At 41.2% G+C, this 57671-nt stretch carries 42 protein-coding genes, 1 pseudogene and 1 riboswitch (1 of these 44 running past the window's edge); of the genes and pseudogenes, 9 read left to right on the top strand and 34 right to left on the bottom strand.

The window, feature by feature from the left end; all coding sequences use genetic code 11:
- From I8752_RS35600 to I8752_RS35560, 9 genes and pseudogenes are all read right to left on the bottom strand, one after another.
- Positions 1–3789, bottom strand: partial view of an ELWxxDGT repeat protein gene (locus I8752_RS35600; RefSeq protein ID WP_214436850.1) — the 5' portion only. Its footprint begins 216 nt before the window's first position; only the first 3789 of its 4005 coding nucleotides appear in the window; its start codon is at positions 3787–3789; the stop codon falls past the left edge of the window.
- A gap of 257 nt (positions 3790–4046) precedes the next feature.
- Positions 4047–4685 carry a PEP-CTERM sorting domain-containing protein gene (locus I8752_RS35595; protein ID WP_214436849.1) on the bottom strand — a complete coding sequence of 213 codons (639 nt, stop codon included), beginning with the start codon at positions 4683–4685 and terminating at the stop codon, positions 4047–4049.
- A gap of 1029 nt (positions 4686–5714) precedes the next feature.
- On the bottom strand, positions 5715–6152 hold the full coding sequence (locus I8752_RS35590) for a TOBE domain-containing protein (RefSeq protein ID WP_214436848.1): 438 nt from the start codon (positions 6150–6152) through the stop codon (positions 5715–5717).
- 588 nt (positions 6153–6740) lie between these two features.
- Positions 6741–7256: pseudogene (locus I8752_RS35585) on the bottom strand (MFS transporter); the annotation flags it as partial.
- Positions 7257–7266: 10 nt separating this feature from the next.
- Positions 7267–8979 carry a DUF190 domain-containing protein gene (locus I8752_RS35580; RefSeq protein ID WP_214436847.1) on the bottom strand — a complete coding sequence of 571 codons (1713 nt, stop codon included), beginning with the start codon at positions 8977–8979 and terminating at the stop codon, positions 7267–7269.
- A 13-nt stretch (positions 8980–8992) separates the two neighbouring features.
- Positions 8993–9196 (bottom strand): hypothetical protein, encoded by a 204-nt coding sequence (locus tag I8752_RS35575; RefSeq protein ID WP_214436846.1) that lies wholly within the window; start codon positions 9194–9196, stop codon positions 8993–8995.
- Positions 9197–9267: 71 nt separating this feature from the next.
- Positions 9268–9343, bottom strand: a riboswitch (Fluoride riboswitch).
- A gap of 112 nt (positions 9344–9455) precedes the next feature.
- A complete protein-coding gene (gene fahA / locus I8752_RS35570; protein ID WP_214436845.1) occupies positions 9456–10790 on the bottom strand; it encodes a fumarylacetoacetase in 1335 nt (444 codons plus the stop codon).
- Complete coding sequence (locus tag I8752_RS35565) at positions 10787–11665, bottom strand: hypothetical protein (protein WP_214436844.1); 879 nt, start codon at positions 11663–11665, stop codon at positions 10787–10789. Before I8752_RS35565 ends, fahA begins: the two co-directional genes overlap by 4 nt.
- 28 nt (positions 11666–11693) lie before the next feature.
- Positions 11694–12230, bottom strand: a complete 537-nt coding sequence (locus tag I8752_RS35560; protein ID WP_214436843.1) for an Lrp/AsnC family transcriptional regulator — start codon at positions 12228–12230, stop codon at positions 11694–11696.
- A 227-nt stretch (positions 12231–12457) separates the two neighbouring features.
- On the opposite strand from I8752_RS35560, the gene hppD reads away from it, so the two are divergent.
- From hppD to I8752_RS35545, 3 genes are all read left to right on the top strand, one after another.
- Positions 12458–13558: a 4-hydroxyphenylpyruvate dioxygenase gene (gene hppD / locus I8752_RS35555; protein WP_225896121.1), complete on the top strand. Its 1101-nt coding sequence runs from the start codon at positions 12458–12460 to the stop codon at positions 13556–13558.
- Positions 13559–13737: 179 nt separating this feature from the next.
- Positions 13738–14919, top strand: coding sequence for a homogentisate 1,2-dioxygenase (locus tag I8752_RS35550; protein WP_214436842.1), 1182 nt, complete (start codon positions 13738–13740; stop codon positions 14917–14919).
- A gap of 91 nt (positions 14920–15010) precedes the next feature.
- Positions 15011–15925: a hypothetical protein gene (locus I8752_RS35545; protein WP_214436841.1), complete on the top strand. Its 915-nt coding sequence runs from the start codon at positions 15011–15013 to the stop codon at positions 15923–15925.
- Positions 15926–16357: 432 nt separating this feature from the next.
- Here the strand turns inward: I8752_RS35545 and I8752_RS35540 are convergent, their stop codons facing one another.
- Together I8752_RS35540 and I8752_RS35535 are read right to left on the bottom strand one after the other, a co-directional pair.
- The gene (locus I8752_RS35540) at positions 16358–16684 is read right to left on the bottom strand and encodes a hypothetical protein (RefSeq protein WP_214436840.1); all 327 of its coding nucleotides are present in this window, start codon (positions 16682–16684) and stop codon (positions 16358–16360) included.
- A gap of 125 nt (positions 16685–16809) precedes the next feature.
- A complete protein-coding gene (locus I8752_RS35535; RefSeq protein ID WP_214436839.1) occupies positions 16810–17769 on the bottom strand; it encodes an orange carotenoid-binding protein in 960 nt (319 codons plus the stop codon).
- Between the two features lie 291 nt (positions 17770–18060).
- Here I8752_RS35535 and I8752_RS35530 point away from each other — a divergent pair, with 291 nt between their 5' ends.
- Positions 18061–18333 (top strand): hypothetical protein, encoded by a 273-nt coding sequence (locus I8752_RS35530; protein WP_225896120.1) that lies wholly within the window; start codon positions 18061–18063, stop codon positions 18331–18333.
- A complete protein-coding gene (locus tag I8752_RS35525; RefSeq protein WP_214436837.1) occupies positions 18287–24529 on the top strand; it encodes an ATP-binding sensor histidine kinase in 6243 nt (2080 codons plus the stop codon). Before I8752_RS35530 ends, I8752_RS35525 begins: the two co-directional genes overlap by 47 nt.
- Here the strand turns inward: I8752_RS35525 and I8752_RS35520 are convergent.
- The gene (locus tag I8752_RS35520; RefSeq protein ID WP_214436836.1) at positions 24519–25253 is read right to left on the bottom strand and encodes an anti-sigma factor; all 735 of its coding nucleotides are present in this window, start codon (positions 25251–25253) and stop codon (positions 24519–24521) included. The genes I8752_RS35525 and I8752_RS35520 overlap by 11 nt on opposite strands.
- A 4-nt stretch (positions 25254–25257) precedes the next feature.
- The gene (locus I8752_RS35515) at positions 25258–25926 is read right to left on the bottom strand and encodes a sigma-70 family RNA polymerase sigma factor (RefSeq protein WP_318780941.1); all 669 of its coding nucleotides are present in this window, start codon (positions 25924–25926) and stop codon (positions 25258–25260) included.
- Positions 25927–26419: 493 nt separating this feature from the next.
- Here I8752_RS35515 and I8752_RS35510 point away from each other — a divergent pair, with 493 nt between their 5' ends.
- Genes I8752_RS35510 through I8752_RS35495 form a run of 4 tightly spaced genes read left to right on the top strand, consistent with a single transcriptional unit; the run spans position 26420 to position 28380 of the window.
- Positions 26420–26776 (top strand): hypothetical protein, encoded by a 357-nt coding sequence (locus I8752_RS35510; RefSeq protein WP_214436835.1) that lies wholly within the window; start codon positions 26420–26422, stop codon positions 26774–26776.
- 1 nt (position 26777) lies between these two features.
- Positions 26778–27071, top strand: coding sequence for a peptidase (locus I8752_RS35505; protein ID WP_318780940.1), 294 nt, complete (start codon positions 26778–26780; stop codon positions 27069–27071).
- The gene (locus I8752_RS35500; RefSeq protein WP_214436834.1) at positions 27068–27454 is read left to right on the top strand and encodes a cupredoxin domain-containing protein; all 387 of its coding nucleotides are present in this window, start codon (positions 27068–27070) and stop codon (positions 27452–27454) included. The genes I8752_RS35505 and I8752_RS35500 overlap by 4 nt, the downstream gene beginning before the upstream one ends.
- A gap of 14 nt (positions 27455–27468) precedes the next feature.
- The gene (locus I8752_RS35495; protein ID WP_214436833.1) at positions 27469–28380 is read left to right on the top strand and encodes a metallophosphoesterase family protein; all 912 of its coding nucleotides are present in this window, start codon (positions 27469–27471) and stop codon (positions 28378–28380) included.
- A gap of 488 nt (positions 28381–28868) precedes the next feature.
- Here I8752_RS35495 and I8752_RS35490 read toward each other — a convergent pair whose 3' ends face one another.
- The 21 genes from I8752_RS35490 to I8752_RS35390 all read right to left on the bottom strand — a co-directional run.
- Positions 28869–31265 carry a DUF6519 domain-containing protein gene (locus I8752_RS35490; protein ID WP_214436832.1) on the bottom strand — a complete coding sequence of 799 codons (2397 nt, stop codon included), beginning with the start codon at positions 31263–31265 and terminating at the stop codon, positions 28869–28871.
- A gap of 10 nt (positions 31266–31275) precedes the next feature.
- Positions 31276–33822 carry a hypothetical protein gene (locus tag I8752_RS35485; protein ID WP_214436831.1) on the bottom strand — a complete coding sequence of 849 codons (2547 nt, stop codon included), beginning with the start codon at positions 33820–33822 and terminating at the stop codon, positions 31276–31278.
- Positions 33819–36722: a putative baseplate assembly protein gene (locus I8752_RS35480; RefSeq protein WP_214436830.1), complete on the bottom strand. Its 2904-nt coding sequence runs from the start codon at positions 36720–36722 to the stop codon at positions 33819–33821. Before I8752_RS35480 ends, I8752_RS35485 begins: the two co-directional genes overlap by 4 nt.
- Positions 36719–39259: a putative baseplate assembly protein gene (locus I8752_RS35475; protein WP_214436829.1), complete on the bottom strand. Its 2541-nt coding sequence runs from the start codon at positions 39257–39259 to the stop codon at positions 36719–36721. Before I8752_RS35475 ends, I8752_RS35480 begins: the two co-directional genes overlap by 4 nt.
- Positions 39256–39660 carry a GPW/gp25 family protein gene (locus I8752_RS35470; protein WP_225896119.1) on the bottom strand — a complete coding sequence of 135 codons (405 nt, stop codon included), beginning with the start codon at positions 39658–39660 and terminating at the stop codon, positions 39256–39258. Before I8752_RS35470 ends, I8752_RS35475 begins: the two co-directional genes overlap by 4 nt.
- On the bottom strand, positions 39660–40211 hold the full coding sequence (locus I8752_RS35465; RefSeq protein ID WP_214436828.1) for a phage baseplate assembly protein V: 552 nt from the start codon (positions 40209–40211) through the stop codon (positions 39660–39662). Before I8752_RS35465 ends, I8752_RS35470 begins: the two co-directional genes overlap by 1 nt.
- Positions 40208–41368 (bottom strand): phage late control D family protein, encoded by a 1161-nt coding sequence (locus tag I8752_RS35460; RefSeq protein WP_214436827.1) that lies wholly within the window; start codon positions 41366–41368, stop codon positions 40208–40210. The genes I8752_RS35465 and I8752_RS35460 overlap by 4 nt, the downstream gene beginning before the upstream one ends.
- 12 nt (positions 41369–41380) lie before the next feature.
- Positions 41381–41665 (bottom strand): LysM domain-containing protein, encoded by a 285-nt coding sequence (locus I8752_RS35455; RefSeq protein WP_214436826.1) that lies wholly within the window; start codon positions 41663–41665, stop codon positions 41381–41383.
- A 97-nt stretch (positions 41666–41762) separates the two neighbouring features.
- Positions 41763–42419: a hypothetical protein gene (locus tag I8752_RS35450; protein ID WP_214436825.1), complete on the bottom strand. Its 657-nt coding sequence runs from the start codon at positions 42417–42419 to the stop codon at positions 41763–41765.
- Between the two features lie 88 nt (positions 42420–42507).
- On the bottom strand, positions 42508–42933 hold the full coding sequence (locus I8752_RS35445) for a hypothetical protein (protein ID WP_214436824.1): 426 nt from the start codon (positions 42931–42933) through the stop codon (positions 42508–42510).
- Positions 42934–43153: 220 nt separating this feature from the next.
- Positions 43154–45589, bottom strand: a complete 2436-nt coding sequence (locus I8752_RS35440) for an eCIS core domain-containing protein (protein WP_214436823.1) — start codon at positions 45587–45589, stop codon at positions 43154–43156.
- Positions 45590–45769: 180 nt separating this feature from the next.
- Complete coding sequence (locus I8752_RS35435) at positions 45770–46246, bottom strand: N-acetylmuramoyl-L-alanine amidase (RefSeq protein WP_214436822.1); 477 nt, start codon at positions 46244–46246, stop codon at positions 45770–45772.
- Complete coding sequence (locus I8752_RS35430) at positions 46243–46500, bottom strand: hypothetical protein (protein ID WP_214436821.1); 258 nt, start codon at positions 46498–46500, stop codon at positions 46243–46245. The genes I8752_RS35435 and I8752_RS35430 overlap by 4 nt, the downstream gene beginning before the upstream one ends.
- On the bottom strand, positions 46497–48473 hold the full coding sequence (locus tag I8752_RS35425; RefSeq protein ID WP_214436820.1) for an ATP-binding protein: 1977 nt from the start codon (positions 48471–48473) through the stop codon (positions 46497–46499). The genes I8752_RS35430 and I8752_RS35425 overlap by 4 nt, the downstream gene beginning before the upstream one ends.
- Complete coding sequence (locus tag I8752_RS35420) at positions 48470–49720, bottom strand: DUF4255 domain-containing protein (protein ID WP_225896118.1); 1251 nt, start codon at positions 49718–49720, stop codon at positions 48470–48472. Before I8752_RS35420 ends, I8752_RS35425 begins: the two co-directional genes overlap by 4 nt.
- Positions 49717–53046 (bottom strand): hypothetical protein, encoded by a 3330-nt coding sequence (locus tag I8752_RS35415; protein WP_214436819.1) that lies wholly within the window; start codon positions 53044–53046, stop codon positions 49717–49719. The genes I8752_RS35420 and I8752_RS35415 overlap by 4 nt, the downstream gene beginning before the upstream one ends.
- Entirely contained in the window at positions 53046–53783 is a 738-nt protein-coding gene (locus tag I8752_RS35410; RefSeq protein WP_214436818.1) for a T4 family baseplate hub assembly chaperone, read from the bottom strand. The genes I8752_RS35415 and I8752_RS35410 overlap by 1 nt, the downstream gene beginning before the upstream one ends.
- A 120-nt stretch (positions 53784–53903) precedes the next feature.
- Positions 53904–54716 carry a hypothetical protein gene (locus I8752_RS35405; protein WP_214436817.1) on the bottom strand — a complete coding sequence of 271 codons (813 nt, stop codon included), beginning with the start codon at positions 54714–54716 and terminating at the stop codon, positions 53904–53906.
- 257 nt (positions 54717–54973) lie between these two features.
- The gene (locus tag I8752_RS35400; RefSeq protein WP_214436816.1) at positions 54974–55441 is read right to left on the bottom strand and encodes a phage tail protein; all 468 of its coding nucleotides are present in this window, start codon (positions 55439–55441) and stop codon (positions 54974–54976) included.
- Between the two features lie 10 nt (positions 55442–55451).
- On the bottom strand, positions 55452–57125 hold the full coding sequence (locus tag I8752_RS35395) for a phage tail sheath family protein (protein ID WP_214436815.1): 1674 nt from the start codon (positions 57123–57125) through the stop codon (positions 55452–55454).
- A gap of 297 nt (positions 57126–57422) precedes the next feature.
- On the bottom strand, positions 57423–57671 hold a 249-nt coding region (locus I8752_RS35390; RefSeq protein WP_214436814.1), incomplete at its 5' end, for an AAA-like domain-containing protein.

Raw genomic sequence — 57671 nt, 5'->3', positions numbered from 1 at the left:
GAGTACGATTTTGTCTTCACCAACGATAAAATCGGTGATGCGTTGACCGACTTCCTTGATGCTGGTGTAAACAAACTCATCATTCCCAGCACCACCCGTGATAGTTTTGCTACCAGTACCGCCAACGATGCGATCGCTGCCAGCAGTCCCGATTAATGGGTCGTGACTACCATTGCCATTTATGACATTAAAATCATTAGTGTCCAATGCCCACAATTCTCGACCTTGGATGCCATCGTTAGCGGTGAAATAAAGTGTTCCATCGACGTTTATTAGGTCGGAGGGGTCGGAACTATCAGACCCCAGATTGATATCCTTAACTAAGACAGTCCCAGCAGTAGTACCATCGCTTTTCCACAACTCTCTACCGTGGATACCGTCGTTGGCAACGAAATAAACTTTACCATTGACATTAGTTATCAAAGATAGTTCGTAGTAATCGTTAGTAACAAAACTACTTGATGATCCAGGATTAATGTCTTTAACTAAAACGGTGCCAGCAGTAGTACCATCACTTTTCCACAATTCATAACCATGAGTACCGTCATCAGCGATGAAATAGAGGATACCGTTGGCATTTGTCAATGATTGAGGTGAGGAACTATTGGGAAAAGTTTCTCCAGAGGCAGTAGTAACCACTCCAGGATTGATATCTTTGACTAAGACAGTGCCAGCAGTGGTACCGTTGCTTTTCCACAACTCAAAACCATGAGTGGGGTCGTAGGCTCTAAAATAGAGGGTGTTGTTGACGCTTGTCAAATTTGTGGGATAACGTCTATAAGTATCGTCAAAATCATGTAGATTAATGTCTTTAACTAAGACAGTACTAGCAGCGGTGCCATTGCTTTTCCACAACTCTTTACCGTGAGTGCCATCATCACCAACAAAATAAAGAGTGCCGTTAACATTTGTCAGATCGGAAGCACCAATATTTTTGATTTTGGTAGTGCCAGCAGTAGTGCCATTACTCTTCCATAAACCACCAGCAGTAAAGTACAAAGTATCGTTGACAGCAGTGAGTTCAAAATTACTAGAGCTTGTAGGAATATCTTTAACTAAGACAGTGCCAGCAGCAGTACCATCGCTTTTCCACAAACTTTCATCAGAATTACTTACAGAAGGAGCAACAAAAAAGAGAGTACCTTTGAAATCTGTCAGATTCGAGTCAGAATTGGAAATATAAATGTCTTTGACCAGGACAGTACCAGTTTCTGTGCCATCACTCTTCCATAATCCAGAGATACCAGAGATATATGAGTCGGAGTAGAAATAGAGAGTATTGTTAACCTTTGTCAAGTCATACGAGCTAGAACCAGAAGATCCAGGCTCGATGTCTTTGACCAGAACAGTACCAGTCTCTGTACCATCACTTTTCCACAATTCTCTACCATGGACACCATCTTCAGCAAAGAAATAGAGAATACCGTTGAAGTCAGCCGCGTAATTGGAATAGAAATCAGTAGAGCCTGTATACCCAGGGAAGATGTCTTTGACTAGGTAAGGTTGAGGGACTACTGCGGTAGTGGGATCGTCAGCAATGACAACAGTGGCAGCACTATCAGATGTATCTACATCGTAGTCAGGTTGAGTAGAGAGGGTGAGAGTTACAGTTTCGTTACCTTCCTTAAGAATATCGTCTACTGGGGTGACAGTGATATCGACGAAGGATTGACCTGGGGCGATCGCCACAGTATTGTTGAGTTGGTTGTAGTCAATACCGTTAGTAGCAGTGCCAATGATAGTATATTTTACAGTCAGGGCAGTACTAACATCACCAGTGCGGCTGATACGGAAGATACCTGGCTTATTGTTAGCTTCGGCAGCGTTGGCATCCGTAGCAGTAATGCTGACTATAGGGTTAACAATGGCAGGGTTAGTATTCAACGCCCATAATTCTCTGCCGTTAATACCGTCATCAGCATTGAAATAGAGAATGTCGCCTACATTTGTTAGCTCGGAGATACTGGAACTATTGGTTCCAAAATTGATATCTTTCACTAAGGCAGTGCCAGCAGTAGTTCCATCGCTTTTCCACAACTCATCACCGTGGATACCATCGTTAGCAGTGAAATAAAGAATACCGTTAACGTTTCTGAAGTTGGATGGCAGAGAACTTGCTGACCCTGAATTGATGTCTTTGATTAAGACAGTGCCACTTTCTGTACCATCACTTTTCCATAACTCTATGCCGTTAGTGCCGTCATCAGCTGTGAAATAAAGGATACCGTTAACTTCAATCAGCGGAAAGCTATAATCGGATGGAAGGCTATAGGATGTGTCGTAAAGAGAACTACCAGACCCTGGTTTGATATCTTTAACCAAAACAGTGCCAGCAGTAGTGCCATCGCTTTTCCACAACTCTTCACCGTGGGCATCATCATAAGCACTAAAATAAAGAGTGCCGTTGACGTTTGCCACATTTGTTGCATAGTTGTAATTTTCAATGCTAAAGCTTTTAACTACTACAGTGCCAGTCTCTGTACCATCACTTTTCCACAACTCACTGTTATAACCTTCAGAATTTTCATTATCAACAAAGAAATAGAGCGTGCCGTTAATATTTGTGAGATTGTAGAACGCGGTGCTATAAAATCCTGCAATTAGGACTGTACCTGCTGTAGTACCATCGCTTTTCCATAACTCGTATTTATATTCGTCAAAGTCAACACTAAAGTAGAGTGTATCGTTAACGCTTACCGATGATGTGATGGCATAGTATTTTATGTCTGGATAAAGTTCTTTGAGTAGAAAAGTGCCTGCTTCTGTACCATCACTCTTCCACAAATCATCATGGTGAAAGGGGTTAGGAATAGAGAAATAGAAGTTACTGTCAGTCTTTGTCAGTGGTACAGGAGGATTATCAGCGCTGGAGATATAATCAATTGGTACGGTGCCAGCATTAGTACCATCGCTTTTCCACAAGTAAATATTATCTATGTAGCCTTCCTCACCAGAACTGACAGGAGTGAAGAAGTAAAGGACACCTTCAAAGTTTATCAGTCCGTAGGGAGCATAATATGGCGCACTATCTGGGTTACTAAAAGGATAAATGTTTTTAACTAAAACAGTGCCTGCTTCTGTGCCATCGCTTTTCCATAATTCATCACCAGAGCCATCATTAGCGATGAAATAAGCAATTCCATCGACGTTTACTACATAAGAAGAAAGCTCATTAAAATATGAACTTTGAGGAATAGAGCTACCAGACCCTGGGCTGATATCTTTCACTAGGTATGGTTGAGCTAGCACTGCCCCATACGCTTCCAAAGTCGTGGGTTTAAAGGCAAGGGTAGCAGTGCTAGTTGCGGTTGTTACTTCCAGTTTCCAGTTTCCCCCTTTTGCTGCACTGCCTGTCTTGTCGTCTGATGCGAACACAACAGCCCCAGTCAATTCGCTTAGTTGCTGCACAAATGCCCTGCCTAACTGAGTTTGAGCAACATCGCAACCATACAGTAATATCTGTGCATCAGTACTCAAAGCTTTGGCCCAATTTATTAATTGTCCAGCATAATGATTCAGGGTGTGTTGCCCTAGTTGAGCATTACCCAAGTACATTTGTCCTGGTGCGCCGTGGGAGACAATATGCAAACTGGTGATTTCAAATTTAGTTGCTAGCAATTCACTGATTTGTTCTACTCCATCACGCTGGGTATTTAAGATGAAAACTTCTGTATCAGGGAGTACACCTGCTACTAAGCTTTGATAGTCTTCAACTGTAGGGTCAATGAATACCAAGCGGCTTGAAAGGCTTTGTCTGTTGAGTAATTGTAGTGTTTGAGTGTTTTTCATGACGGTTTTCTCAATTAGTAGGAAAAATAATTGATTAATATCGTTTTTGACAGTAATCAGACTTTTTTCAAGAGCAATTCTTAATTTCAGCGCTCAATATCTTCGCCAATTTTTTATAGCGATCGCAATTGCTGGTTAAATTTAGTAAAAGCGATCGCAGTTGCTCTAATATTCAGTACTGCGATCGAGAATTTAAACTTGTATGTGCAAACTCTGATAATTTTGAACTCACATTCCACTTACCAGTGATGCCATCTTTAAACACCACTAGATGCCGACTTTTTCCGACCAAAACGCCGCCGCATACCGACACCAAAACTCAGCGCTGTCAAAGAACCCAAAATAGTCATTGGTTCGGGAACTGCGTCTAGCTTGGCATTACTCACTATTAATTGCGAAGCACCAATTGCATCGTCTACATCGACAATACCAATGCCGACATTGTAACTACCCGCAGAGGTAAACGAATAGGTAAAAGGAGTGCTTGCAGTCAATGCAATCACTGAATCGTTAATCGTTACAAAAGCACTATCAGCATCGTTAGTCAAGAAAGAGTAATCGAAGTGCAACACATCTCCAACTTTGATATCTGTGAAAGTTTGCTTAATTGCAGAACCTTGGGTAGCACCAAAGGTTGAAGTTGCGGGATCTAAGCTACCAGGAGTAATACTCAGGAAATCTTCTAGGGAACCCGCACCACCACCAGTAGGTGCTGTATCAAAAGTGCCTGAATTTAGGGTCGCCTGAGTTGATGAGATGGGGTTGACATCACCAATTTTGCTCCAAGAACTTAAATTAAGGTTAAAAGCATAGCTTGGGCTAGTTAGCGCTAAACTTCCAAGACTCAATAAGCTAGCTGTACCTGCGGTGATCAGGGAATTTTTGATAGTAATCATGAGATTTTATCTTGTTTTGGAGTGAGCTAAATCGAGAAAAACAGTTAAAAGTCTCCCCAAGCGCAGGCGCGGTTAGGAAAAAACTAGAACGCAAAGTTATTAACGTTGTTCGCTGCTTGTGGGATAACGTTTAGGCATTCGCTTCGTCAGGAATTTTGCCGTGTGGGTATTTTCCATGACGTAATGATTTAGTGATGTTAATGTTGTATTGACATTGACGTTAACTAAGCCATAGAAGCAGCAAGACTTCTGGCAGGATTGTAGTTCTTAAGTTCCAAGTATTTAAGTTAAATTAATAACAATAAAAAAACAAGATAAAAGTTTTTATGTAGAAAATTTTTATTCCAGCTTTACAAATATGAAGAGATGGTGAAGAAGTTTGCCCGATTTCCGCTCAGTACTTCAGTGTATGTAATTACGTAGGCGATCGCAGAACACTTTTACCTTGACATCAAATATTTTTGCTCAGTAGCCAAACTCTCGCCTCTGCATATTTCCAAGTAATACTCGTCTGCATCCCTGACATAGTAGGTACAGAATCGCAATTACAACTGCATAAATAGATGCTTGACGACGATAACCACTTGGTTTAACTGCCGGAAATAGGTTTGCAATTAATTCCTATTGCTTGTGGTTCCGATTTTTAGGAGATATAGCCGTCGCCAGTAGTGTTAGGACATCAACAGACGATCAAACCTAGACACAAAAAGACTTTTCACCCAGTCACCAGTCACCAGTCCCCAGCAATATTTTGATTATTTGCTCACAAGGTGCTGATTTCTTCAATCTTTCAGTTTAAACCTTGTGAGTTTTATGACAATAGCCTCCAATTTTTGAAACATTCTCTAAGGAAAATACAATCGGGAAATTGATCTATTCTATAAATTGAGATGAGTAAACTCAATTTGTTGCTGTCAGTTATGGATGCAAAAGTTACACTTATTTTGTTGTGATATACAATCACGAACACTCGCAAAAATTTACTACAAGCCTGTGACAAAGCAACAAAAAAAGCACTTAGATTTATCTCTATTCCCTTGCTATGACGATATCATTTGATTTAATCACTGCATATGCTTCTGTTCCTTCAGAAAGTTGTAACTCCTCTGCTGACATTCTAGTAATAATTGAGGTTAACTCAACTCTGTGAACAACTTCTATTGTCACCTCACTATTTACAGATCCGGTGACAACTCGTTTAACAATTCCCTTGAGAATATTGCGGGAGCTAACTTTTAGTGGTTTCTTTGGACTAGTAGTTTCTAACTCAGGAGTAGAAACATCTTTTTTTTCCACTTGTATGCTTGGTGACGATGTAGGTGCTGTGTGCTGTTTATTGAGACCGCGCACCAATTCCCGCAGAATTTCAGTCTTAGTGCGCTGAGATTGCTGGCAGAACTCCTCTAGAAGCTTTCGCTCCTCTTCTGATGTTTGAAATGTAATCCATCCTTGTTCTTTTCTTGGCATAATGCTACCAATTCAGTTGGTACATATTAGATTAACGCTTGGTACAATCCTACCAAGCGTTAATCCTTTGAAGAATAATCTATCCAAGTGCGATTTTCCTATAAAAAGACAACAAATTTTTGCCTTGTTTGGCACAGTAATTGCTAGTTGGTTTTGAGCAATTAGCTCGCCATTAATTACACCTGTGTTACAGTATCTTTTCGGTTAGTGAATTTGAGAAATTGTTTGCCATTATCATAAAACACATCAGCAAGTAGTTAATTGCGTAAATTCTTCTCAAATTTTAGCTGAAACTAACGCTACGAGCGATTCGAGGCTTCCAAATCAAAAACACTTAATGCAATGGTTAACAGCAAGCGATGTATTGCAAAAACAGTGAAGGTTTGGTAGAGATGCGACAATTAAGCTTTGGGATGTCAAGAGTGGTGAGTGTCTAGAAACTCTCAAAAGCCCCAGACACTACGAAGGCATGAATATCAATGGCGTTACAGGTGTAACTTTAGCAACTATCACTACTCTCAAAGCATTGGGAGCAACTGAGTACGGGAACTAGTGTAAGAGATATAAAGTAATGTTGGATTTGCTCATTTACACCCGATTCATCTGCCTTTGAACCATTAGCAAGATAGGAATAGCAAGGAGTTGAATGACGATTGAAAACAGAACCAATGTGTTAACCGACCTATCGTATAAAATCCCCATCAAAGCACTGCCGCTAAACCAAGCCAAGCCGTAGCCTGTGTTGAAGATACCAAATGCAGATCCGCGTTTGTCTGCTGGAACCATGCCAGTTACCGCTGCCTTCATAATCGATTCTTGCGCCCCCATACCAATACCCCATAACACCATACCCACAAATGCGATCGCGGAATTTCCCAAAAAGACAAAGGGCGCAAACAGGGAGGATAAAAGCACCGCTAATGTCAAACTCGTAAACCCAATCCAGTCAAACCAACGTCCAAATGCTAAAGCAGCGATACCATCTACACCCATTGCCAAGGCATAAAACAGAGGAATCTGGTCTTGGCTACCAATACTCGCCTGTTGAAAGTGAAAGGCAATCAGGGGGAAGTCTGCATAGCCAGCTGCAACTAGTGCAGTTGCTCTAAAGTCATTACGGTGACAATTCCTCGCATTTTAATAAAACAACTCTTACTTCTTTGAGTTCATCAGTATGTTCATCTAGAAAACTTCGCAGTTTCTCCTCTCGATCGACTAATTCAACGCACTGGGGGAGTTTGTGATGAGGAAATTCATGATGGTCATGATGCAAAGGATCTCCTTTCAAAAATCCCACTGAAACTCGGTGTACTACGACTTGTTCAATGCCAAAATCTTTAGCACGAGCAGCTAAATAATAAGTAAGAGTTGGTGCTGTTAATTTTTGCCAAAATGTTTTTTTAGGTACACGAGAACCAGAATGAAAATACAAACGCAAAACTGTCAAATTGTGCATTGCAATTTCTTCTCCTTGGTGTACAAATCCCCAAAAATGCAGGTCATTAAATAAATGAATTTGTTTTTCAATCTTTTTTTCTACAGTCCGAGCAGATACTTGGGTTTGGCTAGCTAAACTTCGTCCTTCTTGTACAGGCATAAAATGGTATTTGCCTGAGCCAAGGCGTTGTGCGTTATAGATGCCAGCATGACCAGAAAAAAGATAGCTTGCTACACAAGCAATACCAATGAAGACTCCCGATTCTAAACCAAACAGTTCTATTCCCATTAAAGTTGAAGCGATAGGGGTATTTGCTGCTCCACCAAAGACAGCTACAAACCCCATACCTGCAAGTAGTGGTGCAGGTAGAGCTAATATTAAAGACAAAGCATTACCTAATGTTGCACCGATATAAAATAGAGGGGTTACTTCCCCTCCTTTAAAACCTGCTCCTAAAGTCAAAGCAGTAAAAGCTATTTTGGCGGCAAAATCCCAAGGTGGTAACTGGGTGTTAAAAGCATCAACAATTGTAGGAATACCTAGTCCAATGTATTTTGTAGTTCCGACTGCCCAAATAGCCAATGCTACAATCAGGCCACCAACAGCAGGACGTAAAGGAGGGTAAGAGATTTTTTCTTGAAAAATGTGGCTGATTTTGTGAGTCAGCTTGGCAAAAATCATCGCTACTATTCCAAAGATTGCGCCAGCGACAATTGCCGAAATCAGCCCTATTACTGTGACTGTTGGGATAATGGGTGCATGACGATATGCAGTATGATGCAAACCCAACATTAAGGTAACGCGATCGCCTACGACTGCTGCAACTAAACAGGGAAAAAGTGCATCATGTTGGATTTTACCAATAGCTAAAACTTCTAAACCAAAAATGGTTCCAGCTAAAGGAGTGCCAAAAACTGAAGCAAATCCTCCACTTAAACCAGCCATTAATAAAATTCGTCGGTCAGCGTGTTTGAAGTGGAATATCTTTGTCAAGCGATCGGCAAGTGAAGCAGCTATTTGCAGAGCTGTACCTTCACGACCAGCTGAACCTCCAAATAAATGAGTTAGGTCTGTCCCTAGCAAAACTAAAGGAGCCATCCGCAAAGGAATAATATCTTTGGGATGATGAATTTCTTCAAGTAAAAGATTGTTTCCTGCCTCTACCCGTTTGCCAAACTGATGATAAATCCAACCGCTAAAGAAGCCACCTAGCGGTAATAATGCAATTATCCAAAGATGGGATTCTCGCCAATTTGTTGCCCATTCCAAAGATGCCAAAAGAGCAGCAGAACCTATGCCCGAAAAAATACCAACCACAAAGGAGATAATTAACCATTTGCTGAGTTGAGGTAAAGCAATTAACTGCTCTAACTGGCGTAATTTATTCATATCCAAATTACTGTTATTTTAGGTATGCCAGCAAAATAAGGCTGCAATTAGTTGAGTCAACAGCTATTTGACTGCTATAGAAAGGACAGTCTGCGATCGCCTCAATTATGATTGCTACCCAAGCAGCCCAAGCTAAAATTATTTCGGTAGTTTCTAAAAATCGAATCTTAATTATTCTGAAGCTTTTTTTGAAAATTACTAAAAAAATTCCGCCCATTTTATTTATTCCAACTTGACTGATAGTTGTTAGCTCTTACTACCTACTTTTTGACAGCAGGTTAATGCAGTATTGAACTAGAAACTATCAGCCACAAGGGCGGTTTTCTGGTTGTTCCAGAAGGCGAGTTTCATCACCAATATTCTTGTAATACCAAAGTCTTTACTAACTTGTCAAGAGATCGGATCCCAAAGTGGTTTTTTCATCTGTCCTTGGTTTTTGAACGTCTACACAAGTGTTTTGGTTCATGCAATCCTCCTTATGGGGTGAATATAGAGTTTTTAACAGCATTTAAGATCGTGCCTCGGCACTCTCCAAAACCTATCCTGACATGGCCTTGTTTTTCACAATAGCCGCGCAAGATAATTTCATCGCCATCGCATAGAAAAGACCGCATTTCCCCAGTTGGTAGTTGAACTAACTGAGTACCACGTTGAGTAATTTCTAACAGGCATCCTTGTGAGTCTTTTTCCGGGCCTGAGACTGTTCCACTAGCTAGTAAATCGCCAGAACGGAGGTTGCAACCGTTACTCGTGTGATGGGCGAGCATTTGCGCTACTGTCCAATACATCTGCTTAAAAGACCCACAACTCAAGCGAAACGGTGTCATCCCCACTGCACGCATCTGGGCTGAACGTAGCAGCACTTCAACTTTGATATCGATACCGCCTATTTCAGTATTTAATGAGGAAGAGAGATAAGGTAGTGGTGCGGGGTCGTTCTCAGCACGTTCTAAAGCGGAACAGCGGAAGGGTGCTAGAGCTTCTAAAGTTACCACCCAAGGCGAGATAGTGGTGGCAAAACTCTTGGCTAAGAAGGGGCCGAGGGGTTGGTATTCCCAAGCTTGAATATCTCGTGCTGACCAGTCATTTACCAAACACAGACCAAAAATATGTTCTTCAGCCTTGTCTAGATGAATGGGCTGTCCTAACTCATTCCCGCTACCAATAAAAAATCCAACTTCTAATTCATAGTCCAACATCTGAGTAAATTCAAAGCTGGGGGCTGAAGCTTGAGGTTTTTTTATCTGACCTTGAGGACGCGCAATAGCAGTATTGCTAGGTACGATTGAGGAGGCGCGTCCGTGGTAGGCAATGGGAACATATTTATAGTTAGGTAAAAGTGGATTGTCAGGACGAAACAACTTGCCGACATTGGTAGCATGGAAAATTGAGGCGTAAAAATCTGTGTAATCACCAATGGTAGTAGGTAATAAAAGGTCAACGTCAGACATGGAAATGAGCGTTGCTTGTGCTTCTTGCGGTTGCTCGTTTCTTCGTAGCAACTGGCTGATATGATTTCGTAACAACGATGTCGCCTCACTCCCCATCATCATGATTTGAGTTAAATTAGGCGCTGCACAGGCTATTTGCAAATTTTCTGGAAGTTGTTGCAGTAGTCCAGCTTTGTAACAAAGGGATAAATCTAAAATTTGGTCGCCAATAGCAACCCCGATACGTGAAGGTTCGTTGCTATTTGGCGATCGCATCACGCCAAACGGTAAATTTTGAATTGGGAAATCTGTATCTGGCTGATTCGCAGATTCTACCCAACTTTGTAAATTTGGGTCGTGGGTAGCATTTAAACGGCTCATAGTAGTTTCAACTCCTGAAGGTTGTCTATCGGTTCTTCAAACGAGCAGGAACCAAAAGAGCGGAAGAAGCGTTGTCGAGCCTGCTCAATCTCTGCAATATTGAGTTGATAATCGCCCCAAGTAATAGCGTTATCTGTAAAATAAAAGCTGTTGCTGGCATCTTGGAGAACTTCTAACGCTGCTTGGGGAGTGACTTTTTGCCAATAAACTAATGCTGCCATGACTGCAACATTCAAGAAGCCATGCATTAGAGTCGAGGGGCTATCTGGTTCGTATGTGATGCAATAATTACCCGGTAATGGATGATGCAAGCCTGCGGTTGCTTTAAAAGGAACTTGAGCTTCAGCAAACGCTAAAATGCCCAAAAAAAGTTGGGTGACAGTAGGAAAAGCTTCTACGGTCATTCCGCCCGTGCGAATTTTTGCCGATGCTTTGGTATTTTTTAGCACTGCTAAATATGGCTTCAGGTCTTCCTTCAGTGGGATTTCAAAAAATACTTCTAAATTCTCAGTTAAATGAGGAATGACTTTTTCTATTTCTATGGGGGAAAGTATAGGAAATTCTAAAGAAGTGACAGCGATGTGATTTTTGCTATGGCGTAATTGCAGCGAATGCACTATTTCTAACTCTGATTTCCAATTGTTTGAAATAATTAGACTAAGCGATCGCTGCTTTAAATCTAATGTTGGCACAATAGTTGTAAACTCGTGCAACCGAGACACTGGCAGCACAAAGTTATTCAGCATCCAACTGTAAGGTGTCGATTGATACTTTGCATAATTGACTATAGCTGCTTCGATGCCGAGCTTCGCTGGAGGAAACAGTCCGGCATAATCCACAATTGATGCGAGAAGGGTTTTAACTGAGGTATACATAAAGGTTCACCTCTTTAAGGGAAAATTCTTAGCCTAATGGTAGTGATGTTGAAGCTTTGATTTCATTCAAAACAATACTAGTACGCACTTTGTCTACACCTGGAATTTGTGTAATTTTCTCAGTCAGTAATCTTTCTAAATGCTGATGATTGGTGACGACAACTTTTAAGAGGTAATCAAATTCACCAGTGAGATGATGACATTCTAGAACTTCCGGCAACTCCTTTACCCGTTCGCAGAAGTGTCCGACGCATTCAGGTTGATGATGGGCCAGAGTAACTTGTGTAAAGCACAGTAAATCTAAACCTAACGCCTCACGATTGACCAAAGTTACGTAACGGTCAATAAAGCCACTTTCTTCCAGCTTTTTTAGCCTTTTTTGTAGTCCAGGCGCAGTTAGATTAACTTGGCGCGCCAATTCTGTGTGAGTAATGCGGCTGTTCTCTTGCAGAAGGCGCAATATCAATCGGTCTTTTTCATCTAGTTGTTTAACTGGTTCCGAGTTCTTTCCTTTGGTAGTTTGATTTTTAGCCAACTTATATCTCCAGGTATAGTTAGTCAGCATATTTTATGGATAGCTTAGTTAATTATAAATACTAAAAAAGTTATTTAGGTTAATAAAAATTAAAACAAACAAATCAAAAGTTAATTTTTCAATCTTATTAATAACTTTTAGTTAAAAAATGGAACTAAAGCTGCTTTCTTTAAGTCATTATGTACATCAAAAATCGTGGTTCTTCACAAGGTTTATTTTCAGTTATCAACACTTCCTCTGAGTAAGGAGGAATTAAAATGATCGACATGAATGATTTTTGCCCCATAAAGCGCTTTGACCACCTGGAATTCTATGTAGGCAATGCAAAGCAGGCAGCATTGTTTTATTCCAAGTTTTTTGGATTCACCAATACTGCATATCGGGGTTTGGAAACTGGTAGTAGGGAAGTAGCATCCTATGTGATGCAGCAAGAGGATATTTGCTTTGTTTTAAGTACAGCACTATTTCCAGAACATTCCATTTCCCAGAGTGTGCTTAAGCATGGCGATGGAGTTGCCATTGTTGCCTTGGAAGTACCAGATGTTGTGAATATCTATAAAGAAACAACCAAGCAAGGTGCTATAGGAGCTATAGAGCCGACAGAAGAAGAAGACGGATACGGGGTATTACGCTATGCTGCTATCCACGGCTATGGCGACACGCTCATCAAGTTTGTGGAACGAAATGATTATTCTGGGGTGTTTGCCCCTGGCTTCATGCCTTGCCAACAGATTAAAAACAACAATTTTGTCGGACTACATACCATTGACCATATTGTGGGCAATGTCGAACTAGGTATGATGAATCAATGGGTGCAGTTTTTCGCCGAGACGATGGGCTTTAGCTTGTTGGTGCAGTTTGACGAGCAAGCAATTTCCACAGAGTACTCAGCATTGATGTCTAAGGTAATGCAAGACGGCACTGGCAAAATTAAATTACCAATTAACGAGCCAGCCAAAGGTAAACGCCAGTCACAAATTGAAGAATACCTAAAATATAACAACGGCCCTGGGGTGCAGCACATCGCCTGCGCTACCAACAACATTATCGAGACAGTTTCCCTGCTCAAGACAAATGGAGTCGAGTTTCTAGACGTACCCAGAAGCTATTACGAAAACTTAGAAAAACGGGTAGGGAAGATTAATGAACCGATTGAAAAGCTGGCAGAGCTAGGCATCTTAGTAGATAGGGATGAAGATGGGTATTTGCTGCAAATTTTCACCCAACCCGTGCAAGACCGACCAACACTTTTCTTTGAAGTGATTGAGCGGCATGGAGCGCAGGGCTTTGGTGAAGGTAACTTTAAATCTTTGTTTGAGGCCATTGAGCGCGAACAAGCACTGCGCGGGAATCTTTGAAGTAGGCAGGAGTCAGTTGTCAGTTGTCAGTAGTAATTGGGGATTGGTAATTGGTCAGTGGTTAGTGTTATTCTCCCCTGCTCCTCTGCTCCCCTGCTCCCCTGCTCCTCTGCCCCTCTGCTCCTCTGCCCTCTTCTTCCCCAGATCCCCCGATCTTTCAAGTCATAGGAGATGAGAAAATGACTCATTATTATAGATTGGGAAAGATTCCACACAAACGACACACTCAATTTCGTCAACCTGACGGTTCTTTGTATCACGAAGAATTGATGGGGATGCGTGGTTTTTCAGGCGTTCAATCTCTGCTTTACCATTTGCGTCCGCCCACCCAGATACAGAAAATTTTACTCAGAACAACGGCGGACATTTCCTTTGAGGAATCAGGTGTGTTGTGTCATCGCCATCTACGCACAGCGACCATCACACCAGCCAGGGATGCTGTAGAAGCACGTATTCCGCTTTTGTCGAATGCGGATGTTTCTATTTCAGTTGCCCGACCTACTGAAACAATGTCGTACTGGTATCGGTTGGCTCACGGCGATGAGGTAATTTTCATTCATGAAGGTACTGGTATATTGGAGAGCCAGTATGGAAATCTTCGCTATCGTCCAGGTGATTACCTCGTAATTCCTACAGGAGTATTGTGGCGCATCATACCCGATACCAACATTGAGCAGCGAATGCTAATTATTGAGGCAAGCGGACACATCGAGCCACCAGCACGCTACCTCAATCGTTACGGACAATTTCTCGAACACGCCCCCTACAACGAACGCGACATCCGCCCACCGGATGAGTTGGTGACTCATGATGAGGTAGGAGAGTTTGAGGTACGAGTCAAAGAGTGCGAGTATCACAGAAAAGGTTTCAGCCAGCGCATCACCAGCTACTTCTATGGCCATCATCCCCTTGATGTCGTCGGTTGGGATGGCTGCCTCTATCCTTTTGCATTCAATATTGAAGACTTTGAACCCGTTACAGGTCGGATTCACCAACCTCCTCCAGTACATCAAACCTTTGAAGCTCCTGGGTTTGTCTTGTGTTCTTTTGTACCGCGCCTTTTTGATTATCACCCCCAAGCAATCCCTGCCCCATATAATCATTCCAACGTTGATTCAGATGAAGTTCTCTACTACGCTGCGGGTAATTTCATGTCCCGCAAAGGAATTGAACGCGCTTCGCTGACTATTCATCCTAGTGGCATTCCTCACGGCCCTCACCCAGGAATGTACGAAGGGTCGATTGGCAAAGAACGAACTGATGAATTAGCCGTGATGATTGATACATTTCACCCCTTACATTTCACAAACTATGCTGTGCAGTTGGAGGACAAAAACTACGCCTATAGTTGGCTTGCTTAAATAGAAATCAGTTGTCAGTTGTCAGTGTTATTCTCCTCTGCTCCCCTGCCCCTCTGCTTCCCTTTCCCCACTTTTTGAGAGGTGGTTGATTATGACTCAAATTACTACTACTCCAAGAAATTTGACGATTTCGCCACGCATTTACAAACGCTTATGTCGAGGCGAACTCACTCAAGAACAGGTAAATGAATTCCAAAACTTCCTCAGCGAAGTTGACCGAGAATTTTTGCAGCATCGCATTATTACCAACAATGCTTATACTCGCTGGTTCTGCAACGGCACTGCTACAGATGAAGAATTGCGAAACTTCATTCAGCAATTTTCGGTGTTCTCTAATCAGTTCTTGATTGCGGCGTTATTAAAAGCAATCAACTCACCTACGCTTCTACAGTCGCGTACCAGTCGGGAAATATTGCTGAACGAACTGGGCGTGATTTACCGCAAGTCTGAACAACCAATTAGTAATAACATAGCTCAGACAGAGGAGGAAAAAGACCGGGAAGGCGACCCCGAACTAGTCAGCACAGAAGGTACAGTAGACGGCGGTATCTGTCGTTTTCGCGCCGCACATTTTGAATGGCTAATTGGTATTGCTGAAGGATTAGGCTTGCACTACGAAAATATCGGCAAACGCAAGCACGGAAATCCTACAACCTTGCATTTCTGTGACGAACTACAACGCCTCTACGGTAGTGAAGACCCACAAATTGCCGAGGGTGCTAGCTTTGCTGTTGAGAATTGGGCCGCAGCAGGCTTCTGGCAGGAATTAGAGGATGGATTTACACGCATCAAGCAAACACGATATCCACACCTACACCTAGCATTTTTTACTTGGCATAATCGTGTTGAAGCGCAACACGCCGGACACACACTAGAGGAACTTGAAGAAGTTTACTTTCACACAGACTTTGACCAAAGCAAGTTCTTTCAAGGCGGGAGAGAGATTTTGGAAGCTATTGCTGTTTTTTGGGATGGGCTAAACTGCGATCGCCTTAATCAAATATAGCCGTAGTCACATAGGTTAGGACAGTATTGATTGCTCAAAGTCTTTTAGGGGTTAGAGATATTTCACCAGGTATAAAAATATTAGCGTGCCAGGATACTTTAATCCCCTCTTTCTGGAAGTATTGCTCTCGTAATGCACTCACCAAAATTGCGTTCGAGAAATATTGTTTTTCATGCTTTTGTAGCCATAGCACATAGTCAGTTGTGCTTCTGAACGCATCTTCTAAGCCATAGTGCAACCTTCTAAAGCATTTTGAACTTCTTCGAGTGAAAAGTTAACGCCGAGACTTTATACCGAATGTGACAGGTTTTTTAGGTGGCATTGCCTTATGGCAAGATTAGGAATATAAAAAAGCGATCGCTTATTATTTCAGAATAGGTATTTGCCAATTCCAGTATAGCGATCGCAATAATTTTTTTCCAAGTTTAGTCCTTACATACGTGTAAGAGCCACTACTTTGGTCAGCTTATCTTTTTCTAGTCCCTGTAATTCATCAAGATGCAGCCAACCATCTTTGATCAAACTAGCAAAGACAAAGATTAAAACCGAATATCTATAGTCGTATTTTCCATCTATCTCGTGTCTTCTAGCACTTAAGAAATCATGTAACTGCCATATTTCATTAGGCTGTGTCATCACACTAGCTCTTTGGCGAACTTGTTGGATCACAGCCTCAATTTCTCGCTCATAGGCTTTTTCAAAGGCTGCTTTAGCTATCTCTTGCTCGGTCGTAGACCATTCAACTTCACTCACGTGCATTACAAACCTTAAACTTTATGCGGTTACTTATTTTGTCAACGTGTGCCATTTGTTTATAAAAAGAGGAGCGCCCTTGGCTAGAGAGCGCTCACGCAATTCAAGGTATACTTACATGAAGTATTTCTCTAGCGAACCAAGTTTAATAGTTCTTTAGGAGATGCCAGCAAATCAATTGCCACAAAGAAAATTTTGCCTTTAGGATTGAGCAAGAACCGCCAAGCCATATTCATTCCCACAGCAGCACCAAACCACGGAGTTTGTACTTTACCAGTAACTTTGATTTGGGTGTAACCATCTTCTGCGGGTTCAGAAATGCCTCGCTCCGGTATTAATTTGAGGTTTTGGCATTCTTCATTAAAAAATCGCAGAATAGCATCTCTACCAACGATTGGTCTTTGGAAAGGAGGTTGCAGTGCTGCATCAGGCGCAAACAGTTCAATTAATGCCCCAAAGTCATTGGCATTCAGGTTGTTCATGTAACTCAGCACCGTTTCATTATTAATGCCTTCAATGGTGACTTGAGTTCGTTGTGATGCATCTTTGGGAGGAATTACAGGTTCCGAGACTCTGGTGTAGTCGCCTAACTTATTCGGATCGAAGCCCATATCAACTACAGCATTACGTAAGACTGTAATTTGTTGTCCTTGATCTAGTTCTCGGACTGCTTGCAACACTGCTGAGGCATTGGCAGAAAGCTGATAGCCAGCTGGAATCGGCGCAACAATACCTTGATCCATCCATTGTCCAAGTTGATACCAAAAACCTAGTTTGATATTTGGAGTCCAAGTACCATAGGTACGACAAATAGGTGTATCTGCATTGTTTGCTAGATCGCACATCACCTGACTTTGCTCAGGGAAAGTCATTTGCTTAATTTGATTAAGAGTTGCTTCTGCAAATTGCATACTGGCAGCACCTGGAGCAGCAACAGTAATTGTTTTACCCATTTCAAGATAAGCAAACCAAGTCCATGCCAGCTGATCTTCGGCACTGAGTTGCTTAAATCTAGCGATTGTAGCTGGTACAGCATCAGCTGATAGGGTTCCTGGGAAAATACCACGAGCTGAGTCGATCGTAATTGGCATATCTACAGACCTAATTTATTGGATTTACAACGAGCAAAAAGACACAGCCAAGAGCATTTGCAAGCTCTAGCTTCAGTAACTATTACAAATTATCATAAATTTTAATAAAAGTTAACATTACGTCACATATATTCCTCAAAACTTTCTTATACAGTTCCTAGTGAAAAATTTATGATTAAAATCGCAGGGGAGAGAATCTTGCGGTTTCTGCAAGGATGCACACCCATAAAAAAATAAAATTAACCGCTTGACAAAGTTTAGTGGGTTGCCTAGCCCTTTCAAGGTGTTGTGGTGGATTCAATTAGGGTAAAAGTTTCTGGTGAGGGCGAATGGAAAGTCCGTACACATGGGGTTGGTCTGCTGATGCTGGCTATGACACAAAAGCCTGTTAGGAAACCATTTCCCACAGAAAAGCAAGCTATGCAAGCGTTAATGGGAATACTAGTAGAGTGTAGAGGCGTTGTTGCACGGCTTTTTAATGAGCAGCAAAAAGCAACTTTTATCAGAATATATATAAATGGCTACTCAAAACCCCAGCCCAATCATTCCCAGATATCAAATTAGCTCTCAACTTTATGCAGGCTCCAGAACCAGAGTATATCGAGCTATTCGAGAACAAGATAGACTCGCAGTTGTCATCAAACTTTTGACCTCAGCATATCCCAACTTCAACGAATTACTACAATTTCGCAACCAATATACCATTAGCAAAAATCTCAACATTCCTGGAATCATTCATCCTTTATCATTAGAACCCTATGGTAATGGTTATATTTTGGTAATGGAAGATACGGGAGGCGTAGCTTTAGGAGAATACATTCAAACCACTACCCTCTCCTTGGTGGAACTTTTAACAATCGCTATTCAATTAACTGATATTCTCCACGATTTACACCACAACCGTGTTATCCACAAAGATATCAAACCTGCCAATATTCTGATTCATCCCCAAACAAAACAAGTTCAACTGATTGACTTTAGTATTGCCTCTCTCTTACCTAAAGAAACCCAAGAAATTAAAAATCCCAATGTCTTAGAAGGTACACTTGCTTATATTTCTCCCGAACAAACCGGAAGAATGAACCGAGGCATAGACTACCGTAGCGATTTTTATGCACTGGGTGTGACATTTTATGAATTATTAACCGGAGAGTTACCATTTATCTCGGATGACCCGATGAAGTTGGTGCATTGTCATATTGCACAACAACCGCCAAAGCTAGAAGGCAGGAGGGAAGAAATACCAACAGTCTTAGGCAAGATAATCAACAAGTTGATGGCGAAAAATGCCGAAGATAGATATCAAAGTGCGTTGGGATTAAAGCATGATTTAGCAACTTGTTTGGCGCAACTTCAAGATACAGGGGAAATTACAGATTTTGTCATTGGTAAGCGGGATATTTGCGATCGCTTTCTAATTAGAGAAAAACTCTATGGACGAGAATCAGAAGTTGCTACCTTGTTGCAAGCTTTTGAGCGTGTTGCCAATGGCACAGCAGAAATGATGCTGGTAGCGGGATTCTCTGGGATTGGTAAAACTGCCGTCGTTAATGAAGTCCACAAGCCCATTACCCGACAGCAGGGGTATTTTATTAAAGGTAAATTCGATCAATTCAATCGCAATATTCCCTTTTCTGCGTTTGTGCAAGCTTTGCGCGATTTGATGGGGCAATTGTTGTCAGAGTCAGATACACAATTAGCACAGTGGCGAAGCCAGATTCTAGAAGTTCTGGCAGACAATGGCCAAGTTATTATTGAGGTGATTCCAGAACTAGAACGAGTAATTGGCAAACAACCGCCTGCGCCAGAACTGTCGCCAAGTGCGGCACAGAATCGGTTTAACTTATTATTCCAAAAGTTTATTGCTGTATTTACCACAGCAGAACACCCTTTAGTGATGTTTTTGGATGACTTGCAGTGGGCAGATTTAGCTTCCCTACAATTAATTAAACTGCTGATGGAAGATCGGCGTTATCTGCTTTTGTTAGGGGCTTATCGAGATAATGAAGTACAAGCAGGCCATCCGTTTATCTTGACGGTGGAGGAACTGAAGAAAACTGGCAAGACTGTCAATACAATTACCCTCGCTCCTCTGACTTTGAGCGATACGAATCAGTTAATTGCTGATACCTTGCATTGTACGATAGAGCGATCGCTTCCTTTAACAGAATTAATCGATCGCAAGACTCAAGGTAATCCCTTTTTTATCACCCAGTTTCTCAAAAGCTTACACGAAGATGGGCAGATTACATTTAATCGCCATCATGGCTATTGGGAATGCGATATTGCCCAAATCAAGGCGTTATCTCTTACCGATGATGTGGTGGAATTTCTCACCTACCAGTTGCAGAAATTACCTAAAGAAACGCAAAATGTACTGAAACTAGCGGCTTGCATTGGCAACTCTTTTGATTTAAAAACCTTGGCGATCGTTTCACAGCAGTCTGCAACCAATGCTGCAACAGCGTTATGGAAAGCGTTGCAAGAGGGCTTAATTTTGCCAACTAGCCAGAGTTACAAGTTCTTTCAGGCAGAGAGTAGCGAACTTGATTCCCAAACAACGGTTGACGATCGCTGTGTCAATTTAACTTATCGCTTCCTGCACGATCGCATCCAACAAGCTGCTTACAAGTTAATTGCGGAAGATGGCAAACAAGCAACTCATCTGGCGATCGGTCAATTATTACACGCTAGTACACCGGAAACTGAACTAGAAGCAAATATCTTTGAAATTGTCAATCACCTGAATATAGGCATTGACTTGCTCGTTCAGCCTGAGAAAAAACTTGAGTTAGCCCAACTGAATTTAATCGCAGGGCGCAAAGCCAAGGCGGCGATCGCTTATAATGCTGCCGTCAACTACTTCACTCAAGGGATTGATTTACTACCTTCTAATACCTGGGTAGTACACTACGAATTGACCCTGAATCTGCATCACGAGCGTTTGGAAGCTGCCTGCCTGAATACAGACTTTGACAAGCTAGCAGTGTGGGGTGACATTGTGTTGCAATCTGCTACTTCTTTACTGGACACCATCAAAGTCTATGAAACCCGAATGATGGCATTCCGGTCGCAAGGTCAATTTGCCAAAGTAGTTGAGACTGGGTTGCAAGTCCTGAAATTACTCGGCGTGGAATTTCCCGAACAGCCGACTACGGCAGATATTAGTGCAGCAACCCAACAGACAAAGCAACTGTGGATGGGGCGCGCACCCTTAAGTTTGCTGGATTTATCTGTAATGAGCGATCCGCATCAACTGGCAGCCATGCAAATCCTGACTACACTAGTCTCCTCTGCATTCATTGGTAAACCGGCACTGTTACCACTACTCACATCCAAGCAAGTCGAGATGGCTATCCAGTTTGGCAATTCACCTATTGCCATTTTGTCCTATGCAGACTATGGAGTGACTCTTTGTGGTTTGATTGGAGATATTGATGCTGGGTATGAATTTGGGCAACTTTCATTAAAGTTACTAGAACAACACCAGATTAACGCTTTTAAAAGCAGAGCTTACTTTATTGTCAACAGCTTTATTCGGCACTGGAAAGAACCATTAAATCGCAGTATCCCATCCTTGCTAGAAGCTTATTACAGCGGCTTAGAAACTGGAGATTTGGTATGCGTGGCGTTGAACTTAGTGTCATATAGTCAGTGTAGCTATTGGAGCGGTCGAGAATTAAATGATTTGGCCCAGGAAATGGAGAATTATCGGCAAGTCATCAGCCAGGTCAAACAAGAAGCAACGATAAAATATCTAGAGTGTTACCTGCAAGCGATTCTCAATTTATTAGGACAAGCTGAAGTTCCCTATTATTTGCAGGGCAAAGTCTTCAATGCCGCTGAAATCTTGCCCAGCTTACAAGCTACCAGCAATCGCACGGGGTTATTCTATCTTCATTTCAATCAAGCTGTTCTGTGTTATTTGTTCGGAGAATACGAAGCAGCCTCACAACAAGCAGCCTTAGCAGAACAGTATAGTAATGCTGTAAATGGCTATTTCGTCGCAGCTGTCCGAGTTTTTTATGATGCTTTAATTCATCTAGCACGCTACACCGATGCTAACGCCCAAGAAAAATCAGCTATTTTAGAGCGAATCAATGCCCATCAAGAAAAACTACAAACTTGGGCTACTTATGCTCCATTCAATCATCAACATCGCTGTTCGCTTGTGGCAGCAGAACGCTATCGGGTGCTTGGTCAATTTGCTGAGGCGATGGAACATTACGATTTAGCTATTGCCCAAGCCAAAACGCATGGTTTTGTGCAAGAAGAAGCACTCAGCAATGAACTGGCCGCTAAATTTTATCTCAGTTGGGGCAAAGAAAAGGTAGCCGCAGGCTATATGCAGGAGGCATACTACTGTTACGCTCATTGGGGCGCAAAAGCCAAAACTGAGGATTTGGAAAACCGCTACCCCAATTTACTGCACCTGATTCTCCAGCAGGGAGTACAACCTCTGAATGTACTGGAAACACTATCACAAAATGCTACTCAGCTTTCGGTTCATAGCTCCACTGATTTAAGCCATTCCTCTAGCATCAGCATTAGTGCTCTCGATTTTGCTGCTATCCTCAAAGCCTCTCAAAGCCTTTCTGGTACGATTCAACTCGATGAACTGTTGCACCAACTGACTCAGATTATTCTGCAACATTCTGGGGGCGATCGCTGTGCCTTGATCTTACCTAATAGCCAAGGAGAATGGCAGGTGAGAGCCATTGCCACACCCGAAATCACACAACTGTATTCCGAACCCCTAGAGGGTAATCCCCACTTACCAATAAAGTTAATACAGTATGTCAAAAATACGCAAGAAGTTGTGGTGATTAACGAACTCAAAACCAATTTACCTGTAATTGATGAGTATTTACTTCAACGACAACCAAAAAGTTTGCTGTGCTTGCCGATTCTCAATCAAGGACATTTAATTGGGATTTTATATTTAAAGAATCGCTCCACCAGTGGTGTGTTTACAAGTAATCGCATCCTCATTCTCAACTTTCTTTGTACCCAAGCAGCGATTTCTCTGGAAAATGCCCGTCTGTATCAAGATTCACAAATTTATGCTCAACAGTTAGAAGAATCTCTAGAAAAGTTACGGCTCAGTGAAGCCCGCTTTCAAAAACTAGCAGATAATGTTCCTGGTTTGATTTATCAAATTCGGATTAAAGCCGATGGTTCATCTTCAGTATCCTATGTCAGTTCTGGGTGTCAAACTCTTTACGAAGTAGCAGCGGAAGATGTGAAGTCAGGGAAATACAGTCTGCGCGATTTTGAACATCCCGAAGATAAAGCAGAGGCTTTTCGGGCAACTATCGAGTCAGCGCAAAATCTTACCCCATTTCGACATGAGTGGCGTATTGTTACACCCAATGGCAATATCAAATGGGTAAAAGCGGCCGCCCAGCCAGAACGTGGGGAGGATGGTGAAATGGTATGGGATGGAATGCTAATTGATATTAGCGATCGCAAACGTGCTGAACAAGAGCAACAGCGACTTTTAGAGATTTTGGCTGCTACCCCAGATATTATCGGCATTGCAGATGCCAATGGCAATAGTCTCTACACTAATCCAGCCGGACTGAGATTTTGGCAGATTGCAGATAGTGCTGCTGGATTTCATATTTCTACTGTCACCCCACCTACAGCAATGGAATATCTGCAATCCGTCGCTATTCCCACCGCCATCCGCCAAGGAGCTTGGAGCGGTGAGTCGGCCATTTTCGACTCCCAAGGCAATGAAATTCCTGTTTCTCAGGTGATTATTGCTCAAAAAAATGCCGCCGACGAAATCGAATATCTGGCAACCATTATTCGAGATATTAGCGATCGCAAACTTGCTGAAGCTGCAATTGAGCAAAAATCCCAGGAACTTAAAAAAGCTCTCCAAGAACTACAACAAGCCCAATTACAAATGGTGCAAAATGAAAAAATGTCTGCACTAGGTAACTTAGTTGCTGGGGTAGCCCATGAAATGAACAATCCTCTTGGCTTTATTTCTGCAAGTCTTATACAAGCTAAACCCATCTTGGCTGATATCACCGAACATCTGAAACTATATCAAAAAACTCTACCCAATCCCCAACAGGAAATCAAAGACCATGCCCAAGAAATTGACTTGGATTATAGCTTAGAAGACTTGCCGAAGATGATCGATGCAATGACGATCGCTTGTGACAGATTAAAAAATATTAGCACCAGCTTAAGAACCTTCTCCCGTGCCGATAAAGATTATAAAGTGCCATTTAACATCAATGAAGGCATTGATAGTACAATTTTAATTCTCAAACATCGCCTCAAAGCTAACGAACAACGTCCAGAAATTGTAGTGGTCACTGAGTACGCTAATTTATCGTCAATTCCATGTTTTCCTGGGCAGTTAAATCAGGTATTTATGAATATTCTGGCTAATGCTATTGATGCTTTGGATGAGTCAAATAACGAGCGTAGTTTTCAGGAAATTCAAGCAAATCCTCACAAAATTATCATTAAAACTTCAATTGACGATCGTCACGTAAAAATATTAATTGCTGATAATGGCAAAGGAATGACTGAAGATGTAAAAACACGTATATTTGACCATTTATTTACCACCAAACCGATTGGTAAAGGTACAGGATTAGGACTAGCTATTGCTCGGCAAATTGTGGAAGAAAAGCATGGCGGAATAATTGCAGTTAATTCTGTTTTAGGATCGGGAACGGAATTTACAATTTCCATTCCAATTGCAGATGAACTGAATCGGTGTTTTAGCTCTTAGTAAATGAGTTACTCTGCATCACAATAGTTCCAGTGGGATAACGGCTAGTTTCAGACGATTCCAACGTCACGAATAATCCAGAGATACCTGTGTCATAAAAGTCGGCAGGCATCCAGAATTTATCTAGCACCTTTCCCTGGGGATTAATTTTCACAGTGCCGCAGGGAATTTTTTCGCCATCAGCGATCGCCCATAGTCGATAGACTTTACCTGTGGGTGGAGCCACGAGATTTTGCACGGCGAGAATTCCCTGCCGTTGTCCTAAATTTACAATAAAGCTACCGGTAGTAGTATCCGAGGCATTCACAGCCTTGAGAGAGAAAAGTTGCGTTTGGGACTGTTGCAGTAGGATATTGATGTCACCAGCTATGGCCAAATCTTGCCGCAAGCGATAGTTATCTACTCCTAAATAGAGAATCAGCAATGCCGCGACACTACCCATGATTGTGTACCAGAGCCGCCGAGACCGTTTGTAACGTGAGGATGGGAAAGTCTTGGTAGCGGCAGCCAAAATGGCTCCTTGGAGATGGGGAGGCGGTTCAACGCTGTTTAAGCTGTAAACAACCTGGTCTAAGGTTGCCTGAAGTCGCTTCACTTGTGCCACTAATGCTGGATTTTCTGCCAACAGTTGCTCGAAAACTTCTACTTCGGTGCGATCGAGGTTGCCCACGACATAGCCTGCTGCCAAGGTTTCGATTGCTTCAGGAGTAAGGGGTTCAGTCATAACCTTAGTCAATGGAGTCTTGTAAAAGTTGCTTCAGTTTCAGGAGTCCCTGGCGAGTCCAGCTTTTCACGCTTCCCAAGGGTTGATGCAGTTTTTGGGCAATTTCTGATTGGCTCAGTCCAGCATCATACGCTAGTTCGATCGCCTGTCTTTGCCGATCGTTAAGCTGGGTCAATGCCTGCCGCACTTGCTGCGATCGCTCATGGAAAACAGCTTGCTCAATCGGAGTATGCGCGGGGGGTGCAGCAGTGACGTTCTGCCCCCAACGTTGCACCAAATTCAGGGTGCGACTGCGCGATCGCAGTTTGTCGATCGCCCGCGATCTAGTCATGACAATCAAGTAGCGCAGCAAATGACCTTGTTTTGCAGGGTCAACCGGACGCTGCCACAACGATAGAAAAATTTCCTGGGTCAGGTCTTCGGCTTCCGGTTGGCTGTGCAACACTTTTAGCGCCACTCCATACACCACGCTGCCATAGCGATCGTAGAGACACCCTAATGCCGCTGGTTGCTTTGCCTTCAGTCCATCCAAGAGTGCGGCATCGCTCTTCGATGACGGTTCTGATGAATGGCGATCGGGAGAACTAAGATCCATAGATTCAGGTGAATAGACCGAGGCTATCTCTGCGAAAATGTTCGATGCATCTTGCAATGTGAGTGCCAATCTTGTCACAACTTCTTTTAAGAATAGAGCAAACTTACTTTCATCTCTAAAACGATTGATGAAGCGAATTGGATGAGTTTAGCATCGAAATTTTGTAGAAGTGAGTTATTTGGTTTTGATTTGTTGATGTTCTTCTTGCACCTCAAACCAAACGAACCGCGAACAGCAGTCTAGCAAAGCATTTGCAGAATTTAAATCCAATATTGGTTCTCAGTCGTTTTAAAGGTAGAGACAAGTAAGTAACCCAGTTAGCATTTTTTTGGGGCATAAGTTGCAACTAAATTCCTGGAATCACGCTAATTGCTCACCTGCTTACTCCTACAGCTTTTAACACTGGCCATTATTTATATCGGCAGACCGTAATGCCCTTGTTTGGCATGTCATAATTTTGCACCTTTGGCAGTTTGGATTCAACCAATTTGCCTGAAAGTTTGTGCTGCATCCAAGCATTGAAGGTCAGTAAAACCGCTGTAGCCAAATAACCAATCCTAGAGGTAATTCTATGCGACGCTCTATTTCTGTGCTGTTAACAACAGTGCTTGTGTTTGCCGCCACTTTGCCTGCTGCGGCGCAGTCCCAAACCGCACCAACCAGTTTCAATCCCTACGTGGCAAAGCAACCTTCTACAAACCAGCTTAACCCTTTTAATCTGGCAACTCTTGCGTATCAAGGCTACTTCAAAGACCAAGGCATTCTCAGCAATGGGGCATTGCTCGATGCGATCGCGTCTGGAACGATCGCGGCTCAAGACATTATTCAAGCTGCTGTCAAAGCGAATCGATTGTCTGAGCAAACGTTAAGCGATCGAGGCTATCGCCATCACCTTGAAGAGCAACTGCAAGGATTTACAGCAGACTAACATGATGAAAAACATATTTCGCAAGTACCATCGGCTAATTGCCACAATCTTTTGTTTGCCGTTATTCTTTACTGCTGTTACTGGTATTAGCATTGCGATCGCCGACACATGGTTGCATCAAGAAGAACTGGCTGGATTTTTAATTGCTGTTCACACCTTGCAAATCTTCAAACTCGATGCCATTGTGCCAGTTTTAAATGGGCTAGGTCTAATTGGCTTAGTGGCTACCGGAGCAAGCATGACTGGACTGTTTGCTAAACGCCGTCAACCAAAGCGGATGGAAGAACGCCCATGAAATACATTTCTTATTTTTTCATAGCGATCGCTAGTGCCTTGTTGGTCATTCTGTTGTCGTTGTCATCTTGTAGCCCGAACCCAAAGACAACGAGCCAACCACCCCAAACTAGGCAACAAACTGCCGATACTACGGTCAAAATTCGTAATTTCAAATTTGAGCCAGCGAATTTGGCGATCGCTGTTGGTAAAACTGTTCAATTTATCAATGTCGATGAAGAACCCCACACGGCTACGGCTATGGATGGTACTTTCAACTCTAAAGCACTGGATACCAATCAAACCTGGAACTACACCGCTACTAAACCGGGTACTTATCCCTATATTTGCTCAGTTCATCCCTTTATGAAAGGGACACTGACAGTAACAAATAAGAAAAACTAACCAGAGGAATACCAATGCAACGCAGAAAATTTATTGAACATGTAGGCTGGACAGGACTCGGCATTGTGTGGGCTGTTGGTGGAAATGGTTTATTAACTGCCTGCCAAGTCGGAGACCAAAATGCTCAAAAATTATCCACGGCTTCACCGTTGTCCTTCGTTCAAATTAGCGATACACACATCGGTTTCAAAAAACCTGCAAATGAACATGTGACCGATACGCTCCAGAAAGCGATTGATGCAATCAATGCCTTACCCACTCCACCTGCTTTTGTCATTCACACGGGAGACATTTCCCATTTGTCTAAACCAGAAGAATTCGATCTGGCCAAACAACTGCTTTCTCAATTGAAAGTCCCACTGTTTACTCTACCAGGGGAACACGATACGATTGGCGATCGCGGCAAAGCTTACGAGGAGGCCTTTAACCGCAAGGATGTCAAAGAAGGCTTACAGGTTTGGGATCGGGCGGGAGTACACTTTGTCTCTTTGACCAATGTGCTGGACTTTGGGGCAACTGGCACTGGCAAACTGGGTGAGGCGCAATTGGACTTGCTCTCCAAAGATTTGGCAGCGCAGAAACAGGATACACCTCTAGTTGTTTTCAGCCATATTCCTCTGTATGACCTTTATCCCAAATGGGGATGGGCAACTGCCGATTCTGCTAAGTTGCTTTCCCTGCTATCTCGTTTTGTATCGGTCACAGTGTTAACGGGACACATCCATCAAGTGATTGAACACAGCGAAGGTAATATTCGTTTCCATACTGCTGCGGCAACTGCTTATCCCCTCCCCCCTCCAGGTCACGGCGATCAACCTGCTCCCGTTAAGCTTCCCGAAAATAATCTCTTGGCAGTGCTGGGATTCCGCACAGTTGAGGTAATTTCCGACAAGGATACTAGAGTTGACCAACATGCTCTTTTGTAGAAATATAGTTCAACAAATGATGCTGCTGAGGTATTGGCTTCTTATGTTTCAATGAACTCAATACCGTGTTGAGTACACAGCTGTTCAATTCTCTGCTTTAATCTTAGCTGTGGGGATTTGGACAAATTGTTGGTTCTTTCTGGAGTTATGACGAAATACGTATTTCGTCATGACCGAATGGCACTAAGTTAAACGTAAACCCTTGATATAACTGGATGAGCGGGTGTGGGGTATAGGGAATTAAGAAAATGTTGAACTTCTTGACGTAACTAAAATTTGATTGTCTGAAACACTACACCCAATACCCTACCCCCAACACCCTGCTTTGACGAGGTTTTAACTTTTCTTAGTGACATTCCGTCATGATCCCTTTCCCAATTCCGATTTATTGCTTGGTTTTAATCACCTAATTTGTACAATGAACCAATTTAAACCTTTTTTCTCTTCTGGATAATTTCAGTTATTTACTACTTGCTTATTTCGGAAAGTTACAGAAGAGGGTTAATATGGATAATGCTTACCCAATCTCCACCTTCAGAACCATTTCCGCTAAAACGCTCAGGAACACCAGGCCAGATATTGTTGCCATCTAATGCCTGAATTTTGCTAGAAGTTAATTTGTTATTTTGGATTTGAAGGATATAAATTTTACCTCCATCGACTAAGCGCCATTTAAAATTTTCTTTCTCTGCAACTAAAATAAGATTTTGCGAAAGTGAAATTCCTTTATCTTGAAATTGCTGGCGTAATTCATCAGGAATAATACCTTTATTTAAATCTCCTAATAAATTCAAATTTGCGTTATCAAATAAGGGTTCTTCATTAAGAATCCAATCTCCATGTAGCAAAATAGTAAACTGATAAATATTACTTTGGTTAAAGACAGCTTTCTGCAACCAGTCATCAGGTGTAATCAATCTAACAGCTTCAGTGTACTTAGTATTTTCATTTGTTAAGGTTTCAACTTCTGTAATTAGATTGATATTACTATTCAATATTTCATTGCCAACTGCCCAACGGATAGATTTTATTTCAGTTTTTTTGACTTGAACTGGTTCAACCTTCATTGGCAATATATAAAAAACTTCACCTTTCAATACATTATCAGTGTGAGCTAATACAGATACACTACTCCTATGTAAACTATCAATAAGTACTGGTTTTTCAAACTGAATTACTAAACCTAGTTTAGTAAATAAATTTCTTAAATCTTGAGATTTAAATTTAAATAATTTCTCCTCTGGAATATTACTTGAATTTTCCTGTAATTCCGCAATAGTGACTTCCAAAACTTGATCGTGATGCCAACTAGCATTGATGACGCGATTGAATTCTATTATTGTTTGTGCAGTCAGTTCTTTCTGAGGAATAGGCAGTGTAGGATTTTCCGGAGAATTAGCTGCTATAGGATTATTATCTTTGTTACTTACAGGTGTTATATTGTTATTTTGACTGCCAATCTTTCTTCGACAATCGTAAAGTGTTACATTATTAGGATTACCTGAAATAACTGCTAGAGGTGCATAATAATGAGCTATCCCATGCGGTGGTTGAGATTGAGGCTCTAATTTTCCTTCTTTGTTTTTTAGTTTGGGCCATTCTACATTGCCTGTAGCTGTCCGCACAGGAATTAACCAATAATCGCCAACTTGATAAGAGTTATTCTGAGTATCTGCTTGAAATTGAATCTCAATTCCATCTTCAAGGGGAAACCATTTATGATTCACTTCAGATAAATTTACCTTGACTTCTTTAGAGTCCCAACGGCGTAATAAAGGATGCTTTTCTGGAAGCAATGTTTTGTTTTTAGCATCACCTGAGAGAATTACTTGATTTTGAATCCGGTCTACTTGTTCAACTTTTAGTAGTTGGCGATCGCTATTTCCAAGTACATAATCATCATCGACTATTTCAAGCCAATCACCAACTGATAAACTGCAATCTTTGTCCTTTCCTAAATGTTCTAGCGTCAATGCGATCGCAGAAGAATTACTCTCAGTAGATGTGACAATCGGAAAAACAATTGAGCTATTTTCCCGCGACCAAACAAATGATAGTTTATTGTTATTATTAACAGTGGGAACTGTAAAAATTTCTGCGCGATAAAGATGGTTTTCTGTACCGCGAAATTTAGAATTAAAAGGAATAACGCAGGGATTGTTCGTTCCTGTAGAACTAGGTTTTGTAACTCTAGCAATAATTTTGCCTTCTCCAGGCTTGATTAATTCTTGACCTAACAAACTGTAAAAATAGTCACGATCCTTGGTAACTTGCTTGGCAACCGTTTCAATATCTTTATCCTCTTTTAATTGTTTGAGCTTGACTTGCCAAACTAACTTAGAGCGAGTTGCAGTATCCGCTCCTCCTAAAGCAACTTCACGAATATTAATTTTGCGATCGTCATAATCTTCAATGGGGGTTATATGCCGTTCCCAAACATCAAGATAAGCAAGATATGTCGCTCCCTTTAGTTGGACTTGACAAGGATCTATAAGTTCCGGCTGAAAATCTGGTTGCTGAAAATAAGATACAAATTCCTCATTTTCACAAAGTATTCCATCTACATAATAATTGCCTTTGCTAATTAAATAGCTTTGAGATTGAAGCAGTTGTTTTAATTTCAGTTTTTCTTCATCGTTCAGATGATTAATATTATTAATTTGCTCTTCAGTGGCGATAAATTCAAAACCACAGTTATGTTCTGGCCCGCCTTGTAGTCCAAATATATCTTTAGCTAAAGTTTGCAGGCGATTTAGTAAAATCGATGTCTGTTCGTTAAAGTCTGCATCTAATTGAACTCGACCTTGTTGCATCAGGACGCGAAGGAAGTGCTTGCTCTTGTCGTAGGTATCACGAGTAAAATCGCCTCTAAATTCTCCTTGCATAACAACCTCGTTAACTAGCGTAAATAATATTAATTTCAGTATCGGCGGGTGTATATTCCTCTAAACGGATGCGTAGATTAGCCTCTTTTTGAGGCTGATATAAATTGTGAAAAGCACCCATTTCTGATTCATCATCAGCACCACGTTTGATTTCCTCAGCACAGGTTGACGCTAACTGACAGTAGGTAGGTGTGCCATAGCGCGTACTGTTGAATTGAGGTTGTACGCGGCTTCTAGCAACAAGTTGTTCCACCTCTATCTGTTCTGGTTGTAGTTCAGTTTTTTGTCTAACTATCTGCTCGACTAAATCCGGTTGACAATTATATCGGCGTGGCGTGCGTGAGTTTGGCATCACATAGCAGAAACGGATACAACCTTGTTGGCGACGAGCAACGAATATAATGCCCTTAAAAATACTGTTTTCTGCTAAATCAATTGCATGGACTTGAATTTGTCCAATGACTGTACAACGTGCAATAGTCAACCGCGCATGAGCTATAGAGTAACCCACTGCGCCGATCGCTTCACCTTCTACGTTAGTAGCATCTATAATGCTATCACTAATACATATCGGCAAAGGGTCAGCCTCTACTTCATCTTGGTTAACCTGAATAGAGCCAACAATACTGTGTGCGATCGTTACACATCCATTAATATTAAATAATTCCAAACTTGGTTCGCTGGAACGTCGAGGTTCGCAGTCACAATGTAATGACCAGCCCGGCACTAATGTAGAATGACGGATAATAACCGCAGCCGATTTGACAACAGAGGTAGGATAATCTACAAATTGAGTGGGATTACCTTCTATATGCACTCCCCGACCAGTAATCAATAAACCATCGAGAACAAAGCAGCTTCCTGACTCTACTGTGATATTTAAAGCATCACCTAAAGAAGTTCTCCAATCTAGAATGCGTATCACCGGACGCTTGCGGTTAGCTGCACGTAATTGCAAACTTTGATTTTTTTCTAGTTCAATATTGATTCGTTCTACATAAACACCACTGTCAAAAATTTCAATCACAGCATTATGGGGTTTGTCTCGCTGCCACTGTAAAATTGCCTCGGTAATACTTTGATAATCCGCTTGTGAGGTTTGACTGACGCTGTAATGGATATAATGTTTTCTGATTTGAGATGGAAAAGCTTCTTCTAATAGCAAGCGATTGCAGCGAATCAGTTCTTTGCCGTAGAGATTTTGCTGAATCAATCTTTGAGTTTCTGCACTCAAGGTGATAGCTGCAAAACGTTGTTTATCGTAGAGGCTTTTACCTAAAAGTAGTTGATTTAACTCTCTGAGCAAAGCTGTAATTAAAGCTGGTTCGGCAGGAGGAATGATATAAGCATCCAAAAGCCTTCGGGTATCACCAGAAAGCTGCGATCGCAAAAATTGAGATAATGCAGAGGCATCTTGTTGCGAGATAAAAACGACTGGCTCTTGAATATCACCCACATCAAGTAAAAAATGTGTCGCAGAATCTAACAAAGTTCGGTCATATTCGCCACCGCCAATATCAGCACTAAAACCATAATAATAAGAAACCCAAACACCATTTTTTGGTAATTGGCGGATGGGAAAAATCATCCGCCCCAATTCTGGATCGACTGCTATATGGTCTTGCTCTGGTTGATAATTCCAATCACCCAGATCGGCAATAATAATTTGCTCTGGAGAAATTAGTTGCAATTTTGCACCAACACCTTTCCAGACTTGCAAACTTTTACTAAATTGTTCTGGATTTGGGTTTGAATCAAAATAATCACTTTTACAAGATTGTAAAACTTGCCGTTGAATGGGAATAGGTAAATTTAATTCACGAGCAATTTTAGTTTCATCTTCTGCTATTTGGGGACGAGTGTAAAGCGGAGTGTCATTACCCGTAATACTAAAGGTGTAACAGTTAGAACTAACTTCTTCTAAACAAAAAGCTGGTGTTAGAGTCATGGAATAAGGTTTTAATCGCCAAACAAAAATACCAACATTCGGAGTGTTGTATTTTCCCGGTTGATATTGTGAAGCAATATTGTGAATATCTACTGTATGAGCTAATTCCTCGAATGGGTTATTTAGCTTTGCGACTGCATTGACTTGATGCAGATTTACTGTTGTTGAGCTTGACGAATGCGGGTGATTGATATGTTGTGTTTTGCTAACTAGCCGATCGAATTCTACAACTCGTGCCGGCCAGCCAGCTACTTTATCAGCCAGCAATTCCAACAAAGCCAGCGTCCCTTTACGCCGTCGGTAGCGAATAGTATTTGCGACTTCACGCCGGGGAATTAAAATATTATTGCCTTTTTCATCAGCGATCGCATTTGTACCATAATTGCGAATATTTTGATAACCAATTAAATCGCCAATGTATGGTACTACCCAATCTTGGCAAGTTTCAATAAACCAGTTCTCGTAGAGTTGAGTAATATCTGCTTCAACAATATTTACTTGTTCAGCAATGACACGTAATAAATCCCGTAGGGGATAGCCTTGTTCGACATCACGGATGCGGTAAACAGCTGGCAACAGTTCATAAAGGCGGTCTGGGGAATTGCTCATGATTTCAACTCCTTCAGAATTAGTGTGTCTGGCACTTGAGGGCTGAGAATAGCTAATTGAGCCGGAAAAAGTTGGTTTATTGTGGAATCAAAAACAGCCAAGTTTACAGGAATTCGTTGTTTTGGTTGTATTGGTAGTTGTCCATTTCCAAGACCGATGCCTAGTTGTGCCAGTTCTTCTAGTTTTCTATTTAAAATGTCTGGATTTTGGGCTTCAGTTTCGGAAACACTATCTAAAATATCTACATCTACGTAGTCTACTCCTGGTACTTGTTGAATCGTGCCAATAACTGCACTTAGGGCAACATCTTGTCCTAGTTCCTGACGTTCAAAGCTAAATTTATCGAACAAAGCAGTCCGAATTTTTAATGCTACAGATGTCCATTGATAATTTGCTAAAATCCGCACATTGGCGCTGATAATTAATAGCATAAGTTCTCGCATATCTACTTTTAGTGCTTGATTGGGGTCGCCAAATTCATATAATGCTTGCACAAAGCTGCGGTATAAATCTGAATTTCTATCAATATAGATATCATCAGCCCCAGCGATGGTAATGTGGATAATTTGACGCGAACCATTTGAAAGACGTTGAGCATTTGCTTTGCCAATTCCAGTAAAGGTACGGGCAAAATTAGCATAGTCCTGCACGGAAACTGCACGGTTGAGAGATGTTACGCCAACAGATGCATTGCGGCGAATTTCATAATCGCTTTCTGGGTCTGCGCCTCCTGTGGCTGCTATGGGGTTGAGTACGCCACTCAAACCCAGAGGTTGCATTGCCAATTGTGCGATTTTTTCTGCTCCAACATTACCGCTTTTGCCAATACCACTGCGGTAAACTGCCATAATATTTTCAACCCCACTGGGTAATCTAGCTCCATGTTCGCCATTGCCAAAGATAATAGTTACGTTGCCATCACTATCAGTTTGGGTGATATAGGCGCGGTCTGTAGGACTTAACTGGATTAAACTTTCTACTTCTTGCCAACGGACATCGTTAACATATACTGACAAACTGCTCGCAACGCCACTAGGATTAGGTGCTGGTAAGTAGGTAAGGGGCGGTTGTGATAGGGTAAATTGTTGATTTGCTTTAGTAGCGTCACCACTGCCGAGTATTTCAGTATGAGTCTCGCCATGAGTGGCTTTAACTACGTTGCCATAGATAGTAACAGTCTCTCGCTTGTAAGTATAAGCCAAAGGTCTGGCAAATCTGAGGAATGTATGCGGTTTGTCATTGGGCAAATTAGGATTGATATCTTGTCTCACCCCAGCTAGCATGACAACTTCACTCTTCCACACACCGTTAACACCAGATATATCACTGCGTTCGCCAGAAATAATCAACCAACGTCCAGGTTGTAGACCTTCATAGAGATTGTCTAGTTCAATTTCCATCTGGTCGGATATATAATGTTCGCTACTTGGTGCATCTTTCAAGTCAACTGGTTTTTCAACCAAATTCAAATCTTCACTCTTGAGATACACTGTAGTTTTACGCATTACATCTAAAGATGTATCTTGTTCTTTTAACCAAGGTTTATCTAAAGTAAGTTGCGTAATTCTTCCTACTGTGTTGTATGCAATTTTAGTAAAATTTTCTACTTTGATGACTTGATAAATCCCAATTTCATTAACATCTACACGTTCAATTGCCAGCCAACTACCAGGTGTAATTTCATCATATTGGGCATCTAATACTAAAATATTTCTTAATTCCGATGGAAGCGTGTTAGAGGAATTTGATGTTGGCTCATCTACACCTGAAATTTGCCATTCTTCGTATTTTTCAATTCGTCCTTGCTGGTCAAAAATTGGCTTTAATTGTACGTCATGTCCGAAAGGTGCAGCTTTGATTCCTAAAACTTTAATTTGGTTTAACTGATTAGCAGAATTAGCGCGATCGCTGGTTAAAATTTGATATACTGCTGTGTTGTCAGCAGGATTTAAAGTATTATTAATTAAGCGTGAATTAATATCAATGTTTGCGGGAGAAAAAATTTGTTCTTTTGACCGCTCTAGTTCTAGAGCATTCGCAGGTTGTATTGATGGCAGTTTGATTAATTGTTTGATTTTTTGTGCTTTTGTACTTGCTGGTGCAACCTCAGTAGTTGGTTGTTGTGTAACTTCTGGTGGCAGTTGTAATGTAATTTTTGTCCGGTTTTCTTCTGGTTGAGGCTCAATAATTTGAACTTTGCGAATGACTTGCTCAGTTTCAGCATCACCAAAGATTAGTAAAAGCGGATCGTTAGGTTTGAGATTCGCACCTATACCATCTAAATAAAGCTTGTCAATTTCCGTAGCGGCTTTTGAATTAACTTCCTGCTGTTGCTTCAGCCGAGGCTTGAGCCTATTCAACTGGGCATAAACTCGCAGTTTTTCTGATGTTTCAAAAAATTCTGGCGATTCATCAGAATTAGGTATACTTTGGCAGATCAAACCAATAGGAATTTCCAAATTGTAACCATCTTCGACGGTAAAAGCTAAATAAACGCTAGCACTGACACCAGGACTATGTGCATAGTCTACTAATCGAGCTAATTCTACTAAGGAACCTCGCTCAATGGCAGTGCGTAAGTAACCTTCATTGGCTATGCGTTCCTGATAAAATGTCAGAACGTCTGCAACAGTAGCCCAAGCGTCTAACAGAGCAATAGAAGGGTCGTTAGAGTCCCGTGTTTTTAAATTTCTCAACTGGGGAAACTTGCTATCGCCCAAACGCGCTTGCATTGTCTCGAAAAAGCTAGCATGGGTTCCAACTCGATAAGCTAAGGTATACAAACCAGGTTGATTAACTACTGATTTGGGAGTGAGAATTTCTGCACCTTCGCAACAAGCACAGCTGGAGCGATCGCTTGATTTATAGTTATGACAGTTACAACTACAACTTAATTTCATCTCCCACCTCGCAAATCGAGTGTTAATCTACCGTTTTCAATAAAGTTTGGGTTGTTATCGAGTCGGGCAATTTCCCAAGCACCAATGGGTAAAAAACTTGCTTCAATCTCGCGGTTGGAACCGACAAAAAGACGTTCTAACTTAGTCACAGAGACACTTTCAACGCCTGGAACAGTAGAAGCTTTAGCTACAATCTGACTTAAAGCAATTCCTTGGCCAAAAGTCCAGTTATCAGGATGGAAGAAACCACGCTGACCATCAGATAGAACCCGGTTACTGAAAATATCCAGCAAAGTAGCTTTGACATGACCGCGCAAATAGTCAAATTTGACATCAACTCTCATGGCGATATCCAAACAGGCGTAACCTGCTCGTTGAACGATGACATCATGACCAATGCGGCGATATTTTTTTAGGTCTGTGGCAATATTTCGGAGTAATTTTTTATCTGCTGCATCTTTGTCGAAAGGATCTACTGTCACCCAGACTTCATACCTACTGCCTGTCCACCGTAAGGTAGCTGCTGCTCGTTGCACTTTTGTTGAGAAATGTTGGATTACCAATTGTGCGTAGTCATCAGCAGTGATAGCACGTTCTAATTTTTCGTGAGATAGGTGCGGTGCATATAGTTTCACCTGAGATAGAGGTTCGGGTGCTGTCCCACCTTGAGCTGGGAAGGGCTGGTGTGGTTGCAATGTCGAACCACTAATTAGTTGATTGCGAAAAACAATATAAGAAATCGCTCCAACACTAATATTACCTGCAAGTCCGTTACCGACTCGATAGGTCGCTTGGAAGTGAGTATTGACTGCCGGTTTGATTCCTAATTCACCGTCTCCAAAGCGTAAGTGTGCTTGTCCATCATTGTCCATTTCCACAACAAAATGTTGGTCTTCGCTATTGCTGTCTATAAGGTCGTACTGGGGAGTCCAGATAGAGTTATTGACAGTATTCGTAAGTTGAATTTGAGGTAATGCTTGACGGGGGTCTTGAATTAGCAAACTTTTAGCATCTTGAGTTAGATGATTTTTGGGCAGAGGTTGGCTGAAAGTTAAAGGCGTTTTTTGTAAGGTAGGACGAAAGCGATCGCCTACTACTAAAATCTCTATAGGTTCGTCTTCTTCTTGGCATCCCTGGATTATCTCTTTTCCCGGTACAGTTCCTAAATCTTCCCGTTCAATAGTGCGTCCGCGATCGACTAGAATTACATTGCCTCTGGCAACACTAATATCAACTAGCTGACAGTCTGGTGGTACTATTGCTGAAATACAAAGGGGAAAAGGCAATGCATCCTCTTTTGACCATTCGATTTCTACAATTGGCTGATTGTAAAGTTCATCTACACTTGCCTTGACATTTGTCAGTCGGACTGCATGGCGATGCTTCATATCTGCATCTTCCAGGATGCCTGTTTTCGGATTTCTAATTTCTTCAAAAATGAGGATGTCACCAATTTTCAGATGCAATTTTCGCTGCTGTTCGGGCGATTGAGTATTGGCAGAATTAGGCTTCTCTGGTAGTGTATGTTGTATAAATTCATCCAATAATGTAGCGGTTGTGGAATCAGGAGGAAGACAACAGGAGCGATCGCCCCAAGTATAGAATAATATCTGATTGTGAGCCTTGTAGAGATGAATCGGTAGTGGCGTTAGCGGTTCAAAAACTTCATAACTGCTAGGAGGCACATCATCTAGATGGCGAATATCTTCTAGGATAGTGCCGAGGGGAGGCGCGTTTTTATAACTAGTAATAAAGTAGAAATTTTTGGCTTCCAGGGAAATATTAATACTTGTCTCTAACCATAACCAAGTACGTGCATTACAGCCCTCATGCATCGGATAATCAATGAGACGGGCATGACGACGGACAGAAATCCGTTGGCGGGCAGTTTCTAGATAAGCTTCGGTGGCTACAGCATCCTGATAGTAGCTGAGATAATCACCAACATAAGCGAGGATTTCCACTAAAGTAATTCCTAAATCCGGGACGTGACGTTCTTCCCAATCAGGCATTATCAAGGACAGGCGGTCTAAAATCAACTGGCGAAAACTAGCATAATCTTTGGCCAAATAGTTGATAGCTGGTTCAACTAGTTGCGGTGGCGGACAAGTTTGCTGTTGCAAGCAATCCATGTCAGTATTACAGATACCATCTCGGAATTTAAATTGTACTAGAGAGTAGCGTGGGTCAAAATTAGGATATGGTTGGTTTGTGGGTTTGCCATGTTCATCTAACGACACCAAGCGCAAAGTATAGACAGAGAAATCGCCAGTTTGGTCAAGATTAACTGTTAAATAACTCTCACAATTTGGGGGATTTTCTATCTCTAAATTAATCACATGAAGATTGCGAATCCGCTGGCCACCTTCAATCAGAAGATTCTCTTTTTTCAGGTCTTGTGGTACCGAACCTAAAAAATAGACATATAGCGATCGCAAATCATCGCTAACTTCTACATAATCTAGCCCGTTTTTTCTTTGCCTACGAATTTCTTGACGGCGCTGTTCGTTTTGGAAAGTAAGGGTGTGGCTGTTCATGGTACAGTCGTCCTAAAAGTAGCTGTTTGTGTCTCGCCAGAACTTTGCACCAAATATTCCACCACTATGTAAAGACTGGAATCAACATTTGTTACTTCCAAAGTTTGCAGATCGATTAAATCGCCCAACCATTGCTCAATAGATGCTTGAATCGTAATTTCCATAGTTGTTGCTAGTTCCACACTATTGGGTGCAAAAATCAAAGACAATACACCACAACCGAAATCTGGACGGTTGACTCGTTCGCCGGGAGTAGTAAACAGTAGTTGTTCGATTAAGTCGCGGATGTGTTGATTTTCATCGCTGGTGCTGGCGGTGCGATGGTATCTGTCAAAGTGAAAGGGAAAATCGATGTTGATGACATTCTTTTGCCTGGGAAGATTTATGAGATATTCTGGCATCAAGTCACCTCCAAATCAGTGTTATTAATCGATACCGTCTTACCGCTCAGTTTTATAGTTGCATTCTTTCCATTGTCGATTTCAATTCCCGAATTATTTATCACTATTTTCATAGTTTGCTTACCAATCTTGGCTTCGATAGTGATGCTTTGCTTACCTGATTTATCGTTGATTTCAATTTTGCCAATATCGGTTTTAAGTACCTTGATATCTGGGTCATAAGGATTAGCTGGTACTATATTTGGAACCTTTTCATCTGCCCAAAAGCAGCCACTCCAAATTGGGTAGTCTGGATCTCCATTTTCAAACTCCATCCAAACTAAAGCACCTTTGGGTGGAATGAGAAATAACCCAATTCCTTTGCCAGCATAAGGAACGCAAGGCAATGCCCAACCGCTGGGATCGTTGCCAAAAATTTCTTGCACTTTTGCCTGCACGCGTCCAAGCTGCCACGGGTCATTATTATCAAAAACTACGCCTCGGTATTTGCCATAAAAAGAAGGTCTTTGTGGATTAATACTTCCACAAATATCAAGTTTTGGTTGGTTCATACTTGTAACATCTGAATTGTTGCACCTTGTCCCTCACGTTTCAAGGTAAAACTTTGTTTGTATTCGCCACGCTTGATGCGATGTGTTACCTGTTTGACGTAGTAATAACCACCGTAAGTTTTTCCCACACCCCGCACTCCCACTAATTGACGCACTTCTAAGACATAACCGTAGCGAACAGTATCTACTTCTCCAGTAGCAGTGACAGCATTTTCCTGCGAACGGCTAGCAAATGATTCGGTTTCCTTTTGGGCTAAGATTTTTTCGAGTTTGTTGGTGCAGCGTAGCACTTCTTTTCTTAAGAATTTAGCAGCCTTACTAGCTAAAGCTTGACTGGGTGATTTAAGAACCTGAATCGGAATTGATGCCCCAGTTTTTTCATCACTAACTGATGCTTGAGGTTTAATAGCTTCCAGCGCATTAAAATTGAAACTTATGGATGAATCTACATTGGTAAATGCCCCCATGTTCATTGACAATGCTGGTTGAGCAGGAGTAACTTTATCTTTTTCCTCACCCCAATAAGCAATATTTGTCCCAGGAGTTTTAGCAGGCTTAATTTCAAAAATAAAACTATTACGTATAGCCAGTTTTTGAATAAACTGTAGGTCTGTACTTTGCTGAGTTGTAATTTGTTCTTGTTGGTTGGGTGAAAAATATTTAGTAGTATCTTGTACATCTAGTGTTAACCCATATTTAATTTTATATTTATTTAAAATTTTGTTAACAATTTTAGAATCAGATAAGTTTAGGTAAGTTTCATTTTTATCTTCCAGATCCAGCATCAGACTAATATCTTCACCAGTCACTATTAGCCTTGATTCTCCTGGTTGATTACTCGGTGCAATTTGATGATCGGTAATAATGCCATCAATTAATATAGGGCTTTGAAAACTGCGGTTTACACCAACTTTTACATTAACTATGACCTGAATAATTATCCGGTTGGGAGGATCTAAAATGCCTTTGCGGAGTAACCAATAATCTGAGAAATTTTTTAGTTCTTTACTCAGACTAAAGGTCATTTGAAAGCCACTGCGATCGCGGTCTTGTTGAGTCACTTCTAAGTCTATCAATGCGTCTATAACTTCATAAGGTGCAGGTCTTGGTATGGTCTTACCAATCAGGAGTTTTACGCGAATATCAGGTTCAGGCATAACTTAACCTTTTTAGAGGAGAGGAATACGCAGTAGCCGACCAATTTGGGCAGTCAATTCATTAGGGTGCATAGTATTGTTAGCATCGCATAGATGCCAGAAAAGCTCCGGGTCATGAAGATAATTTGCAGTGATATTATCTAGGCGATCGCCCTCGCTGACTTGATGTTCTTGAAGAACTTCAAACCTCTGTGGTGATGGTAAAAATCTCCGCCGGAGGTAAACAATAGTTTGATTTGATGTTGTTTGCCACTTGGCAGTTTCTATATCGTAGTAACGACTGCTTTCATTCAACATTTTGTTCTTTTATATTTTACAACTAAAAATCTCTGTTAACTGAGATAAATTTGAAAAACTGACAACTAAAATAATTAATGGTTGTCAAGAGCCAAATTCATAATAAAGAAGCAATAGTCTTGATAACAGTTGCAGCCGTATTCACTTTAGCCAAAATCTCTTTTTGCTTGTAATAAACTTGGAATAACTTGCTACCTTTATGGTCAAATCTCAAATCATTTGTGCTTAATACTTGCATACCTAAACTGACTTTGGCACGAATGGGATTTAATTTGGAGTCAAATGCTTCTTCGGTAATACTGAACTCAGAGAGGCGCACTGGCATTACACGATTTAAGCTCCATATAAATACAGTCAGATTAGACTCAATTGGTAAGACTTCTAAAACACCCATGCGGGCAAGTTGATTGTTTTTTTTGATTTGGCTACTTTTAGGGTAGATCAGGGTTTCTAGAACTGCTAATTGAGGGTATATGCCAAATAACACTGTATCTGGATTTTTTGCCGGAAACTCAAGTTGGTCTGTAGCATCAATTTCTGCCTCTAGTTGAATTGTCTCTAGGGGTGGCGCAACCAGACGCAAGGCTTCTAGGCGATCGCTTCCTTCAGCACCCGCACCTCGTACCTGTAAAGTGCGTCTGAGTGTTTCAGGATTGTATTGCAATACAATCACTCCTTTGGGGAAAAAGGTGACAGCATCAAGGATGGCGATCGTTGCTTTTAATAACTTTGGCGCACCAGGAAAGTGGGACATAAAAATATTCCTAAATCATTTCAATTCAGTAACAGATTTCAAAACCGAAAAATTATGCATTTATACTTCCGACTTCTGACTTCATTTATCAAGTCCCTTTTGTTGTCCTATTTGTAGTAGTGAAAAATCCCGTGCCAAAATATACCAGCATTGTGTCTGGTTCCGGTGGTACTGTTGGAGTCGTCGCCGGCACGATAACTTGGAATCTCGCTGTAAAGGTAGTACCTTTGAGCAATACTGCTGTTCGCTTAGATTTAACTTTTCTGGCTTTTTGATTGATGGCTAAGGATTGAATGGAAAGTGTTCCTGTACCAGGGGTGATATTTGGCGGACTTGTATAAGAACAACCAGGGACAATAACTTTTTTCTCATCCCCAAAAAGGCAAATTTTCTTTTTGTTAATTGTTGGTATGCCAGTACCATTTAATATACCAGGACGTACTGCAACTATTGCTTTGCCAAAAGTGGGGTTGAATATAGCGCGATCGCCAGTGACGAGAATAAAGTCTAACATCTGCTTTTTGGTGAGGAAATCAAAGATTAGTTTGCATGTGGCGATCGCACGTTTATCAATAATTTATGCGTAGGCGATCGCTTGATTTTTAAGATTGTCGCTATAAGATTTGCGATCGCACTTTCAGCGATTGGGTTTTCCTAAAGTTACAAAAGCGTCTGAGGAAAGCTATTTCATTCCTAATGGATGTAAAGAAATAGAAATGTTTCTTAGAAGAGGGTTAATCTTGGGCAGGGCTAGGCAAAGGATCGCGGCTGTGTGAATTAAAATGATTCCCAGTATAGGTTATATGTATAGTTTCGTGTGAGGATCTGTTTTGAGGCACAATGGTTGTATAAATGCTACCATCAGGATTGTGGACGACAATGGTCAAACCTAATGCTGTGGCAACAAGTCCAGGGGTAGTATTTTGAGTCCACAGTCCATCCTGTAAACTGTTTATAGTTGTGCTTACTGTGTTATCGTTAGGGACTTGACCTAATACATCTTGTAGCATATTAGGATTCTCTAGCAATTGATGTATAACGGTTTGACGAATCATTGATTGATCTGTCGCTGTTGAACGCATGTTGTACATAGCCTCATACACAGCATGGAAAAAACAATTACCATCTCCCTTAGTTTCATTAATGTATAAACCATTCTCATCTTTTTTGGCAGTTGTAGTTGTTAGCAAGCTAGATGGTTTGCTACCTGACTTTAATTTAGAACTTTTACTAGAAGGTTTTTTTACTTTGCCTTCTGGTTTGGAAACTTTTACAACCTTTTGTTGTTCAGCAATAAACTTACTTTTTTTGTCAAAATTATCGCTTACATCTCCCTCGTTTAACAGGTGCTTACTTGACCTTTGCTCTACCACTATGTAGTGTTCGCCATCGTGGGAATATACAGCTATTCTATTTGTTGGACGTGGGTGAGTATGTCTTACTGTGATGTCATTATTTTCTTTATCCTTGATTTCATTATCAGATTCATCAAGGGCTTTTGATTCCTCTGTATCTGTGTTTACCTTTTTCAGTTTTTTTGCTCCTTTCTGTCGAGTCTTTATAGCTTTTTGTAGTTGCTCTTTAATTGAGTTTGCATTAGAATTTAGTTTTTGATTCTGCAATTGACGAGGACTATTAAATGTATCAAAAGCCTTCTTAATAGACTCTTTGATATCTTTATCTTCTTTTCTCAACCACTTTTCTAACTCATATGTTTCTTGATCGCTAAGAATACTAACTACAGCATCTTCTGGGCTAAGTTTGAGCATTACATGAAAGTGATGCTTCTGATCTTTTTTAATGTTTTTCTTATCAATATCATGATATATAAACTTTGCTTCCTGATATATTATGTGTGTCAGTAGTGATTGTATATGTCTGTCATCTTGAAGTTTACCCATTTTTTCCTTAATTTTTTGTGCCTCATCTCTTGCTTTTTTATACACTTTTTGATCGCTTATTTCTTTAGGGCCGAACATTTCTTCAAAGCCTTGTTCTCCTTCTTGCGGAATCTGCCCCAATTTACTATATGGAATAGCTACATTTGTTTGTGTATTTATATTGCTTGTTTTCTGAGGCTTGGATATCTTGTATCTAGCGGCATCATTAGTGATTTCTAATTTATACCTATTATTTTTAATCTTTGTATTGTACTCATTCAAAGCTTCATTTAAAGGTCCCTGCTTTGATAATTGACTTAACAACTCTTTCTTAGCTGCTATGTAAATTTGAGTGTTGTACTCTTTCATTTCTAAAGGGCCATGTATTAACTCAATGCAAAGAGTACCTCTATCTGCTCCCTCAGTTTCTAGCCGAAATACTGGCAAGCCACCAAACGTTTTTTCATTTGTCTCAGCCAGTTTGACTCCACTTTGCTCGTCGGTTTCTTGGTTCTCAGATTTTAATGTTAAAGTTACAGATGTCAACTCTTGTTCTATACCAACACGATTTGGCGAGTCATTTGCCTGTGAACTGGCTACAGTTTGTACAGTAGCCCCATTCTTTTTGAGTACAGTAGATGCAATAGACCCATTGCTCTTTGATTGTATCTTCTGTCTATGCAGTGTACGCCTACTCTGCTGTGCCACATGAGTCAACTCATGAGCAAGCAACTCCTGTCCTCCTCCGCTGCCTGGCTCATACGCCCCCTGCCGAAAGAACACATCTTGCCCCGTTGTAAACGCCTTTGCCTGTATTGATTGATTCAATTGATCAGCCCGAGAATCTGTGTGAACCTTCACCCCACTGAAGTCAGCCCCAAACGCCTTTTCCATCGGTTGCCGAATCTTGTCTGCCATCGGTCGTCCGGCTCCCTTTGCTCGATTGATGGAGGCTTCTAGGTCTGGCGTAGCAGCCATTCCACCATCACTAGACCTACGCTGTAATATTGACGACCTCATCAGTCTTGCTTCGTTATCTATTGTCTCCATCTTCTCTCGCTGAACAGTTTCATCTTCACCTGACTGCACAAACGCAGGTGCATTTATTCGCTGCACCACCTGCGCCGCTACCCGATCCGCTTCCTGTTCGTATTTATCCCCCACTGCGCCAATCATCAGCTTCGTCATAATCTGTTGTGGTTTAGTTGTACTGATAGGCACTCGGCTAAAATCTTTAGACAAAGCTGAATTACTCAACGGCTGTGCTTCTTTATCTTCTGTTGATTGCACCCCTGCGTCCGAAACAGAACGAATGGCAGCACGCTGTAAAATGCCACTCGCCTCGGATGTCTCACTTTTTTGCTGTTGATTAGTTTGAGCAATTTTTTTACTAGTCATGGTTTGATTCCTCGATATTCAACATGCCATTCATTGTGCTGCTCAGTCGCTTAAGAAATGTCTCGTCATGTGTCAGGCTATTGTCTCTTTAAACTTTTCAAACGATACTTCATCAGGCCAAATCCATTTGGGACAATCAGTTCCGCCAGCCATTGTATCTACCGTACGGTGCGTATAAATGTGAGATTTCTGAATTTTGTACTTATCTACCAAATATCCAATTAGGTTCAACGAACACTGTTGTTGCTCTGGTGTCATACCTAAATTATTTTTGTCAGCAACATGTTCAATTCCGATAGACCGATGATTCATAGTTCTGTCACCTGCGTGCCAGGCTGTATGAGCTTCTAAGACCATCTGGATGCACGTACCGTCACGAGCAACAATGTAGTGTGCAGAAACTTGCGCTTCAGGGTCTTGGAATTGAGCTATGGCTGCTTGCAATGAACCATCGGTGTTGTGACACACAATAGAATCAATTGCTAAGTCGCGGTAATCATTCTGATTTTGAGGGCTTGCAGGAATCCATTTTACGTCTGGTCTACTCATGATTTTTCTCCTAATATTTTGATAACTATTTCTTGTGCAATTTGTTGCCCCATTTGGGTAGGGTTAGTTCCAGGCTTTAGCTGAATCGCACCACTAGGCACTACCCCACCTGAGAGCAAGTTGTCTGGTAAACCTTCATTAGCCAGCAACCGCCCCAATTCACTCTCCACCTCTGCTTGCAACAACCGCGCCTGACTGGGAGAAATCGGCACTCCCTCTAAAATCAGTTTTTCTATATCAATATTGATATTCATTCCCTTACCCCCGTAGATACTGAAACCCGAAAATCCGCTTCATTCACTGGCCTATCCAACTTGCGAAACTCAGCCCGTGCCGCTGCCAACACCAACTGCATCGTCACAGGCGTACCAGCCCCAGCAGCTAGAAACGCAGCATTCAACGCAATATTGTGGATACTGCCGCCCGTCATATTCAAACGTGCCAAGCGGTTAAAATCTAAATCCTGTATTGGTGTCTCTGGTGGAAATACCTTTTGCCACATCACCTGACGTTCAGCCACACCAGGAAAGGGAAAATTCACAATAAACCGCAAGCGACGCATAAAGGCATGGTCTAACGAACTCTTGAGATTAGTTGCCAGAATTACCAAACCGCGATAAGCTTCCAATCGCTGCAACAGGTAATTCACCTCAATATTGGCGTAGCGATCGTGGCTATCCTTCACCTCAGAACGTTTGCCAAATAAAGCATCCGCTTCATCAAAAAATAGAATTGCCCCGCCGTCTTCCGCCGCATCAAACAAACGCCGCAGATTTTTCTCTGTTTCTCCTATATATTTGTTGACTACAGATGAAAGGTCAATCCGGTAAAGATTTAGCTGCAAATCATTGGCTATCACCTCCGCCGCCATTGTCTTGCCTGTGCCGCTTTCCCCCGCAAACAAGGCACTAATCCCCATACCCCGATTCATACGGTTGTGAAAACCCCACTCTTGATAAACTAGACTGCGTTGCCTGATTTGGTCAGCAATTTGGTGCAGCAAGCTTGTCTCTTCTGGTGGCAAAACGATATTATCCCAAGTTGCTTTCGGGTCGAGGCGTTGAGCTAAAGTATCTAACTGCGGACGAGTACTAGCAAGACAAGCCGACCACAAACGATTTTGAATTTCACAGTTGGGTGTTTCAGCTAACACTTGCTGGGCAATTTGCTCAATATTGACTAAATTAAGGTTAAATTGAGTTGCTAAAAGCTGTGGACTGCTATCTGCTAGTGCTACCAATGCCTCAGTCCAAGTTGCTTTTTGTTCGCTGGGTGTTGGCTTTTCAACATCTATGACAATTGTGGGCAAACCCAATTGCCTAAGTTCACGAGTGCTAAGGAAAAGTAGACCACCGCTGCGGGTAAGAAACCGATGTAAGGGAAGTGCTTGTCCTTCTGTAGTCGGTTTGTCAATTTCTTGAGCATCTAAATATAGCGCCAGCGGCAATAGCAAGCTTTCCCGATGCCATAAACGAGCAACTGTCTCTAACTCTCCCGCCTGGGTAGGCAATAATTCCACTGACAAACGATAGACATATTTATCTAGTTGGGCTGTTATTTGTTGGGCGATTAGTTGCTTGCTGAGGGAATCTGCCCCTACTAGCTGAATAATTGGTAAACGTTGCCTTTTATCGCTTTGGCACAGTTGCAGAATAATTGTTTCGACAACAGCCTTTTGGGATGGCGGTAATTTTACATTCCACTCCTCTGTTTCCAGTGGCATCAATAATGATGCCAAGCGATCGTCTAGAGAATTTAATCCTTTGATATAGTTTAATATACGTTCATCGACCCGTAAGCCGCTCGTAGTCAGCGGTTGAACTCCTGACTGGTGAATTTCGATTAATCGCCAGTAACGTAAAGGGCGTTCCCAAGAAAGGGCATCCCAAGTAGGTTGCTCGAATATTGATAAAGCCAAGGCAAAGGTAGGATAAGCCTGATGAGAATTATCGAAAGCTCTGGCACAAAGACGAGCCATACCCGGATCTAATTCCATTGCAACGCATAACAGTAAAACCTGTTGTTCAAAGTCAGATAAATCTAACTTTTGACTTAAGAAAGATATTGCTGGGGATGGATGTATATTCCTCGTTATTGTAATTTCTGTGACTTTAGGTTTTTCAATATCAGGTAACTGTGCAAGCTCACACAAACGCCAGCGTAACCAAGCCAGTGCATTTGCTAAGTATTCTTCATTGTTTGCTATCCAAGAATCGAGGTTGTTCATAAAATCACCACCTTCTGATTCTCATCGAAAACAGGCGGTGTCACCGTGCGATCCACTAGTAAACTATCTACCCCATCAATCCGCACCCGCACAAAATACTCACCTGGTGTAACATTTGCAATCCGAAACTCCAGGCTGTCTGTTTGATTTGGATGTGGTTGAGCCAGCACTTCGCGATCGCCTAACAATAACGCTACTCGCTGTCTTGGTCGCACTTGGGGGTTTAAAATCAGAGTGAGACTTACTTCGCCATTAGCATCTGCTGTTGCCTGTCGTGGTACAATATCCAAGATTTTAGGTGCTAAGGCAAAAGATAATTCATTGGTAGTGCGACTTGGTTCGTTAGTCCGCGTTACTTTGACTACCACGGTATAAAAACCCGCCGCCCAGTTTACAGGCTCATCAGGTAATTGAACTCTAATATCTGTTGCCGTTCTCTCTCCCAAAGGTGGCAATTCCAGAGAAATTTCTAAACGAATATTTGTCAGATATATAACTACATTTTCAGCATCTAAGTGAAAACCATTAAAAGTTAGAATATCGCCCAATCTGCCGCTAGCTTGTTGATTAGGTAATTGCAGAGAAACTAATGTGGGCAAGGGAGATAATAGGTTTGATTGCAGAATTGGGCCGCGATCGCTAGACTGACGTTTAATAACTGGTAGCGGAGTTTTTGCAGGCAAGCTGCTTTCAATCAACACTACTGACACTTCATAAGCAGCTGAAACTCGATAAGGTACTTGAAAAGTTGACCAGAGATTAAACACCTCTTCCACAGATAGTGGTTGATAATCAATTCGCAACTGTTCTTCTTGTAAGTCAAGGTCGTACTCTAGAGGATCGGTAGCAGGTAAAGCTGCCCTAATATCCGCAGAAGTAACGATCGGATGGTCATTAAAAACACTCATTGCCACACCTAACAGACGATGACTCGTAGGTTCTGGAAAATCATCATTTTGGGCGTAAGCAGTTAGCAAGTAGTAGAGATTCAACGGCAAAAGCTGATGTCCTGTTTCACCAGGCTTCACTTGAGAAGGAATATCCATATTCCGCCAAGTTGGGTTTATTTGAGTATCGTAGAGAAACAGATTAACTTGGTCACCGCTACTAACAGTATTATCTCGCACCTTATCCAATGGTCGTGTCGTCACAGTGATTCCACCAGAACCCTCAGTGTCAAACCTTTGCTGGAGGAGGTGACGCAATGTAATTGTGACAGCGGCAATAGCCAAAGCGTTGCTCATCATTTACCTCCCGCACGCCGACGCAAGTATTCATTCAAACCCATCACGGCTGGCGCTGGACGAGGCTTTGGTCGAGGCGGGGGTGGCGCTGGGGCTGCGCTGCGAATTTCCAACTGACCAATTGTGACTTGAATAGCAGGTGGTGTGTCTAAACCCACTGAAGATTGCTTATGGGCTTTTTTTCTACTACTTGCAATGACTGACAAATTTTTCACACTCAGGTCATTTATCGGCTGAGATAGTGGTTTTAAATCAGATTCCTCTAATTCTCTAAAGAATGGATACACCGCCCAGCCTTTGCCTCTATCCGCAGACATAGAAAAATTAGGGGATGCGTTTTGGGGTAATATTAAGTTTTCATCTGGACTAGTCAATATATCTTCATTGCGATTAATTTTCTGGCGTTGCATATTTGCAGGATGATCTGCGTGACTAACGTTCGTCTCTCTCTCTGCTTGCCCCAATTTATCCGATTGTTCTACAATGCCAATTTTTTGGCTAGCAATATGTTTGCGATAATTCGTATTATAGTTTTGCGATCTGACTTCTTGAGCAGAAGCTTTTTCTCTATGGAAATCAGACAAGTAAGAGTCAGAAAAGTTTACTTGCGATTGTATGTCAGTTCCTGCGGTTGAAGAATATAAAGTAGGAGTTGGTGTTATATATGAATTAATAGCAGTTAGCCCAGTTGCCGGTTGTGAAGTGGCAGATAATAGTAGATTATTTACGAATGGTGGAGTAGAACTGTTTGTCTGAGGCGAAGATAATTTAGTAGAGGCATCCGTGAGAATTGGATGCATTGATAAAATATTTTTGTGGACAAACCTCTGTCGAACTCCTGACACATTAGACGTAAGTTTTTCCTGTGGATCTATAATTTTTTGTGTAGCAATTGTAGGTGTTAAGCTTTGTTTGTGTGAATTCACTAAGGTAGTATCAATAATAAATGCGTTAGCAGAGCTTACCGTTCCTCGTTCGACGAAGTCGTTCTTGAAGAGTAAAAGTTCTTGCAGGGTAGGTATCGCCTCATGTTTTACTTGTGGTTGAATTACAGTACTTAAGGCAGGAATGCTAGTATCCACAGTTAGTACAGGTGTTAAAGCTAGTACCACCTCGCTTGCAGATGCGTTAGCGGAGCTTACCTTACTACTTTGTGGAAGCAAGCTACGTGTAGCGTCTCGCAAAGAAGGTATTGCTGTTGGTTGTTCTATAATCTGATTTAATAATATTTCTGAAGTTGAAATATTCTCTGTTTGTAGCGTAGGCTTTTGAGGTAATTCACTCACAAGTTGTTCCTGTGGTTGAATCACAGTAGAAGTAAGATTATTCGTTTGCGCTGCTAAGGCAGGTATTAAAGGCAGAACTTGAGTAGTAGTAGGTGCGTTAGCGAAGTTTACCTTACCACTTTGTGGAAGTAAGCTACGCGTAGGCTCTTGCAAAGAAGGTATCGCTGTTGGTTGTTCTATATTCTGACTTGATAATATTTCTGAACTTGGAATATTTGCTGTTTGTAACGTTCGCTCTTGGCGTTGGTGCAACCATCGCTTTTGTGTTAATTCAGCTACAGGTTGTTCCTGTGTTTGAATTGCAGTAGAAGTTAGAGTGCTAGTTTCTCCTCCTAGCGCAGATATTAAAGGCGATAATTGAGTAGTAGGTGCGATCGCTGTTGGTTGTTCTATAATCTGACTTAATAATATTTCTGAAGTTGAAATATTCTCTGTTTGTAGCGTTGGCTTTTGAGGTAATTCACTCACAAGTTGTTCCTGTGGTTGAATCACAGTAGAAGTAAGATTACTAGTTTGCGCTGCTAAGGCAGGTATTAAAGGCAAAACTTGAGTAGCAGTAGGTGCGTTAGCGAAGTTTACCTTACTACTTTGTGGAAGCAAGCTACGCGTGGTACTTCGTTCGACGAAGTCGTTCCCGAAGGGTAGAGAAGATATCGCTTTTGCTTGTGATTGAAGTTGAAGGGGAAATGCTTCAGAATTTTCAACCGATGTTAACTGAGAATGGGTAAAGACTGAATTAATTTCTGTGGGTTGCTTATGTAAGTTTTCAGTTGTAGATTTTCCCTGTTGTAGAAAGCTAGGGATTGATAAGATAGTGCTGGTTTCTGCTTGTATTTGCGGTAGAGATTGCTTGAGATACAATACCTTTGCTAAGGGATGAAGAGAAACTGTTTGACTAATTTCAATCAATTGGTTATTTAATGATTGAGTTGTAAGTCCTCCCGATTTTTCCACAACTAACTTTGAGACAGGAGCATTCTTTGGCTTTGCGATTGCATTCATTAAAATTGCGGTATTCAGATTTGGCTGCAAAAAGGTGTTCTCTTGGGGAGCAAATGCCAATATTACTGGTTTTGTTGTGTTTTCGTTAAAAATTATTTGCAAATCTGACTTTATAGGTAATTGCAAATATAAACCCAGACGATGATTAATGCTAATTGGTTGCTGGGGTAAAAAATTAGGTGTAAGCTGCTTCTGTTTAGAGATTGAGTTAGAGAGAAAAGTATTTAACTCTCTAGTCTGTACAGAAATGAAACGATTCGATAAAGAAGTCTTTGTTTGTGGCACATCTGTATTGGCATTAGGTACTATTTGATTTACAGGTGTTGAAGGTCTTTCTGATTCTAGAAAAGGTTGAGTTAGAAATGGTTTATAATTGATTGTATTTGGAGGTTGGATAAAAGAAACAACAGGATTAATGTTATTTGATTGTTTTTGTAAGAATTGAGCAGGAGTTGAAGTTAGTGAATTAGGGCGTGTTTCTTCCTCTGCATTGGAAATTAATAACAGATTATCAATATTTGAAGGTGGTAAATATGAAACAATAGGACTAATTTGATTTGGTTGATTATTTAATAATTGAGCAGAAGCAAAAATTGGTGGGATAGTGCTTGTTTTTTGCTCTGTATTTGAAGTCAATTGCTGATTATCAGTGCTGATTTGAGTCAATACTGATTCTGGAAAAGACCAATTGGAGGATAATTCTAAGTCAGGCTTTGGTGAAAAATTAGAAGTTGACTTTGGTATTTCTTGGGAAGATTGAACGGGCGTTGAAGTTAAATTAGTTAAAAGCGGGTTAGTTACTTCTTCAGATATTTGCAAGTTTGTTGCAGACGATTGCCACTCCAAGGGCTGTACAATCTCAAAACCGGGAAATTCCTCAGCTTGTGGTGTTATTTCTAACTCAGTTGATTCTGTGGTAATCGGTAGCTCCCAGCCAAGGGTAGATTCTGGTAAAGGTTCAAAGACTGATAATACAAGAGGTTGAACTGTATCAATTAGGTTAAAGCTTTTAGCTATCAAATCAAAAAGATAATTCCTCATTAGTGCGCTACCATATCTAAATACAATTGTCGTCGTCTCGGACTCATCGCCAAAATCTCAGCTTCACGCCAACTATAAGCAGTAGCCAAAGTATGTACCTCTCGCAAAACTCGAAATGCCCAAGCATTAATCTCAGACCAGAAGAACGATACAATGTCAAATAACGATCGCCATTGGTGGTTGCAAGCAGAACAGGAAATATCAATTGACACATTTGCTTGAGGATCTACCTGAGCCATTTGAGCAATAATTACATCTCTCGTATGAGATGGCAATTGCTGGAACGGCAGGTATTTCCCATCACACACTACTTCCAAAATACAGCGTTCTAATAAAATCTCTTGGGCAATCTCTGGCTGTTTGTATTCAGCGATCGCTATCATATCTAAACTATTTGGCAGCCGAAAACTCACCTGGTAATCAGCAAGCTCAAAACGATATTTCTCAACTGATTCAATTGACAGCGATGCTAAACGCATCTCTGCAATATCAAAATCAAGTTCCAAGACTTCACCACAGCTTGGACAGGTCACTTGACTAACCAGTTGCGAACCAAATGTCCACTCCCGCAATGTCAGCAGCATAGCATCACGCTGACCGAGGCTGAGTTGAGTCAGCATATCTATGGAGGTTTCAGGACAAGCACTACTTAATAGCTTGATTGCTCTAGACCAAGATGGCTGATTATGTCCCCATTCCCAGATATTTAACAGTTCTAAAGCTGATAGCGATCGCATAGAAATCCTACTTTAATCTTGCTGAGTATATTAAGAACTGAACCTTTCTATGGCAGATTTTTGTATTTTCAAAAATCAAATCGGAGTTCCATAAAAGGTTTAAATCTTTCATTGATTTAATTACCTACCAACAAAACCACCAGTGTCACCACCTGCCCAGCAACTTTTGTTTATACAGACTTTAGGTAGTTTTTGGTCAAATAATTCTTTAAAGTAATCTAACCTACTGATATTCTGTCCTTCATAACCTTTTGGCTGACAAATTCTTCCCTCATAATGTCCAGGAACCCTGACTTGACCCATAACATAAATATCGCCCCCAACTGAACTAGCGCTCATTTCCTTTTGATGTGAATAGGCAGCAATATAGCAACCTGGAGAGCCGATAAAATCGTTAACTGTAGGTATAGAAAAATCATTAGGGAGAATGTACTGATTGGGATCAATTGTAGTTACAGAGGACTGTGGAACATTACCACTTTTTATTATATAGTCCAACTTTGAGATAATATAAGGATCTTTGATTAAGCCAGCATCAATATTAAATTGCAGCAGTTCAATTCTTTTGTTCTTATCATCTGGTTTAGTTGCATTTGTTATAAGTTCGGATTGAAACTTAAGTTCTTCAAGTTGAAGATTAGAACTTCCCTGAATAAATGCTACAATACTCGATGTCAAAAATCCAGCTAAAGCAGCAACAACAGCCGTAGTTGTTGGATTACTCAAAATACTGTTGGGAAATCTATTCTGTTTAGCTTTAATTAGATTTTCTTCTCTTTTGATTTCCTGCTCATTTTGATTTTTCTGTTCTTCTAATGCTAGTTTTTTAATTTCAATTAAATTATTCAAGACAGTATCATCAATTTTGCCATTATTACTCACAATGAAGTGATTAATAATTTCATCAATGTTCTGCTTATTTTCTAAATTCATAGCTAATGTACCTCATTAATCTAACCGCCTTGTCTAGGCAATTTATGCAAGACCCAATTAACAAAGGTTTGCTTCAAGCCAAATTGATTAGCAGGAGTTGGCAAGTTAAGTTCAGTAATCCATAAAAATCTTATTTAAATTTTGCTAAGTATACGGGTAAGTATACTTAGCTGTTTGAAAAATCAAATAGGATTTCTATAGTTGATTTCCTACTGATTGAATAATTAACATCTTGATTAACTCAGCCGAGTTAATTATCAAGCACGTTCCCAACCTTCGTTTTCTATCTTTATGTATTCGATAGCGACAGCATTAGCACTAGCATCTAGGTCTGGTAAAGCTTGATATTCTGAAACCCAGCAACCAAAAACGTTATATGAAGTCGCTTTCTGACCAGCTTCATCACGAACCTCAATAGTGATATCTTTACGGAAATCTGCCAGAGACACTTCTGGACTACCACCAAGCGCCCAGACCTTATTTGCCCATTGTTCAAAATCAGGATCTTTGCTAACACCTCGTTCTAAGGTGATGGGATCGTACTTGCTTTGTCCGGGAGACTTATAGACAGTGCTAGGGTCGCCGCCCGTGCGGTGTTCTATGACCTCAGTGGTTCGCTTTAAACCACTAACTTTACTTACCCCAGCCACGTCCTTACCAGCGAATTTCACAACAAACTTAAAGTTTTTGTAGAGGTCTAAACGCTTACCTGAAATAGAAGGCATATATTTCTCCTTAAACTGCTATTTGTCCGGCTATTTGCTGAATTTTGAGAATGACAAATTCAGCAGGTTTGAGAGGAGCAAAACCAACAATAATATTGACAATTCCTAAGTTAATATCATTTTGGATTGTTGTTTCTTTATCACACTTCACAAAGTAAGCATCTTCCGGCTTACGACCTTGAAAAGCTCCTTGAAGGAAGAGAGTATGCATAAAAGCTCCAAGATTCAAACGAATTTGCGCCCACAATGGCTCGTCATTTGGCTCAAAGACAGCCCATTGCGTACCGCGATAAAGACTTTCTTCCAAGAAAAGCGCGAAACGGCGAACTGGAATATACTTCCATTCATCGGTAAGACGATCGTCTCCCTTGCGCGTCCGCGATCCCCATATCACACGACCAAAAGCTGGCAAAGTTCGCAAACAATTAATTCCCAAAGGATTCAATTCTCCATTTTCTGGATCTGTTAGAGGTACACTCAATTGTGGTACACCCGTCAAGGTTGCTTCTGTGCCTGCTGGAGCTTTCCACACACCGCGTTGAACATCAGTACGAGCAAATACACCCGCGATCGCACCACAGGGAACAAATTCTTCTATTTGATTTTCTCGTAACGGATTTGGCTGTTTGATTCGAGGAAAGAAAACAGCAGCATAACTAGTCGGCGCACCAAGGTTTTGAATACCATCCTTGGCTTTATCTTTATCAGTCCAATTAGTAGGCGGGTCGATGATGAAAAATGCGCGACGGTCTTTACAAAATTCTGCTGCTGAATCAACTAAAGAGTCATAATCTATATTGCCATCATTTTTATAAGGCGGAATACAAAGAATATTAAACAGGTCAGCTTTATTTAAAGCATAAAGGCCCTGTTTATTTGCTTCCTTATTTAACCCTGTGAAGTCGTTCACATCTAGATCGTCACCATCCGCACCGCTGTTTTCTTCGGCTTTGGTGTTTGTATCGTTATCATCCCACAATTTTTTATCTAATGTTGGTTGAGCATGGGCAGCTGGTCTGTCTGTTGGCAGAGATTCATCTCTAAATCGAACAAAATAAGACTCATTCAATAAAACTTTATCTACTCGTCTGGGATGATTTGGCAGCACCGATACGTTGCGAAATACTTCTAATTGACTTGTATTTTGATCCAGAACTGTAATGTTGAATAGTTTTTGTGACTCTGCGTCATCTCTTACATTAATATCTACGTATTCAATCCGCACTTTTAAAGCATTTCCCCAGCTACCTTCATTTGCTGCTTCTAAATTAAGACCATTCACATTTAGTTGTGCCTTCTTAGCAGTGGCTTGACCTTGGTCTGAAGTTTGACTTTGTCCTGGAGCTTGACCTTGGTCTGGAGTTTGACCTTGATCTGGAGCTTGACCTTGATCTGGAGCTTGACCTTGTCCTTGTTTAGAGTGAATGAGTCGGACAATAATTGCCTGGCTACCACCATTGAGGTAAAAATCTCGTACAGCATAGCCAAGGGTACTATTCAGCCACAACCCTCCAAAAATGCGTTCAAAGTCGCCATAACTGTTGATAGTAATCGCCTCGTCTACAGGGCCTCGTAAGGCGCGACCAATAAAGGCAGTAATAGAGGTTGATACGCCTGTAATAGTGCGTACTCCACTAGGAATTTCTTCTACGTAAACGCCTGGATAAGTTGGTTGTATGGGCATTGTTCATTCTCTGGTTAAGTATTTAGAACTTACAAATTGACAAAATAGTCAACTTTTAAATAAAAAATTAAGAATAGTTTGCAAGTTTTAATGTCGGGAACAAAACCTTTGAGCAAGTGAGCCAAATTCGCATTAGATATAATATTGCAGCGAATTACTTTTAATATTAGTTGTCTAATCGGCTCTGAAACTCATAAAACTCATCCCATAACTCATAGTAAAACTCATGAAAAATAACATCTTTTAACTAAGTACCTTGAGTCTCAACAATTGCATAGGGTTTCCATAGCAATCGTACTAATTCATATTTTTATTCTGCAACGCCAAATGCTGCTCTTTTTTCCTAAAAAATCGTCGATATAATTCACAACTTGCGATCGCTTGAGATCCAGAAAGTTTAATCAACCCCATACTGCTTAATTTGTGAGTGAGAATGGGATCTAAGAGAATAGCTTCACTAGCATTCAGAACATTATCAAAAGCTTGTGCTAACTCAGGCTGTTTTTGCAAGGTTGCCCAGTGACGCTGCAAGTGATAAGAATAAAT

This window comes from Dendronalium phyllosphericum CENA369 (assembly GCF_016056275.1).
GTDB lineage: Bacteria > Cyanobacteriota > Cyanobacteriia > Cyanobacteriales > Nostocaceae > Dendronalium > Dendronalium phyllosphericum.
Note: the sequence above shows the minus strand (reverse complement) of the source record. Positions and strands in the feature narration are given on the sequence as shown.

Excerpts from the sequence above, each read along its gene's own strand:
- I8752_RS35525 (WP_214436837.1), top strand. The coding sequence starts at position 18,287 with ATGGCTACTCAAAACCCCAGCCCAATCATTCCCAGATATCAAATTAGC.
- I8752_RS35450 (WP_214436825.1), bottom strand. The coding sequence starts at position 42,419 with ATGTCCCACTTTCCTGGTGCGCCAAAGTTATTAAAAGCAACGATCGCC.
- I8752_RS35400 (WP_214436816.1), bottom strand. The coding sequence starts at position 55,441 with ATGCCTTCTATTTCAGGTAAGCGTTTAGACCTCTACAAAAACTTTAAG.
- fahA (WP_214436845.1), bottom strand. The coding sequence starts at position 10,790 with ATGAGCCGTTTAAATGCTACCCACGACCCAAATTTACAAAGTTGGGTA.
- I8752_RS35565 (WP_214436844.1), bottom strand. The coding sequence starts at position 11,665 with ATGTATACCTCAGTTAAAACCCTTCTCGCATCAATTGTGGATTATGCC.
- I8752_RS35445 (WP_214436824.1), bottom strand. The coding sequence starts at position 42,933 with ATGTTAGACTTTATTCTCGTCACTGGCGATCGCGCTATATTCAACCCC.
- I8752_RS35595 (WP_214436849.1), bottom strand. The coding sequence starts at position 4,685 with ATGATTACTATCAAAAATTCCCTGATCACCGCAGGTACAGCTAGCTTA.
- I8752_RS35465 (WP_214436828.1), bottom strand. The coding sequence starts at position 40,211 with ATGAACCAACCAAAACTTGATATTTGTGGAAGTATTAATCCACAAAGA.
- I8752_RS35545 (WP_214436841.1), top strand. The coding sequence starts at position 15,011 with ATGACTCAAATTACTACTACTCCAAGAAATTTGACGATTTCGCCACGC.
- I8752_RS35575 (WP_214436846.1), bottom strand. The coding sequence starts at position 9,196 with ATGGGCGGAATTTTTTTAGTAATTTTCAAAAAAAGCTTCAGAATAATT.
- I8752_RS35395 (WP_214436815.1), bottom strand. The coding sequence starts at position 57,125 with ATGCCCATACAACCAACTTATCCAGGCGTTTACGTAGAAGAAATTCCT.
- I8752_RS35505 (WP_318780940.1), top strand. The coding sequence starts at position 26,778 with ATGATGAAAAACATATTTCGCAAGTACCATCGGCTAATTGCCACAATC.
- I8752_RS35425 (WP_214436820.1), bottom strand. The coding sequence starts at position 48,473 with ATGAACAACCTCGATTCTTGGATAGCAAACAATGAAGAATACTTAGCA.
- I8752_RS35580 (WP_214436847.1), bottom strand. The coding sequence starts at position 8,979 with ATGAATAAATTACGCCAGTTAGAGCAGTTAATTGCTTTACCTCAACTC.
- I8752_RS35415 (WP_214436819.1), bottom strand. The coding sequence starts at position 53,046 with ATGAGGAATTATCTTTTTGATTTGATAGCTAAAAGCTTTAACCTAATT.
- I8752_RS35500 (WP_214436834.1), top strand. The coding sequence starts at position 27,068 with ATGAAATACATTTCTTATTTTTTCATAGCGATCGCTAGTGCCTTGTTG.
- I8752_RS35510 (WP_214436835.1), top strand. The coding sequence starts at position 26,420 with ATGCGACGCTCTATTTCTGTGCTGTTAACAACAGTGCTTGTGTTTGCC.
- I8752_RS35590 (WP_214436848.1), bottom strand. The coding sequence starts at position 6,152 with ATGCCAAGAAAAGAACAAGGATGGATTACATTTCAAACATCAGAAGAG.
- I8752_RS35490 (WP_214436832.1), bottom strand. The coding sequence starts at position 31,265 with ATGCAAGGAGAATTTAGAGGCGATTTTACTCGTGATACCTACGACAAG.
- I8752_RS35455 (WP_214436826.1), bottom strand. The coding sequence starts at position 41,665 with ATGTTGAATGAAAGCAGTCGTTACTACGATATAGAAACTGCCAAGTGG.
- I8752_RS35410 (WP_214436818.1), bottom strand. The coding sequence starts at position 53,783 with ATGCGATCGCTATCAGCTTTAGAACTGTTAAATATCTGGGAATGGGGA.
- I8752_RS35405 (WP_214436817.1), bottom strand. The coding sequence starts at position 54,716 with ATGAATTTAGAAAATAAGCAGAACATTGATGAAATTATTAATCACTTC.
- I8752_RS35495 (WP_214436833.1), top strand. The coding sequence starts at position 27,469 with ATGCAACGCAGAAAATTTATTGAACATGTAGGCTGGACAGGACTCGGC.
- I8752_RS35480 (WP_214436830.1), bottom strand. The coding sequence starts at position 36,722 with ATGAAATTAAGTTGTAGTTGTAACTGTCATAACTATAAATCAAGCGAT.
- I8752_RS35540 (WP_214436840.1), bottom strand. The coding sequence starts at position 16,684 with ATGCACGTGAGTGAAGTTGAATGGTCTACGACCGAGCAAGAGATAGCT.
- I8752_RS35560 (WP_214436843.1), bottom strand. The coding sequence starts at position 12,230 with ATGCTGACTAACTATACCTGGAGATATAAGTTGGCTAAAAATCAAACT.
- I8752_RS35485 (WP_214436831.1), bottom strand. The coding sequence starts at position 33,822 with ATGAGCAATTCCCCAGACCGCCTTTATGAACTGTTGCCAGCTGTTTAC.
- I8752_RS35475 (WP_214436829.1), bottom strand. The coding sequence starts at position 39,259 with ATGAACAGCCACACCCTTACTTTCCAAAACGAACAGCGCCGTCAAGAA.
- I8752_RS35430 (WP_214436821.1), bottom strand. The coding sequence starts at position 46,500 with ATGAATATCAATATTGATATAGAAAAACTGATTTTAGAGGGAGTGCCG.
- I8752_RS35420 (WP_225896118.1), bottom strand. The coding sequence starts at position 49,720 with ATGATGAGCAACGCTTTGGCTATTGCCGCTGTCACAATTACATTGCGT.
- I8752_RS35460 (WP_214436827.1), bottom strand. The coding sequence starts at position 41,368 with ATGCCTGAACCTGATATTCGCGTAAAACTCCTGATTGGTAAGACCATA.
- I8752_RS35470 (WP_225896119.1), bottom strand. The coding sequence starts at position 39,660 with ATGCCAGAATATCTCATAAATCTTCCCAGGCAAAAGAATGTCATCAAC.
- I8752_RS35550 (WP_214436842.1), top strand. The coding sequence starts at position 13,738 with ATGACTCATTATTATAGATTGGGAAAGATTCCACACAAACGACACACT.
- I8752_RS35435 (WP_214436822.1), bottom strand. The coding sequence starts at position 46,246 with ATGAGTAGACCAGACGTAAAATGGATTCCTGCAAGCCCTCAAAATCAG.
- I8752_RS35520 (WP_214436836.1), bottom strand. The coding sequence starts at position 25,253 with ATGACTGAACCCCTTACTCCTGAAGCAATCGAAACCTTGGCAGCAGGC.
- hppD (WP_225896121.1), top strand. The coding sequence starts at position 12,458 with ATGATCGACATGAATGATTTTTGCCCCATAAAGCGCTTTGACCACCTG.
- I8752_RS35535 (WP_214436839.1), bottom strand. The coding sequence starts at position 17,769 with ATGCCAATTACGATCGACTCAGCTCGTGGTATTTTCCCAGGAACCCTA.